Annotated in this window: 44 protein-coding genes, 15 tRNA genes, 1 rRNA gene and 2 riboswitches (2 of these 62 running past the window's edge); of the genes, 58 read left to right on the forward strand and 2 right to left on the reverse strand. The window is 48.3% G+C overall.

The features are described 5' to 3' along the window. The 20 genes from AB432_RS03095 to guaA all read left to right on the forward strand — a co-directional run. A 23S ribosomal RNA gene (locus AB432_RS03095) occupies window positions 1–1,684 on the forward strand; it begins 1,245 nt to the left of the window's first position. Between the two features lie 56 nt (window positions 1,685–1,740). Further along, a tRNA-Asn gene (locus tag AB432_RS03100) sits at window positions 1,741–1,816 on the forward strand. Between the two features lie 7 nt (window positions 1,817–1,823). Next, window positions 1,824–1,914, forward strand: a tRNA-Ser gene (locus AB432_RS03105). A 24-nt stretch (window positions 1,915–1,938) separates the two neighbouring features. After that, window positions 1,939–2,015 (forward strand) — tRNA-Met (locus tag AB432_RS03110). 8 nt (window positions 2,016–2,023) lie between these two features. Continuing rightward, a tRNA-Leu gene (locus AB432_RS03115) sits at window positions 2,024–2,108 on the forward strand. 14 nt (window positions 2,109–2,122) lie between these two features. After that, window positions 2,123–2,196 (forward strand) — tRNA-Glu (locus tag AB432_RS03120). A gap of 33 nt (window positions 2,197–2,229) precedes the next feature. Beyond that, window positions 2,230–2,305, forward strand: a tRNA-Val gene (locus AB432_RS03125). 78 nt (window positions 2,306–2,383) lie between these two features. Then, window positions 2,384–2,460, forward strand: a tRNA-Met gene (locus AB432_RS03130). Window positions 2,461–2,465: 5 nt separating this feature from the next. Continuing rightward, window positions 2,466–2,542 (forward strand) — tRNA-Asp (locus tag AB432_RS03135). Between the two features lie 35 nt (window positions 2,543–2,577). Beyond that, window positions 2,578–2,653 (forward strand) — tRNA-Phe (locus AB432_RS03140). Window positions 2,654–2,671: 18 nt separating this feature from the next. Further along, a tRNA-Thr gene (locus AB432_RS03145) sits at window positions 2,672–2,747 on the forward strand. A gap of 4 nt (window positions 2,748–2,751) precedes the next feature. After that, window positions 2,752–2,826: transfer RNA gene (locus tag AB432_RS03150), tRNA-Gln, on the forward strand. A 5-nt stretch (window positions 2,827–2,831) separates the two neighbouring features. Next, a tRNA-Lys gene (locus AB432_RS03155) sits at window positions 2,832–2,907 on the forward strand. A gap of 66 nt (window positions 2,908–2,973) precedes the next feature. Next, window positions 2,974–3,055 (forward strand) — tRNA-Leu (locus tag AB432_RS03160). A 51-nt stretch (window positions 3,056–3,106) separates the two neighbouring features. Next, window positions 3,107–3,182, forward strand: a tRNA-Gly gene (locus tag AB432_RS03165). Between the two features lie 7 nt (window positions 3,183–3,189). Beyond that, window positions 3,190–3,266 (forward strand) — tRNA-Arg (locus AB432_RS03170). 196 nt (window positions 3,267–3,462) lie between these two features. After that, window positions 3,463–4,416, forward strand: coding sequence for an AAA family ATPase (locus AB432_RS03175; protein WP_048030955.1), 954 nt, complete (start codon window positions 3,463–3,465; stop codon window positions 4,414–4,416). Between the two features lie 14 nt (window positions 4,417–4,430). Continuing rightward, entirely contained in the window at window positions 4,431–5,636 is a 1,206-nt protein-coding gene (locus tag AB432_RS03180; RefSeq protein ID WP_048030957.1) for a DUF58 domain-containing protein, read from the forward strand. 4 nt (window positions 5,637–5,640) lie between these two features. Continuing rightward, window positions 5,641–7,875 (forward strand): transglutaminase TgpA family protein, encoded by a 2,235-nt coding sequence (locus AB432_RS03185; RefSeq protein ID WP_048030959.1) that lies wholly within the window; start codon window positions 5,641–5,643, stop codon window positions 7,873–7,875. A 20-nt stretch (window positions 7,876–7,895) separates the two neighbouring features. Beyond that, window positions 7,896–7,998, forward strand: a riboswitch (purine riboswitch). Window positions 7,999–8,156: 158 nt separating this feature from the next. Beyond that, window positions 8,157–9,695, forward strand: a complete 1,539-nt coding sequence (gene guaA / locus AB432_RS03190) for a glutamine-hydrolyzing GMP synthase (RefSeq protein WP_048035672.1) — start codon at window positions 8,157–8,159, stop codon at window positions 9,693–9,695. Between the two features lie 66 nt (window positions 9,696–9,761). On the opposite strand, the gene AB432_RS03195 is transcribed toward guaA, so the two are convergent. Then, window positions 9,762–10,247 carry an NTF2 fold immunity protein gene (locus tag AB432_RS03195; protein ID WP_048030961.1) on the reverse strand — a complete coding sequence of 162 codons (486 nt, stop codon included), beginning with the start codon at window positions 10,245–10,247 and terminating at the stop codon, window positions 9,762–9,764. 137 nt (window positions 10,248–10,384) lie between these two features. Beyond that, a riboswitch (purine riboswitch) is annotated at window positions 10,385–10,486 on the forward strand. A 177-nt stretch (window positions 10,487–10,663) separates the two neighbouring features. Here AB432_RS03195 and AB432_RS03200 point away from each other — a divergent pair. The 38 genes from AB432_RS03200 to AB432_RS03395 all read left to right on the forward strand — a co-directional run bounded on the left by AB432_RS03200 (window position 10,664) and on the right by AB432_RS03395 (window position 56,378). Further along, window positions 10,664–12,040 (forward strand): NCS2 family permease, encoded by a 1,377-nt coding sequence (locus AB432_RS03200; RefSeq protein ID WP_048030963.1) that lies wholly within the window; start codon window positions 10,664–10,666, stop codon window positions 12,038–12,040. A gap of 294 nt (window positions 12,041–12,334) precedes the next feature. Beyond that, window positions 12,335–13,636 carry a histidine--tRNA ligase gene (locus AB432_RS03205; RefSeq protein WP_048035673.1) on the forward strand — a complete coding sequence of 434 codons (1,302 nt, stop codon included), beginning with the start codon at window positions 12,335–12,337 and terminating at the stop codon, window positions 13,634–13,636. Between the two features lie 59 nt (window positions 13,637–13,695). Continuing rightward, complete coding sequence (locus AB432_RS03210; RefSeq protein WP_048030965.1) at window positions 13,696–15,192, forward strand: M1 family metallopeptidase; 1,497 nt, start codon at window positions 13,696–13,698, stop codon at window positions 15,190–15,192. A 19-nt stretch (window positions 15,193–15,211) separates the two neighbouring features. Then, a complete protein-coding gene (locus AB432_RS03215; protein WP_048030967.1) occupies window positions 15,212–16,750 on the forward strand; it encodes a M1 family metallopeptidase in 1,539 nt (512 codons plus the stop codon). Between the two features lie 181 nt (window positions 16,751–16,931). Then, entirely contained in the window at window positions 16,932–17,420 is a 489-nt protein-coding gene (gene purE, locus AB432_RS03220; protein WP_048030969.1) for a 5-(carboxyamino)imidazole ribonucleotide mutase, read from the forward strand. After that, on the forward strand, window positions 17,417–18,580 hold the full coding sequence (purK, locus tag AB432_RS03225) for a 5-(carboxyamino)imidazole ribonucleotide synthase (RefSeq protein ID WP_048030971.1): 1,164 nt from the start codon (window positions 17,417–17,419) through the stop codon (window positions 18,578–18,580). The genes purE and purK overlap by 4 nt, the downstream gene beginning before the upstream one ends. After that, window positions 18,577–19,872 carry an adenylosuccinate lyase gene (purB, locus tag AB432_RS03230; protein WP_048030972.1) on the forward strand — a complete coding sequence of 432 codons (1,296 nt, stop codon included), beginning with the start codon at window positions 18,577–18,579 and terminating at the stop codon, window positions 19,870–19,872. The genes purK and purB overlap by 4 nt, the downstream gene beginning before the upstream one ends. Window positions 19,873–20,050: 178 nt before the next feature. Beyond that, entirely contained in the window at window positions 20,051–20,623 is a 573-nt protein-coding gene (locus AB432_RS03235) for a GNAT family N-acetyltransferase (RefSeq protein ID WP_048030974.1), read from the forward strand. A 277-nt stretch (window positions 20,624–20,900) separates the two neighbouring features. Then, complete coding sequence (locus tag AB432_RS03240; RefSeq protein ID WP_048030975.1) at window positions 20,901–21,416, forward strand: sigma-70 family RNA polymerase sigma factor; 516 nt, start codon at window positions 20,901–20,903, stop codon at window positions 21,414–21,416. Between the two features lie 656 nt (window positions 21,417–22,072). Then, window positions 22,073–22,771, forward strand: coding sequence for a response regulator transcription factor (locus tag AB432_RS03250; RefSeq protein WP_048030977.1), 699 nt, complete (start codon window positions 22,073–22,075; stop codon window positions 22,769–22,771). Then, window positions 22,768–23,784 (forward strand): sensor histidine kinase, encoded by a 1,017-nt coding sequence (locus AB432_RS03255; protein ID WP_048030979.1) that lies wholly within the window; start codon window positions 22,768–22,770, stop codon window positions 23,782–23,784. The genes AB432_RS03250 and AB432_RS03255 overlap by 4 nt, the downstream gene beginning before the upstream one ends. Window positions 23,785–24,013: 229 nt before the next feature. After that, window positions 24,014–24,784, forward strand: coding sequence for an ABC transporter ATP-binding protein (locus AB432_RS03260; RefSeq protein WP_007729857.1), 771 nt, complete (start codon window positions 24,014–24,016; stop codon window positions 24,782–24,784). Further along, complete coding sequence (locus AB432_RS03265) at window positions 24,759–26,645, forward strand: ABC transporter permease (protein WP_048030983.1); 1,887 nt, start codon at window positions 24,759–24,761, stop codon at window positions 26,643–26,645. Before AB432_RS03260 ends, AB432_RS03265 begins: the two co-directional genes overlap by 26 nt. A gap of 70 nt (window positions 26,646–26,715) precedes the next feature. Further along, window positions 26,716–27,186, forward strand: a complete 471-nt coding sequence (locus AB432_RS03270; RefSeq protein ID WP_048030985.1) for a nucleoside deaminase — start codon at window positions 26,716–26,718, stop codon at window positions 27,184–27,186. Window positions 27,187–27,429: 243 nt separating this feature from the next. Continuing rightward, window positions 27,430–27,906 carry an Lrp/AsnC family transcriptional regulator gene (locus AB432_RS03275; RefSeq protein ID WP_048030987.1) on the forward strand — a complete coding sequence of 159 codons (477 nt, stop codon included), beginning with the start codon at window positions 27,430–27,432 and terminating at the stop codon, window positions 27,904–27,906. 119 nt (window positions 27,907–28,025) lie between these two features. After that, a complete protein-coding gene (locus tag AB432_RS03280) occupies window positions 28,026–29,588 on the forward strand; it encodes an ABC transporter substrate-binding protein (protein ID WP_048030989.1) in 1,563 nt (520 codons plus the stop codon). Between the two features lie 41 nt (window positions 29,589–29,629). Further along, the gene (locus AB432_RS03285) at window positions 29,630–30,586 is read left to right on the forward strand and encodes an ABC transporter permease (protein WP_048030991.1); all 957 of its coding nucleotides are present in this window, start codon (window positions 29,630–29,632) and stop codon (window positions 30,584–30,586) included. Beyond that, entirely contained in the window at window positions 30,586–31,416 is an 831-nt protein-coding gene (locus AB432_RS03290; protein ID WP_048030993.1) for an ABC transporter permease, read from the forward strand. The genes AB432_RS03285 and AB432_RS03290 overlap by 1 nt, the downstream gene beginning before the upstream one ends. 35 nt (window positions 31,417–31,451) lie before the next feature. Beyond that, complete coding sequence (locus AB432_RS03295) at window positions 31,452–32,426, forward strand: ABC transporter ATP-binding protein (protein ID WP_048030996.1); 975 nt, start codon at window positions 31,452–31,454, stop codon at window positions 32,424–32,426. Continuing rightward, window positions 32,423–33,409 carry an ABC transporter ATP-binding protein gene (locus tag AB432_RS03300; RefSeq protein ID WP_048030997.1) on the forward strand — a complete coding sequence of 329 codons (987 nt, stop codon included), beginning with the start codon at window positions 32,423–32,425 and terminating at the stop codon, window positions 33,407–33,409. The genes AB432_RS03295 and AB432_RS03300 overlap by 4 nt, the downstream gene beginning before the upstream one ends. A gap of 20 nt (window positions 33,410–33,429) precedes the next feature. Then, on the forward strand, window positions 33,430–34,011 hold the full coding sequence (locus AB432_RS03305) for a chromate transporter (protein WP_048030999.1): 582 nt from the start codon (window positions 33,430–33,432) through the stop codon (window positions 34,009–34,011). After that, entirely contained in the window at window positions 34,008–34,538 is a 531-nt protein-coding gene (locus tag AB432_RS03310; RefSeq protein WP_048031000.1) for a chromate transporter, read from the forward strand. Before AB432_RS03305 ends, AB432_RS03310 begins: the two co-directional genes overlap by 4 nt. Before the next feature lie 322 nt (window positions 34,539–34,860). After that, window positions 34,861–36,471 (forward strand): gamma-glutamyltransferase, encoded by a 1,611-nt coding sequence (gene ggt, locus AB432_RS03320; protein WP_048031001.1) that lies wholly within the window; start codon window positions 34,861–34,863, stop codon window positions 36,469–36,471. Window positions 36,472–36,704: 233 nt separating this feature from the next. Continuing rightward, window positions 36,705–37,076: a response regulator gene (locus tag AB432_RS03325; RefSeq protein ID WP_048031002.1), complete on the forward strand. Its 372-nt coding sequence runs from the start codon at window positions 36,705–36,707 to the stop codon at window positions 37,074–37,076. 282 nt (window positions 37,077–37,358) lie between these two features. Beyond that, complete coding sequence (locus tag AB432_RS03330; protein ID WP_048031003.1) at window positions 37,359–38,411, forward strand: glycosyl hydrolase family 8; 1,053 nt, start codon at window positions 37,359–37,361, stop codon at window positions 38,409–38,411. After that, window positions 38,392–39,261 carry a GGDEF domain-containing protein gene (locus AB432_RS03335; protein ID WP_048031005.1) on the forward strand — a complete coding sequence of 290 codons (870 nt, stop codon included), beginning with the start codon at window positions 38,392–38,394 and terminating at the stop codon, window positions 39,259–39,261. Before AB432_RS03330 ends, AB432_RS03335 begins: the two co-directional genes overlap by 20 nt. After that, window positions 39,227–41,014, forward strand: coding sequence for a polysaccharide deacetylase family protein (locus AB432_RS03340; RefSeq protein ID WP_048031007.1), 1,788 nt, complete (start codon window positions 39,227–39,229; stop codon window positions 41,012–41,014). The genes AB432_RS03335 and AB432_RS03340 overlap by 35 nt, the downstream gene beginning before the upstream one ends. Beyond that, entirely contained in the window at window positions 41,007–42,293 is a 1,287-nt protein-coding gene (locus AB432_RS03345; protein WP_048031009.1) for a glycosyltransferase family 2 protein, read from the forward strand. The genes AB432_RS03340 and AB432_RS03345 overlap by 8 nt, the downstream gene beginning before the upstream one ends. A 3-nt stretch (window positions 42,294–42,296) precedes the next feature. Then, the gene (locus AB432_RS03350) at window positions 42,297–44,561 is read left to right on the forward strand and encodes a cellulose biosynthesis cyclic di-GMP-binding regulatory protein BcsB (protein ID WP_048031011.1); all 2,265 of its coding nucleotides are present in this window, start codon (window positions 42,297–42,299) and stop codon (window positions 44,559–44,561) included. A gap of 289 nt (window positions 44,562–44,850) precedes the next feature. Further along, on the forward strand, window positions 44,851–45,270 hold the full coding sequence (locus AB432_RS03355; RefSeq protein WP_048031013.1) for a response regulator: 420 nt from the start codon (window positions 44,851–44,853) through the stop codon (window positions 45,268–45,270). Beyond that, window positions 45,267–47,471: an NAD-dependent epimerase/dehydratase family protein gene (locus AB432_RS03360; protein WP_048031016.1), complete on the forward strand. Its 2,205-nt coding sequence runs from the start codon at window positions 45,267–45,269 to the stop codon at window positions 47,469–47,471. Before AB432_RS03355 ends, AB432_RS03360 begins: the two co-directional genes overlap by 4 nt. Then, window positions 47,464–48,462 (forward strand): hypothetical protein, encoded by a 999-nt coding sequence (locus tag AB432_RS03365; protein WP_048031018.1) that lies wholly within the window; start codon window positions 47,464–47,466, stop codon window positions 48,460–48,462. The genes AB432_RS03360 and AB432_RS03365 overlap by 8 nt, the downstream gene beginning before the upstream one ends. An 80-nt stretch (window positions 48,463–48,542) precedes the next feature. After that, window positions 48,543–50,366 (forward strand): DUF2194 domain-containing protein, encoded by a 1,824-nt coding sequence (locus tag AB432_RS03370; protein ID WP_048031020.1) that lies wholly within the window; start codon window positions 48,543–48,545, stop codon window positions 50,364–50,366. Between the two features lie 3 nt (window positions 50,367–50,369). Then, the gene (pelF, locus tag AB432_RS03375) at window positions 50,370–51,776 is read left to right on the forward strand and encodes a GT4 family glycosyltransferase PelF (protein WP_048031021.1); all 1,407 of its coding nucleotides are present in this window, start codon (window positions 50,370–50,372) and stop codon (window positions 51,774–51,776) included. A 5-nt stretch (window positions 51,777–51,781) separates the two neighbouring features. Next, on the forward strand, window positions 51,782–53,182 hold the full coding sequence (gene pelG / locus AB432_RS03380) for an exopolysaccharide Pel transporter PelG (RefSeq protein ID WP_048031022.1): 1,401 nt from the start codon (window positions 51,782–51,784) through the stop codon (window positions 53,180–53,182). 31 nt (window positions 53,183–53,213) lie between these two features. Further along, entirely contained in the window at window positions 53,214–54,938 is a 1,725-nt protein-coding gene (locus tag AB432_RS03385; protein ID WP_048031023.1) for a CotH kinase family protein, read from the forward strand. Beyond that, window positions 54,935–55,669 (forward strand): polyphosphate polymerase domain-containing protein, encoded by a 735-nt coding sequence (locus AB432_RS03390; RefSeq protein ID WP_048031024.1) that lies wholly within the window; start codon window positions 54,935–54,937, stop codon window positions 55,667–55,669. Before AB432_RS03385 ends, AB432_RS03390 begins: the two co-directional genes overlap by 4 nt. 22 nt (window positions 55,670–55,691) lie before the next feature. Further along, entirely contained in the window at window positions 55,692–56,378 is a 687-nt protein-coding gene (locus tag AB432_RS03395) for a DUF4956 domain-containing protein (protein ID WP_047072385.1), read from the forward strand. Between the two features lie 72 nt (window positions 56,379–56,450). Here AB432_RS03395 and AB432_RS03400 read toward each other — a convergent pair whose 3' ends face one another. After that, window positions 56,451–57,671 carry the 3' portion of a DUF4832 domain-containing protein gene (locus AB432_RS03400; protein ID WP_048031025.1) on the reverse strand. It continues 174 nt past the right edge of the window, so only the last 1,221 of its 1,395 coding nucleotides appear in the window; its start codon lies beyond the right edge, outside the window; the stop codon is at window positions 56,451–56,453.

The raw sequence follows: 57,671 nt of genomic DNA on the forward strand, positions 1-57,671 counted from the left end.
GCAGTGAAGCCGTACTGGAAAGAGCGGTGGAGCGCTTGGAAGTGAGAATGCCGGTGTAAGTAGCGAAAAGACAAGTGAGAATCTTGTCCACCGAAAGCCTAAGGTTTCCTGGGGAAGGCTCGTCCTCCCAGGGTTAGTCGGGACCTAAGCTGAGGCCGAAAGGCGTAGGCGATGGACAACAGGTTGATATTCCTGTACCACCTCTGTTCCGCTTGAGCAATGGCGTGACGCAGGAGGATAGGGTGAGCGGCCTACTGGATGGCCGTCCAAGCAGTAAGTGTGGTGTGTAGGCAAATCCGCACACCGTTAAGCATGAGCTGTGATGGCGAGGGAAATTTAAGTACCGAAGTCCCTGATTTCACACTGCCAAGAAAAGCGTCTAGCGAGGAACAAGGTGCCCGTACCGCAAACCGACACAGGTAGGCGAGGAGAGAATCCTAAGGTGCGCGGGATAACTCTTGCTAAGGAACTCGGCAAAATGGCCCCGTAACTTCGGGAGAAGGGGCGCCTCGGTAGGGTTAATAGCCCGAGGGGGCCGCAGTGAAAAGGCCCAAGCGACTGTTTAGCAAAAACACAGGTCTCTGCGAAGCCGCAAGGCGAAGTATAGGGGCTGACGCCTGCCCGGTGCTGGAAGGTTAAGGGGATGAGTTAGCGCAAGCGAAGCTTTGAACCGAAGCCCCAGTAAACGGCGGCCGTAACTATAACGGTCCTAAGGTAGCGAAATTCCTTGTCGGGTAAGTTCCGACCCGCACGAAAGGCGTAACGACTTGGGCGCTGTCTCGGCAAGAGACCCGGTGAAATCATAATACCTGTGAAGATGCAGGTTACCCGCGACAAGACGGAAAGACCCCATGGAGCTTTACTGTAGCCTGGTATTGGAACTTTGTGCATCATGTACAGGATAGGTGGGAAGCTGAGAAGCAGGGGCGCCAGCCTCTGTGGAGCTGTCGGTGGGATACCACCCTTGATGTACGGAGTTTCTAACTCGTCGCCCTTATCGGGCGAGAGGACCATGCCAGGTGGGCAGTTTGACTGGGGCGGTCGCCTCCTAAAAGGTAACGGAGGCGCCCAAAGGTTCCCTCAGAATGGTCGGAAATCATTCGTAGAGTGTAAAGGCAGAAGGGAGCTTGACTGCGAGACCTACAAGTCGAGCAGGGACGAAAGTCGGGCTTAGTGATCCGGTGGTTCCGCATGGAAGGGCCATCGCTCAACGGATAAAAGCTACCCTGGGGATAACAGGCTTATCTCCCCCAAGAGTCCACATCGACGGGGAGGTTTGGCACCTCGATGTCGGCTCATCGCATCCTGGGGCTGAAGTAGGTCCCAAGGGTTGGGCTGTTCGCCCATTAAAGCGGTACGCGAGCTGGGTTCAGAACGTCGTGAGACAGTTCGGTCCCTATCTGTCGCGGGCGTAGGAAGTTTGAGGAGAGCTGTCCTTAGTACGAGAGGACCGGGATGGACGCACCGCTGGTGCACCAGTTGTCACGCCAGTGGCACAGCTGGGTAGCTATGTGCGGACGGGATAAGCGCTGAAAGCATCTAAGCGTGAAGCCCCCTCCAAGATGAGACTTCCCACAGCGCAAGCTGGTAAGACCCCTCATAGACGATGAGGTTGATAGGTTCGGTGTGGAAGCGCGGTAACGCGTGGAGCTGACGAATACTAATCGGTCGAGGACTTATCCACACACTCTTAGCAATCATGCGTATTCAGTTTTGAAGGAATAAATCCTTCAAAAACGTTCCTCGGTAGCTCAGTTGGTAGAGCAATCGGCTGTTAACCGATCGGTCGGCGGTTCGAGTCCGTCCCGAGGAGCCATATATACGGAGAGTTACCCAAGAGGCCGAAGGGGACGGTTTGCTAAACCGTTAGTATGCGCAAGCGTAGCGAGGGTTCGAATCCCTCACTCTCCGCCATATGTTTTAATCTCATAGCTTCATGGCGGTGTAGCTCAGCTGGTTAGAGCGTTCGGTTCATACCCGAAAGGTCGGGGGTTCGATTCCCTCCGCCGCTACCATATTAGTTGCGGTCGTGGTGGAATTGGCAGACACACCATCTTGAGGGGGTGGCGGGGCGACCCGTGCGAGTTCGAGTCTCGCCGACCGCACCATACTTCATAATCTTGGCCCGTTGGTGAAGCGGTTTAACACAGCAGCCTTTCACGCTGTCATTCAGGGGTTCGAATCCCCTACGGGTCACCTAGCAAAATGCCCTGCAATCGCAGGGGTTCTGGAGGCTTAGCTCAGCTGGGAGAGCATCTGCCTTACAAGCAGAGGGTCGGCGGTTCGATCCCGTCAGCCTCCACCACTTATATTAATGGACAAGGAAGGTCAGCTAAAAACGCCACGTCCTGTGGCAACACTGACACTCAGTCGTCCTAACTATCGCGGGATGGAGCAGCTCGGTAGCTCGTCGGGCTCATAACCCGAAGGTCGCAGGTTCAAATCCTGCTCCCGCAACCAAATATGGAGCTGTGGTGAAGTTGGAGTTCACGCCGGTCTGTCACACCGGAGGTCGCGGGTTCGAGTCCCGTCAGCTCCGCCATTTTTCTTAAAGAATGGCGAAGATCAATCATAAATGGCTCGGTAGCTCAGTCGGTAGAGCAGAGGACTGAAAATCCTCGTGTCGGCGGTTCGATTCCGTCCCGAGCCACCACTAATTAAATTTAACAGCGCCGGTATAGCTCAATTGGTAGAGCACCTGACTTGTAATCAGGGGGTTGTGGGTTCAAGTCCTATTGCCGGCACCACCATTGGGGTATAGCCAAGCGGTAAGGCAACGGACTTTGACTCCGTCATTCCTAGGTTCAAATCCTAGTACCCCAGCCATTTGCGAGCCATTAGCTCAGTTGGTAGAGCATCTGACTTTTAATCAGAGGGTCGAAGGTTCGAGTCCTTCATGGCTCACCAGTTTTTTGTTCAATAAGCAAAGCTGCGTGATAGTAACAGTAATGCCTTTTCTGTTCTAAGTAAAATGCGGGTGTGGCGGAATGGCAGACGCACCAGATTTAGGTTCTGGCGGGCAACCGTGGGGGTTCAAGTCCCTTCACCCGCACCATACTATGACAGAAAGCTTTGCTCTCAGTACAAACCACATAAGATGTAACATGCGGACGTAGCTCAATTGGTAGAGCGTCGCCTTGCCAAGGCGAAGGTCGAGGGTTCGAGACCCTTCGTCCGCTCCATTTATTTGTGCCCTTAGCTCAGCTGGATAGAGCGTTTGACTACGAATCAAAAGGTCGGGAGTTCGAATCTCTCAGGGCACGCCATATTTCATATGAAACCGAAGAGTAGGAATAGATCCTACTCTTTTTTTTATAATGACTTGTGTATTTTTGCAAATTTTAAGCATTTTTCCCTTGTATCTCCTATTTGCATCCATTACTTTAGAATTACGCTGAAAGCATGGAGGAACAGCTGTTACAAACCTGCGGAAGAATATCATGGAACAGGAGTTGTATCAACATGAACCCTATCAAATTGGAACAAGTAAATCCTGCAATAGCCAGTTTAATCGATAATATAGAAAAAGTATTGATTGGTAAACGCTCTGTAATTGAGCTGATGGTAGCGGCTGTTCTAGCGAATGGTCACGTTTTGCTCGAAGATGTACCAGGCGTTGGGAAGACCATGATGGTACGTGCATTGTCCAAATCAATCAGTGGTGAGTTTAGACGAATTCAATTTACCCCAGATTTGTTGCCAACGGATGTGACAGGGGTTGCTATCTTTAATCAAAAAAGTCTGGAGTTTGAGTTCCGTCAAGGGCCGATTTTTGCAAATGTCATTCTTGCAGACGAAATTAACCGGACTTCGCCAAAAACACAATCCGCACTCTTGGAAGCAATGGAAGAGCGATCGGTAACAATCGATGGTGCTACGTATCGATTGGCAGAGCCGTTTTTTGTGATGGCTACACAAAACCCATTAGAGTATGAAGGGACCTTCCCATTACCTGAAGCTCAATTGGACCGATTTTTCATGCAATTAAGCTTGGGGTATCCAACAGTAGAGGAAGAAATGCGGATGTTGTCCAGATTCTCTACGGCGAATCCATTGGAAGAGCTTCAGCCGGTTATAACCACAGCGGAGCTTGCGGAACTGCAACGCCAGGTATCGACGATCAAGGTATCGGAAGGAATAAAAGAATACATCGTGCGTCTGTGTCATCGTACGCGTGAGCATCATCATATTTATCTAGGCGTGAGCCCGCGCGGTTCCCTTGCTCTTTTCCGGGCTGTTCAGGCGTTGGCATTCGTTCGTGGACGTGACTATGTCATTCCAGATGACGTGAAGGAACTAGTTCCAGTAGTGTTTGCACACCGTATGATTGTGAAACCAGAAGCAAGACTGGAAGGAGCAACCGTAGATCGGGTGTTGGCTATGATCTTGTCTGAGACCCGTGTCCCGGTGAGCTAAGGCGGTGATTGCAGATGAGAAAGCAAAGGTGGGGTAGGCTCAAGGCGATCGCATTAGTCCTGATCACTTATGTATTCGCAAAATTTCAAGGCGGCTTCTCAAGCTGGTTTCTTTTCTATAGTAGTTTGGTGTTTCTCCTGTATGAAATTGTCGCTTATGTACTCATGTTCACGAAGCTAGAGGTCGAGCGTGAACTAGATCGCAATCGTCTACAGGATGGGGAAGATGTCATTGTAACGATACGTCTGCGCCGAAGAATTTGGTTTCCGCTTGGATGGAATATGATTATGGAGCCATTGCCGGCGAGACTGGCTGGCGTGTATGAGCCGCATCGACAACTGATATTCCCGTGGTTCAAAAGGGAAGTCGAGTTTCGATATGTTATACCCAATGTACCACGGGGATACTATCGTCTCGATGAATGTGTAGTGAGCGGTGGGGATTTTTTCGGATTTTTTGAGCGCCGCAAAGTTTATTCGATTTCTCAGGAGTTTCTCGTTTATCCAAAATACAAAGAATTGACCCATTGGGCCCTGGGGGATGGGAGCTTTAGTGGGACTGTGCATGTTTCCCATCGACGGTCTGATGACGTAGCAGCAGTACGCGGCGTAAGAGATTATCATCGGGGCGATCGCTTGAGCCAAATTCATTGGCGAGCTTCTGCACGGGGGACGGGTCTAAAGACGAAGGAGTTTGAGCATCAGGCGATGAATCAGGCGGTCTTTTTCCTTGATGTAGAGAAGGCGAGCTACCAAGGGAAGCCTGTGCACTTGTTCGAAACAGCAGTGAAGCTAGCCGCGAGTCTGATCGCCTACGCCAATCGGAATCAATACCATTATGGGCTCGTGTACAAGCAAGCAGAACGCATATCGATACCACCAGGTCTGTCCCATGCCCATTTCCTCAGAGTTTTTGATCAATTAGCTCGTGTCGCGCCAGAAGGACAAGAGTTATTTGCAAGAATTGTGGGAAGAGAAGCATTGGAGCAGCCTCAAGGTGTTACTTTGATTATTATTACACCGCATGTAGAAAAAACGTTGATCAGTCGTTTGGTCACACTCGCCCAAAAAGGCAGACGCGTGCAGTTGTTTCTCATGCAGAGCGAGTTAACGATTTCGCAGGAACAAAAGCAAGCGTTGCAGCTGCTTGGCGCAAACAAAGTAACATGTACGTCTATTCACATGGATGATCAAGAGTGGAAACGGATAGGAGGTGCATAGACTCATGAGCGTTTGGAAGCGTCCAACGATTTGGGAATGGGTCTTGGCCCTTCTTCTGTTCCTGATGTTAAGAGAGTGGCTTATTCCTCTACAGACATTAACCGATACGGGCGTTCTGTGGCCATTTTATGCGATTGTGGCTGGCGTCATTATTATTGACCTGTTGATCCCTTATCGGTGGCTAACCTTGCCGATCAAGGCTATAGGGCTAATGGTGCTTTTGCATGCTACTTTATTTGACAAACCGTTTTTTGACACGGAATGGATTGGTGCATTGTACAGGCAGATGATTCACGATCTTCCGTTAGCGTTTCAACAGGATTGGGCCAGCATGTCGATCTTGTCGCGGAATACCATGTTTGATCTCGTTTTGGTGTTGTTAGCGACGATGTTAACGTATCTGGTGCTGGAACAACGGCAAGGCTTATGGTTTGTCTTTTTGACGGAACTGTATTTGGCGGTGTTGGATACGTTTCTCCCGTATGATGCCAGTGCAGGGGTTGTACGGACGCTGACCATTGGTTTCCTGATGCTGGCCATTAGCCATCTGATGAAGATGACGAACATGGCGACACTGACAGGGAAGAGAAGCCGAATCATGCTCAACTCGCTGCTGGCTTCGGTGATGGTCATTATGGCTTGTATAGGCATCGGTTATGCTGCACCGAAGACAGGACCGTCATGGCCTGATCCGATCGCCTTTTTAACAGGGAAAGGAAACGATACCCCTGTTGGTGTGATGAAAAAAGTAGGATACGACAACAACGATGAACGGTTGGGTGGTCCTTTCCTGCAAGATAACACATTAGTATTTATTGCAAAGACGAACGAACGCAGCTATTGGCGTGGTGACTCGAAGGACGTGTATACGGGAGTTGGCTGGGAAAAAGGCGATAGAGAGTACGAGTCAATCCTGGACCCGCAAACCTATACATGGGAAAATACGCTGTTCCAAGGGCTTGAAACGAAGAAGGTACAAGCGACATTAGAATTTAAGGGTCCGCAGCAATTCCCGACTGTCTTTTATCAAGGTCAGCTGAAAAAGGTGAGCAACTACGCTCCACCAGAGGCAACCGTTGTTTATGACAAAATGAATCAGCAATTGGAAGTACGGGCAGGAAAAATCAACTTGGTTCAGCTGAGTGAGAAAAACGGTCGGCCAGAGTACGGCCCTAATCCGCTTTTGCTCAAACTGAATCAATACAAGGTCGAGACAGAGGTACCGATTGTCAGTGAAAAGGCCGTGACAAATGCGGGGACGAACTATCCGGATGATATCAAAGAGCGCTATTTGCAAGTGCCAGCCTCGGTGCCTCCGCGAGTGAGAGAGCTCGCTGCAACGATTACCAAGGACGCGAAGACTCCTTATGACAAAGTGAGAGCGATCGAGAATTACTTGCGCTCAAGTGGAAAATATAAGTATGAAACGAAAGACGTTCCAGTCGCCGCAGAAGGTCAGGATTTTGTCGATCACTTCTTGTTTGACAGCCTTCGAGGGTACTGTGATCATTTCTCCACCTCGATGGCGGTTATGCTGCGTACTCTGGATATCCCGACACGTTGGGTCAAGGGCTTCGCACCTGGTGAACGAGTGGGAACGGATGCGTTTAACTACGAGACTGTAGAAGTGCGTAACAAGGACGCTCACTCGTGGGTAGAGGTATACTTCCCGGGGGTTGGTTGGGTTCCTTTTGAAGCGACGAGTACATTCATGTCACCTGTTCGTTTTAATTACGATCTGGTCACCTCAAAGCCGGAGATCCCTATCCCGTTGCCAAACATGGAGAATCAAACGGACATCGATCGTGGGAATGGACGTTTCAATGAGTTGGAAGAGGGCGACAGCCCAGCAGGCAGTTGGATTAAAATTCCATGGCAAGTAAACGCGGGCTTGGCAGTAGCCGCTGTCGTGGCAGGAATTATCGCCTGGCGTCGCAGACAAGACATCCAGCTATGGTGGATGCGCAGACAACTGAATCAAGAGCGAAGCAGTGAGTTCCCGGATCGGTACCATCTGCTAATGCGAATGATGGAGCGAGTCTACACGCGCAGACAGCCAGGAGAAACGTTGCGCGAGTACGTGGGCAGGATGACCCTGCCGGCAGACAAGCGACAAGACCTGCGCTATTTGACAGAGCTGTACGAACGTACCGTGTATGGCTACAAACAAATGGAACAAAAGGCAAGAACAATAGCAGAGCAAATACTCGAACGGTTAATCCGTCAATTGAAACCTTGATCAATGCCGTTTCATCTGCTAGAATGACGATCAATGAGACTCGTATAATGATCAGGAATAGGGCCTGAAAGTTTCTACCGCTAGACCGTAAATTTGGCGACTACGAGGAGAGCACATCGGATTTTTGTACATGCAAACCGCACATGTGTACACAAGCTGGGACGTTGCCTCCGTATTGTTTATCGGAGATAGCAGTCCCGGCTTTTTTGCAAATATGCGACAACTTCGCATGGCATGCCGACACTTGCACGTCCTGTATGTTACAGGAGAAGGGGGATATGATGGACAAGTCAATGGAAATGGTCGTCGTACTTGATTTCGGAGGCCAGTACAATCAGTTGATCGCGCGCCGTGTACGCGATCTGGGTGTTTACAGTGAATTGATACCGTTCAATACACCTGTTGAAAAGATTAAAGAGATGAATCCAAAAGGGATTATTTTCTCTGGCGGACCTGCCAGCGTGTACGAAGAGGGAGCACCAACTGTAGACCCTGCAATTTTTGATCTGGGCTTGCCTGTATTGGGTATTTGCTACGGTATGCAGTTGATGAGCCATTTGACGGGCGGAAAAGTAGAACGCGCAGGTAAACGTGAGTACGGAAAAGCTGAATTGCGTATGCAGCAAAAACACAGCTTGTACGACAAGTGGGATGCGAACGAAATCGTGTGGATGAGCCACTCTGACAAAGTAGTGGAGCTCCCAACCGGATTTGTCATTGATGCGGTAAGCGACAGCTGCCCAGTAGCCGCGATCAGCAACCCTGAGCGTCAGTTGTATGGCGTACAGTTCCATCCGGAAGTAGTTCATACGGCAAAAGGTACTGAGTTCATCGGAAACTTCCTGTTCAACATTTGTGGATGTGAAGCGACTTGGAGCATGACGACGTTCATCGAGGACGAGCTGGTTCGCATTCGTGAAACAGTCGGCAACAAGCAAGTACTGTGTGCGTTGAGCGGTGGTGTGGATTCTTCCGTAGTAGCAGCACTGATTCACAAAGCGATTGGCGATCAATTGACGTGTATGTTCGTTGACCACGGTCTTCTTCGCCAAGGGGAAGCAGAAGGGGTAATGGAGACATTCTCTGAGAAATTCTCCATGAAAGTGATCAAGATCGATGCTCGCGAGCGTTTCATGAGCAAGCTCAAAGGTGTATCTGACCCAGAGCAAAAGCGCAAAATCATCGGTAACGAGTTCATTTACGTATTCGATGAAGAAGCTGCGAAGCTGACAGATATGGACTTCCTGGCACAAGGTACGCTGTACACCGATATCGTGGAGAGCGGGACAGCAACTGCACAAACGATCAAATCGCACCACAACGTAGGCGGTTTGCCAGAAGACATGAAGTTCACGTTGATTGAACCATTGAAAACATTGTTCAAAGACGAAGTACGCAAACTGGGTACAGAGCTGGGCTTGCCAGATGAGATTGTTTGGCGTCAGCCGTTCCCAGGACCAGGCCTCGGCATTCGTGTTTTGGGTGAAGTGACGGAAGAAAAACTGAAGATCGTTCGTGAATCCGATGCGATCTTGCGTGAGGAAATTGCCAAGGCAGGTCTTGATCGGGAAATCTGGCAGTACTTCACGGCTTTGCCAAACATGACGACCGTTGGTGTAATGGGAGATGTTCGTACGTATTCTTACACAGTAGGGATTCGTGCGGTAACGTCCATTGATGGTATGACTGCTGACTGGGCGCGCATTCCGTGGGATGTATTGGAGAAAATCTCTGTGCGTATCGTGAATGAAGTAGACAATGTAAACCGCATTGTGTATGATGTAACGTCCAAACCACCAGCAACAATTGAGTGGGAATAGGAGCAAAAAATGACTCTCTTTTATTTGCGTGATTGGCGAATAAAAGAGAGTTTTTTTATGCAAAAATTATCTCGTTCCATACATCATAAGAAGCTCTCCATTTTCTTTTGCCAGAGCAATATAAATGACCCCGCCTAGCCATCCCGGAGGAAGAGTTCCTTCGATAATCCAAGCTTCTGCAATAGGGTTGAAGCTGATAGCGAAGGGAGTTTCCTCCAAAAACTGAGAATAGTGCTCCGCTAAATAGGAGAAGATTGCCCTGGCAACTGCATGTTCATCTGTAAGCTCACCAAAAGCAAATTCATCTCCAAACCGATTTTGCTTGCGAAGAGTGTCGCGATCTGCGAAATAGAGTTCAAACCGCCCCAATAAATTCTCATCATATAAATCACGTTCTACCAGGCCATATTCGATGACCTTTTCCTTTTGGTGAACGTTGTGCTTGCTCTTTTTCTTATCGTCGATCCGTATGGTAATTCGATTGACTCGAAGCCGGTCACGTTCTCGTTCCTGCTCCGCTATTATTTGCTCCCAAGCATCCATAAAGCTCATTTTGGATCTCCTCCATCTAATTATGAAGTATAACACAGGCTTTCTTAGAAAATATCCGGATATTAAGCTCTTTCCAAAAATGAACGTTCGTATTTTCGTTGACATTCCCTATGTCACCTGATACACTTCTCAATGTGAGTAGGTAATATAGGAAGGTTCGTATATTCTTGAGAATATGGCTCAAGAGTTTCTACATGGTCGCCGTTAACGACCTGGCTACGAACAAAATGTCATCGGGATCTGATTTTGTTATTATATTTGGAATTATTCCCGGAGTGTTTTGTTTGATGGCCAGGCGCATGATAAGAGCGTCCGGGCCTTTTTTTTGTGAAAAACGTCTCGACGTTTTTCATTTACGGTCGGCAAAAAACAGATAGACTGTTTTTTCAACAAGATTAGTATGGGGGGACTTATAGGTGCGGAAGTATTTCGAGTTTGACAAGCTAGGCACCAATTACCGTCGCGAAATCATCGCGGGTATCACTACTTTTTTGGCAATGGCATATATCTTGGCTGTCAATCCATTCATTCTCAGTGGGGCTGATCTGCCGCCAGATTTGAAAGCAAACTATCCTGAATTTGGGGCTGTCTTTACCGCAACGGCGTTGGCTGCTGCTCTCGGTACACTGTTAATGGGTATTCTCGGACGTTTGCCGATCGGTCAAGCTCCGGGGATGGGATTGAACGCATTTTTCACTTATACCGTCGTTCTGACGATGCAAATTCCTTGGCAACAGGCTTTGGCTGGCGTATTCCTCTCTTGTACGATCTTTTTGATCCTGTCTCTGACAGGGGTTCGTGAAGCGATCATCAAAGCGATTCCACAAAGCTTGAAATACGCAGTTTCGGCAGGGATTGGTCTTTTTATCGCGTTTATCGGTTTGAAAAACGCGGGTATTATCGTAGCAAATGATGCGACCTTCGTAGCACTGGGGCATCTCACCTTCTATCACGAGGGCATGAAGCCGGAAGCAATTTTGGCAGCGAAAAATGCATTGCTTGCTGTGTTTGGTCTGATCGTGACGGTCATTCTGCTTTCTCGCAAAGTCAATGCAGGTATCTTTATCGGAATGTTGATTACGGCGATTACCGGGATGTTTTTCGGACTGGTGAATCTGCCTGAGCAAGTCGTTTCTGCACCACCGAGCCTTGCTCCTACATTCGGTGCTGCGTTCCAATATCTCGGTGATCCATCTGCATTGTTCACCGTGAATATGCTGATTGTTGTTTTGACGTTTTTGTTTGTAGACTTTTTCGATGCGACGGGTACGCTCTTGGGTGTAGCCAACCAAGCGGGATTGCTTCGCGAAGACGGCAATTTGCCACGTCCAGGAAAAGCACTCGCTTCCGATGCGATTGCAGGTATGGCAGGTGCGGTACTCGGAACTTCTACCACTACGGCTTATGTTGAATCGACAGCAGGGGTAGCGGCAGGCGGACGCTCCGGATTTACCGCAGTTGTCACAGGGATCATGTTCCTTCTGGCGTTGTTCTTCTCACCGATTCTCGCAATTGTGACACCAGCGGTTACAGCACCAGCGCTCATTATCGTCGGTGTTCTGATGGCTTCTCACATTGCAAAAGTGGCTTGGGATGACCTGGATGAAGCGTTCCCTGCATTCCTGACGATTTTGTTGATGCCATTGACTTACAGTATTGCAACAGGGATCGCGACAGGCTTCATCGTTTATCCGGTGATGAAGGTAATGAAAGGCAAGGCTCGCGAAGTACATCCGGCGATGTATGTGCTGTTCTTCGTCTTCCTGGCGTACTTCATCTGGTTGCGCGAATAGGATTTTTTGGGAATCAAGCTCTTCGTCCGCTGGACGGGGAGCTTTTTTTGCGCTATGATAGGAAAAATCTTTTTTCACGGAAGGATGGACCGATTCCCATGACAGGTCTCAACATGTTCCTTCAACAGCATCACCACACGTAGAGCGTTTGTATCTTCGGAAATTTTTCCGCAGGTGCAAGCGCTTCTTGTGCTTCGTGCCTGCGGTGGTGTATTTAGGAAGCCATGCGGGCAGGAAGTTGCCTTGCATGGCTTTTTTGGTTTTCTTTATCTGAAAAAAGAAAGGGTGTTATTCATGGAGAACGAAGTATTAAAAACGGTAAAAGGCACCAAAGATTTCATGCCGCAGGAGCAAATGCAACGAAACTGGATTCGACGGACGCTCGAAGCAGTATTCGAGACATACGGCTGCAAACCGTTGGAGACGCCTATGCTACAGCACTACGAATTGCTGGCATCCAAGTACGGTGGCGGGGATGAAATCTTGAAGGAAGTGTATCGCTTGAGCGATCAAGGAGATAGAGAGCTTGGGCTACGCTACGATTTGACCGTACCGTTGACGAAGGTGGTGGGCATGAATCCTGAGATGCGGATGCCGTTCAAGCGGTATGAGATTGGAAAAGTATTTCGGGACGGTCCAGTAAAAACCGGGCGCTTGCGCGAATTTATTCAATGCGATGTCGATATCGTGGGAACGACGTCGGTGCTGGCTGAAGCAGAATTGCTCAGTATGGGGTTTGAGGCATTCAAGCGGCTGGGGCTCGACGTGTACATTGAGGTCAACAACCGCAAGCTGTTATCTGGGGTGCTTCAGGAGCTGGGAGTTCCCGTAGAGCGGGCTGGGGATGTCATGCTGTCGCTGGATAAGCTCGAGAAAATCGGCGTGGACGGAGTGCGTGATGATTTGCGAGAGCGAAACGTCGAGGAGTCACTCGTTTTGGCGATTACATCTTTCTTGCACGAAGGTGTGATTACCCTGGATCTGTTGGCAGAGCGTTTTTCATCCCCGCTTGTTCAGGAAGGGATTCGGGAGCTGCGCGATATGCTTGCCTATATAAAAGGAGCGGGTGTGGGTGGGGAGCTTCGTTTCTCGCCATTTTTAGCAAGAGGCTTAGGGATCTATACAGGGATTGTGTATGAGATCTTTTTGCAGGATGGAAGTATTACGTCCAGTATCGGCAGTGGGGGACGTTACGATCAGATTATCGGTCGGCTTTTGGATGATGGAAGAGAGTATCCCGCTGTAGGGATTTCGTTTGGCTTGGATGTCATTCTTGCAGCGTTGGCAAATCGCAATACGGAGGAGCAGAGAGCTGCCGATGTATTCGTCATTCCCCTCGGGACAGAAGCATCCAGTCTCGGCTTGGCCAATCGATTGCGCGAGAGCGGCATCAGAGTCGAGCTGGAGCTGACTGGTAGACGGCTGAAAAAAGCACTCGATTATGCAAACAAAGAAGGCTTTGCTTTTGCCTTGATCTATGGGGAAAACGAAGTGAACAGTGGGCAGGTCGTCGTCCGAGATATGCGAGAGGGAACGGAACAGCCGGTTCCTTTGGAGTTGGTTGAAAAGTGGCTGTCCGACAAGCTATCAGGGTAAAGCGGAAAGATAGTCTTTTTCTTCCATTTTTTGTACAGTAGAGAAAAGGGGGAGATGGCGTGAAGAAATGGGTCTCAATGGCCGGTTGTAGCTTATTGTTTTTGACGTGGATGTTGCCTGTAAATGCTGAGGAGGGTACTGCGCTTACGCGTAAACCACTCTATCAGGCTGATGTGCGAATTGATCCTATCAAGAAAGAAGTAGCAGGAACCGTAACGATTACCTTTTGGCCAAAAGACCCTACTCGTGCCTATCTCCATCTTTACCCGAACGTATTTACAGAAGAGCATCAAGGCATGCTATGGGAGGAACTTTTAGGCAATGCCCCAATGCCTGGCTCATACACTAATAAAAAGCTCTTGGTCGATGGAGTAGCGGTTGTCGGTAAAAAGACGAACGACCTGAACATCCTCGAAGTGCCTCTAGAAGGACAGACGGGCCCACGAAAGATTGTGTTGGAGTTCGAGATGACTCTTCCGCGAAACGACGGCAGGATGTCGTACGATGACCAATCGATCTGGCTGGGGAACTGGCTTCCGGTTCTTGCGGTGTACGACAAAGAAGGATGGCATCTCGATCCGTACGAGCCTGTCGGTGATCCATTTTACAGTGAGAGCGCAGATTATGAAGTGAGCGTGACGCTGCCAAAAGACTATCAATTGGCGAGCACGGCGCCAGACAGGGCTGCGAAGCAGGTATCTGCTCGTGAGGGAGAAAAGACAATACAGCTCGGTGCAGAAAACGTGAGGGATTTTGCCCTGGTCGTTATGGATGCCTCCTATCAGCGAAGGGAAACGAAAGTGGGAGAAACAGCCGTCCGAACATGGTGGCGGAAAACAGATGATCCGGCAACTGCTGAGCAGATTCATGAAGCAGCAGTGAAGTCTCTCGCCTATTTTCATGATCAATTGGGTGCCTATCCATATCCCGAATACGATGTGGTAAGGACTGGTGGCGCGATTAATGGAATGGAGTACCCAGCATTGGTCTTTCTCGATGGGCGTCATTTCTTTTCCGGGGAAGAAACAGGTATCGTCACGGTTGTCCATGAGACGGCACATCAGTGGTTTTACGGCTTGCTCGGAAATAATCAGGTAAAGGAAGCGTGGCTGGATGAGGGATTCACGGAGTACGTGACACTCTCGTACTTATCTCAGCAAGACCCGCTGTTGGGAGCAGAACGGGTGCGCAGACGGCTGGAGCAGGGCACCTCTGTTCAGTATTACGTGGCAGAGGAACTGCGTCCTTGGCAAGCGCTGTCAGCATTCCCAGATAATCAGAGTTATAGCGATCTCGTCTATTCCCGACCGTCCTCGATGCTGTGGCTATTGCAGGGAGCGTGGGGGGAAGAAAGGGTACATGACGTTTTGAAGCAGTTTGTTGAGAAGTACCGTTATCAGGTTGTGACCGGAAAGGATTGGGAAGCCTTTCTATCTGAGATGGCAGGAGAAGATGCGAGTGCTTTCTTGGATTATTGGTTGAAAGTAGACATGTCCCAGCAGGAACAGGCAGCAGCCTGGCTGGAGCGCCAACGTCTCAAGCATCAGAAGAAGTAATCGAAGGCAGGGGATTACGATGTGGCGGAAGCATTGGGTGGTCATCGTGGCAGTAGGAGTCGTTTTGACTGTATTATTGACCATTCGTCCTTGGACAGGGCAGGCAGGCTTAGATGCTCAGGAGATTGTGCCGATTGGTCAAAGGCAGGCTGCAGTCACTTACAAGGCCGACGTACAAATCGATATGAACAAGCACGTGGTGAAAGGCATGCTGACGGCTCGCTTTGTCCCACAAGATGACCAAGCTTTTTTTCATTTATATCCCAATGCTTTTTCTGCGAATGCTGCTCTCAGTGGAGAGAACTGGGAGGTTGTGCTGGGCAAACAGCGTGAGCCCGGTGGTATCAAGATAAGCGAAGTACGGGTAAACGGAAAAAGTGTCGGCGTACAGTATGCAGGAAAGACCAAAACGCTTTTACAAGTGCCCCTTCCTGCAAGAACATCGTCTGCTGAGACGGTAGTGGAGATGAATTTTCAGCTCGAGGTTCCTTATAACAACGGGCGAATGTCTTACCATGATCATGCGATGTGGCTGGGCAACTGGCTCCCAATCCTGGCGGTAAAGGATGCAGGAGGCTGGCGGCTCGATCCTTATTCCGCGATTGGCGATCCTTTTTACTCGGATGTGGCGAATTATCATTTGCGTGTGCAATTATCAGAGGGGTACCAGCTTGCTACGAGTGGATTGGAGAGCGTGGCTGTCATCACCGAGACGAGACCGCAACGGCTAAAAATCTATGAGGTGGACGCCTGGAACGTTCGGGATTTTGCCCTTGTCGTTATGGACGAAACGTACCAGCCCATATCTGGCAAGGTCGGAGAAACCATCGTACGTACGTGGGTGCAGAAAAGTGATGACCCGCAAAACGTAGAACGAATACATGAGACTGCCAGGGAGTCACTCGATTATTACGGAAAACAGTTCGGGGTGTATCCGTATAAGGAATATGATGTTGTCAAAACAGGCGGCTTCTTTGGCGGGATGGAGTACCCGAGCCTCGTTTTTATTGCCCAGGAGTATTTTGAGCGGAGCGATGGCATGGGGGAAGCGGTCGTAGCGCACGAAACGGCACATCAGTGGTTTTACGGGTTGGTCGGAAACGATGAGGTGCGAGAGGCTTGGCTGGATGAGGGACTGACGGATTATGCGACGATGGTATTTTTACAGCAAAAGTCCCTCGCACGTTCACAAGCGTATATTCAGATGCGCCTAGGCCAAGCACGTGCAGCGGAAGGATATGCGAACCAAGGAGTCACAGCGAAGTCGTCCGTGGAGGCTTTTCCAGACTGGAGGAGCTACAATGACCTCGTCTACGGGCGAGCGGGTGCCATGTGGTGGAACTTGAAAGAAGAATGGGGAGTCGAACGACTGCATCAGGTGTTGCGTCAATATGTACGGGATCATCAATACAAGCAGGCGAATGGGGAGCAAATTACAGCGCTATTGACTGCAACTGCGGGGGCGGATGCCAGTCCCTATTTGGATTATTGGCTTCGGGTTGAGCTAGAGAAAGCCGAAGCGGCAAGCAATTGGGTAGAAAAAGGCAAACACGAATAATTTTTGATCTCTCATTTTTAAATGTTCGGAAACGAGGTTGACAGGCAAACTTTCTCCCTGCTACACTGAATACGTTGAGTGAAAACGAGTTCGAATAGCCCAGGCGATGAGAGCGGCGCGAAAAGCCGTTAGTCGGTTGGGTTTTCTTCTGATGTTACAAAACGTAGGGGGCGAATGGTTCATGCTACAGCCTTTGGTAGGAGTCATTATGGGTAGTACGTCAGACTGGGAAACAATGAAGGAAGCTTGCGCAATCTTGGACGAATTGCAGGTACCGTACGAAAAGAAGGTCGTGTCTGCACACAGAACGCCAGACTTGATGTTTACGTATGCCGAGACCGCGAAAAGCCGCGGTTTGGAAGTCATTATTGCGGGTGCTGGCGGGGCAGCTCATTTGCCAGGAATGGTAGCGGCCAAGACAGAGTTGCCTGTTATTGGTGTCCCGGTGAAATCATCCAACTTGAATGGTCTCGACTCGCTTTTGTCGATTGTGCAAATGCCAGGTGGCGTGCCTGTAGCGACAGTTGCGATCGGAAAAGCTGGAGCCATCAATGCAGGGCTATTGGCTGCGCAAATTTTGGGGATCAAATATCCAGACGTACAAGAGCGGTTCGTGCAAAGACGTGATGATGTATGCAATAAGGTGCTGGAGGCTAGTGAACTCGAATGACAACCAAAGACCGTAAGCAAATCAAACCAGGATCGACCCTAGGATTACTCGGTGGAGGACAGCTTGGACGGATGATTGCTCTTGCGGGACGAGCTATGGGCTACCGTTTTGTCACAATGGACCCGACAGCAGACGCACCATGCGGCCAAACGGCAGATCGGCAAATTGTTGCCAGCTACGATGATGTAGAAGCAGCGATGCAGCTTGCCTCGGTCAGTGATGTCATCTCTTATGAATTTGAAAATGTGGATGCGCAGGTCGCTGAAGTGTTAGAGAGCCGCGCTTACGTACCGCAGGGAAGCCGCCTTTTGCGTATCACCCAAAACCGGATTCGGGAAAAGACCGCCATTCGCGAGATCGGCATCCCTGTTGCTCCGTTTTGTGTCGTGAATAGCCTGGAGGATTTGCAGGACGCCGTGCGTGAACTGGGACTGCCTGCTGTTATGAAGACGGCAACTGGCGGGTATGACGGTAAAGGACAATGGGTATTGAGAAGCGAGGCTGAGCTGGCGGAGGCGTATGAAACGTTGTCCAAAGCAGGTACAGAGCTGATCGTGGAACAATTTGTACCATTCCAAATGGAGCTGTCTGTTATTGCTGCACGCAATCCTGCGGGAGAACTGGCTGTTTTTCCTGTGTCAGAAAATATTCATCAGGAAAACATCCTGCACCTGAGCATCGTACCCGCTCGTATTTCGGCTGAAGTAGCAGCCCGTGCGGAAGAAATTGCTCGCACGATTGTAGAAAAGCTGGATGTGATCGGACTCATTGCCGTTGAGCTGTTTTTGACCGAAGATGGTCAGTTGTATGTGAATGAATTGGCACCTCGACCGCATAACTCTGGGCATTTTACCATGGATGCTTGTGTCACCTCGCAGTTTGAGCAGCATGTTCGGGCGGTTTGTAATCTGCCTTTGGGATCTACAGAGTTGCTCTCGAGCGTTGTGATGGTTAATATTTTGGGAGAGCATCTACAGCCTGTGATCGATCAGATCGACAAGCTGCCGCACACAGCCAAGCTCCATTTGTACGGAAAAGCAGAGAGCAAGGCCAAGCGAAAAATGGGGCATATCAATGTGCTCGCCCCTACTGTAGAAGAAGCGCTCACCCTGATTGATGAGCTGAAAATCTGGACGAATACATCGGAGGTATTATCATGATCGAACGTTACTCCCGACCGGAAATGCGCGCCATTTGGACGGAAGAAAACAAATTCAAAGCGTGGCTGGAAGTAGAAATTCTCGCGTGTGAAGCATGGTCCAAGCTGGGCGTCATTCCTGAGGAAGACGTGAAAAAGCTGTGGGAAAAAGCTACTTTTGACATGAACAGAATCTATGAGATCGAAGAAGAGACACGCCATGATGTGGTGGCGTTTACCCGTGCGGTATCGGAGACCTTGGGCGAAGAAAAGAAGTGGGTGCATTACGGACTAACTTCTACAGATGTGGTGGATACTGCGCTGTCTTACCTGCTGCGTCAGGCGAACGAGATTTTGGAGAAGGATATCGAAGACTTCATCGAGATTTTGGCAGACAAAGCTCGTGAGCACAAGGATACGGTTTGCATGGGCAGAACGCATGGTGTGCATGCGGAGCCTACGACTTTTGGCTTGAAGCTGGCCCTGTGGCATGAAGAAATGAAGCGCAACCTGGCGCGTTTTCAGGCTGCGAAAAAAGAAGTGGCGTACGGGAAAATCTCTGGCGCAGTAGGAACATACGCAAACATCGATCCGTTCGTGGAAGCATACGTGTGCGAGAAGCTGGGACTGTCGGCAGCGCCTATCTCGACCCAAACCTTACAGCGTGATCGCCACGCCGAGTACATGGCAACATTGGCATTGATCGCAACATCTTTGGAGAAATTTGCGACAGAAATTCGTGGTCTGCAAAAGAGTGAAATGCGCGAGGTGGAAGAAGCCTTTGCCAAAGGACAAAAAGGTTCTTCTGCAATGCCGCACAAGCGCAACCCAATCGGCAGCGAAAACATTTGCGGTCTGGCTCGTGTTATTCGCGGTCACATGCTCACTTCTTATGAAAATGTTTCCCTCTGGCATGAGCGGGATATTTCGCACTCCTCTGCGGAGCGCGTGATTTTGCCAGATGCGACGCAAGCGTTGAACTATATGCTGCGCCGTTTCATGAACATCGTGAAAAACTTGACGGTATTCCCTGAGAACATGAAGCGCAATATGGACCGTACCTTTGGATTGATCTACTCGCAGCAAGTGATGCTCAAGCTGATCGAAAAAGGCATGAGCCGCGAGCAAGCCTATGATACAGTACAGCCTCGTGCGATGCAGGCTTGGGAAGAGCAACGTTCCTTCCGTGCGATCGTCGAGGAGGATGCAACGGTCAGCTCTACACTGTCCAAGGAAGAGCTGGATGAGTGCTTTGATTACCGTTACCACCTGAAGCATGTGGATACGATTTTCCAACGTCTCGGATTGATTTAAATGCAAGTGCCCTCGAATTATTTCGGGGGCGTTTCTTTTTATATAGTAGCCTCGGTGGGGGAGAAGCGCAGCTTTTTGTAAAAAGCTTGACAGTGAATTCAAGACTACCTTCAATTGTCAATGAGCGGTCAAGCGGCTACTATTATTGGAAACTCATACCGATAGAAGGAGGACTAATATGAATCCACTACTGCTCTCTTTTCCGGAACATTTTGAAACTCAGCGATTATTGATTAGAGCACCGCAATGGGGGGATGGTCAATTTGTAAATGAAGCCATACGTGAGAGTGTAAATGAGATGCGCCCCTGGCTTCCGTTTGTAAAAAACCTCCCATCTATTGACGATTCGGAAGCCTACGTGCGTAAGGCCAGGCTCAATTTTCTAGAGCGCACAGACTTAGTGCTACATATATTCGAAAAGAATACAGGGCAGTTTGTGGGCAGTAGTGGGCTCCATCGCTTTGATTGGTATGTACGCAAATTTGAAATTGGATATTGGCTACGCACATCGCGTACTGGTGAGGGTCTAATGACAGAGGCAGTAAAAGGTGTCGTTGCCTTTACCATTTCAGAGTTGGAAGCTAACCGCCTTGAAATTCGCTGTGATACTCGGAATAACGCAAGTATAGCTGTAGCTAAGAAGGCAGGTTTTACGTTGGAGGGTACTTTACGCAATGTGAACCGACATGACTCAGGAGAACTGACTGATACCCATATCTTTTCATTAGCAAAAGGTTATGAATATCATTGATAACTGAGTTAACGGATGTGAAAGTATCAGTCTACTCCCCCCACCAAAAACGGTTTTGAAGACAACTTAAAAAATTCCTTAAGAAATTTTTAAAGATTTCTTTTGAAAGTTGTAACCGAAATGAAACCTCTTCCGTACCTACTTGTGCGAGCTTACAACGAGCCCATAAGTACCTTACAAAAGTGTAAGCTTCCTGAAATATAACTCGATGGTTCCTGCTTCGTTTCGAGCGTACAATGAAATCAATTCATACGGATCACGAAACGGGAGATCGATTATGTCAACAGCAATCATGTATCCAAAATTAAGTCACCAACAAATTTACGAAGATTACTCTGCTAAAATATATCGCTATTTCCGCTACCGGGTAAAAAACGTCTGGGATGTGGAAGACCTGACAACGACTGTGTTTATCAAGGTGTACTCCAAGCTTGAGCAGTACGATGGCCGCCATCCTTTTGGCGCCTGGATTTTCCGAATTGCGCACAATGCTTTGATTGACTATATGCGCAAGAAGCGGGAGAGTCCGGTAGATCAGGACACATTTAGCAATATGGTCGCAACAGATAAGCTGCCGGAGGAGTGCCTTCTGAATCAGGAGACAACCGAGGGCTTGTGGGATAAGGTGCACACGCTGACAAAGGATCAGCGCAATGTGATCGCCCTGCGCTATCTCGGAGATTTGCGAATGAATGAGATCGCGGAAATTTTGGGTAAGACAGAGGCTTCGGTGAAAATCCTGCACTTCCGTGGGATTAAGAAGCTACAGCAATTGATGGAGAATCAAGCATAAAGGGGGGACAACAGTCCTACCCTTTTTTCTATTGAGGAGCTGTAGTGAAGAGAAGAATATTTCCATGCTAGGCTCCGGGCTTCGTCCTGCTGTGGGTCAAGACTGTCCGCTCCGAAGGGATTCGCGGGGAAACGCAAAAGTGGTAGCCGCTTCGTAGCACGGGCACGGTTGCGTTTCTTTTGCCCGCGAATCCCATCTCCGCTCAGTAGGACTCCACAAGTCGCTACGCCTGGAAATATTCTTCTCTGGCGTTACTGATGGCATTCTTCAATCTATTAAGGCATTTAAATCGGATCACACGGAAAGCTCGTAGAGGAAACAGGAGAAATAAGCGAAGATCTTAGGGACACCGACCGAGACGCAATGCAAAAAGCGAAACATGCCCTTAAGCGTCCACCTCTGAAACACATCCTGAAAGGACAACTTTGGACGCGGTTTCACTTTTTGCATGGAGTCGTGCAGAGGGTCCCACAGGGGGTGGCCCTAGAAGCTAAGCGTTTTCTCCTGTTTCCTCTCCTCCACAACAGCAACGTACAAGCCGCTTTTTCAATAGACATCAAAGTAAGAGAAACGCCAAAGGCTTGGCGTAGTCTAGTTTTCTAATGGTATAGTAAAGAATAAAATGGAGGAGACTCAAGACGAGAGGAGTATGAGTGATGTCCACAATTATGATTGTAGAAGACGACCCGAAAATCAACCAGCTGCTGCAAGAACAACTGGAAAAATACGGATTTCAAACAGTCAATGTTGAACATTTCGATAGAGTCATGGAGGTATTTACCCAAGGTCGTCCTGATCTGGTTCTGTTGGATGTGAATCTACCGAAATTTGATGGATTTTATTGGTGCCGGCAAATGCGCCAAGAGTCCAACTGCCCGATCCTGTTCATCTCAGCACGAGAAAGTAAAATGGACCAGGTGATGGCCTTGGAAAATGGGGCTGATGACTATATCACAAAGCCGTTTGACTACGATGTGGTCTTGGCCAAAATCCGCAGTCAGCTACGCCGTGCTTACGGACAATATGCTCCGCAAGAAGGGGAGCGTACAGTTGAGGTAGCGGGGCTCAAGCTGTTTTTGGAGCGAATGGAGCTGTCCATGTACGATACCAAAATCGAGCTGAGCAAAAAGGAAGCGTTACTGCTCGAAGCCTTGATGAATCAACATCCACGTGTCGTCAGCCGTGAGCGATTGCTAGAAAAGCTGTGGGATGAACAGTTTGTCGATGAAAACACGCTGAATGTCTACATCACACGCGTGCGCGGCAAGCTAAAGGACTTGGGCTTAGAGGGAGCTGTCGAGACAGTTCGCGGTTCTGGATATCGCCTACGTGCGACTTGGGAGGAAGGGCAATGAAGCTGTTCCTTCGAGATCAATGGCCATTCGCAGCGTTTTTTCTCGTCCAATTGATCTTATTGATTATGATTTTTGCGATGGATGGGTACTGGAATGAATCATTGATGATCTACGTCATGTTTTTATCTGTTTTTTTCGCGGGGGCTTTTCTCGCCATCCGTTATTTGTCTCACCGCGCAATCTATCAGCGACTGAGCAAGCCGGTAGAGTCATTAGAGGAGCTGACCCAGACATACGGGAATTCACCGTTGTGCCGCGCGATGGATGACATCAGTCAGGAGCAATACCGACTCTACAAAGAACAGCTTCATGCCTACGAAAACAAGCAACGGGACCATACGACGTTTATTCAGCAGTGGGTTCATCAGATGAAGACGCCGATTTCGGTTATTCATCTGTTGCTGCAAAATGAAGACGATCCAACAGCCGAAAGCGTCCGTGAAGAAGTGGACCGGATCAAGCGTGGACTGGAAACCGTTTTGTACATAGCTCGCCTCGACCGTTTTGAACAGGACTTCCTGATTGAGCCCGTAACGCTGCGTTCTTTGGTGCAGAATGTGTTGGCTGAAAACAAGCGGCTGTTTATTCGCAACCAGGTGTATCCTGAGGTAAAAGTGGATGAAAGTTGGCGAGTGGAATCGGACGATAAGTGGCTTGCTTTTGTCCTCAACCAATTGTTGACGAATGCCGTTCGTTATTCAGCAGGGAAAAGCAACAAGGTCACCATTCGTGCGTATGAACGCGGAGCACATGCCATACTGGAAGTGCAGGATTATGGAATCGGGATCCCTAGCGAAGATATTCGTCGCGTGTTCAAGCCGTATTTTACAGGAGAAAACGGGCGCAAATACCCTGAATCCACCGGGATGGGGCTGTACTTGGTGAAAGAAATTTGCGGGCGGCTCCATCATGGGGTGGAAATGGAATCAGAAGTGGGCGAGGGGACAACCGTACGTATTGTCTTGTCTGCCGTCGTCCCAACCTTACAAGAAAGTAAGATAGCTGAAAGTTAATTCGATAGTTGCACTATGCGCACTTTCGTATAGTTGAAGAGGTAGTTCAAAAAGTCGTCTTTTGATCACGAAGTAATTAAGAAAGCTGATTCGACATCGAAAGAGGTGTTCACCTTTAAAGTCCGGTGCTCATGTAGATTCCTACACTCTGCTCCTCCTTTTGCAGGTTCTCTCCTCTTTCTCGGTGCTGAAAAGACGAATTTGAAAGTGCAAGAAAGGGGAATGGCGCATGGAAATGCTTGCTGTAAATAGCTTAAGTAAAATATACGGGGGCAAGGTAACCTACCGCGCGCTGACCGATATCGATTTTTCGATTCGCAAGGGCGAATTCGTCGGTATTATGGGCCCCTCAGGCAGTGGCAAGACTACGCTATTAAACATGATCTCCACCATTGATACACCAACCTCTGGTGCGGTTCTTTTGAACGGTACGAATCCGCATCATTTAAAAAAAGATAAACTAGCCCTGTTTCGTCGCCGTGAGCTCGGTTTTGTGTTCCAAGATTTCAATCTCTTGGACACGTTGACGATTGGGGAAAATATCGTGTTGCCACTGACGCTGGACAATGAGAAAGTATCGGTCATGGAAGAAAAGCTGCAAAGTGTTGCAGAGAAGCTAGGGATTCAGGACATTTTGGAAAAGCGGACCTTCGAGGTATCTGGGGGACAACGCCAACGGACGGCAATTGCCAGGGCGATCATTCATTCCCCATCGCTTTTGCTCGCTGACGAGCCGACAGGAAATCTTGATTCCAAGTCTTCACGCAATGTGATGGAGACACTGGAAGCGATCAATAAGAGGGACAATACCACCATGATGATGGTGACGCATGATGCTTTGGCGGCCAGCTATTGCCATCGGGTGATTTTTATTAAAGACGGACAGCTCCATAACGAGATGTATCGTGGTGAGAGTCGACAGGTATTCTTCCAGAAAATTATTGACTCATTGTCGTTTTTGGGAGGGAACACCTATGACCTTTCGACAATTCGCGTGTAATAACGTTGTACGAAATAAACGGATGTACGCTGCGTTTTTCATGAGTAGCGTTTTTTCTGTCTTAATCTTTTTCGTTTATGCGATGTTCATTTTTCATCCGGAAATTATCGGACAGGAGATCCATGAATCCGTAGCCACTGGGATGATGGCGGCTGAGTACGTCATTTTTCTGTTCTCCTTCTTTTTTCTCTTTTACTGTGTTGGAGCTTTCCTGAAAAAGAGGGAGAAGGAGTTCGGCATCCTTTTTATCCAGGGCATGACACCGCTACAGCGGAATACGCTGATATTTATGGAAAACATGCTGATTGGGATTGTCTCGATTGCCATCGGGATTGGGCTTGGGTTGGTTCTCGCCAAGCTGTTTTTCCAATTCGCCGGATTTTTGCTGGATGTAAAAGCACTCGGGTTTTACTTCCCGTGGAAAGCGATCGGTTTGACAGTGGTGGCGTTTCTCATCTTGTATGCAGCCATTTCACTGTTTACCGTCCTCGTGCTGCGAAGCCGTAGTCTGTTGGATCTGTTGCAAGGAAGTGGTCGGCCTAAGCGTGAGCCGAGGGCATCGTTAGTGCTGTCTCTGGTCGCAGTAGCTTTGTTGGGAATGAGCTATGCCTTAGCCCTCACGGCTGATGGCGTGAATGTGCTCGTGCTGATGCTTCCGGTCATTGCGCTGACGACTGTAGGAACGTATCTGTTGTTTACTCAGTTAAGCGTCATCTTCATCGATTTTCTGAAGAAGCGTCGCGTTTTCTATTGGAAAGGTACGAATCTCCTGACGCTCTCTGATCTGGCCTATCGGATGAAGGATAATGCACGGATGTTCTTTTTGGTCAGCATCGTCTCTACCGTTGCTTTTTGTGCGATTGGCACGCTGGCAGCTTTGGCTGGATCGATTCAGATCACGGTGATGAAAACACATCCGTTTGCGTTTGAATACCAGTCCAAACAAAGCGATGCGGAGAGAGCGCAGCATCTGGCGTTAATCGAAACGAGCTTGCAGCAAAGTGGCTTTTCCTTCGAAAAATATCAAGTGGCAATGCGAGTTTTGCCAGATATGGTTCAGGAGGAAAGGGTCGGAGTAGTCAAGCTGTCTGACTACAATCGGCTGGCGGTAGCATCCAATTCGACTGTACTCGAAATGACGAATAAAGAGGCCTTCGTACTGCTCAATTGGATTGGTGATTCGGTAGCGAGCAAAACGCTGCAAGTGGGGAAGGCACAGCTCGCAGTCAAAACAGATACGAATATGACTCCATTGATCAGAGGGATTGAATTTGAGCGATTGGTTGTCGTACCGAATCAGGTGTATGACCAGCTTCCGAAAATGAAGGAAGAAAAGCGCTTTGTTTACGAGGTGCCAAGATGGAAGGAAACGCAGGATCTTAGTCTCAAGCTTCAGGAAGATATTCCTCATTTCGAAGAAAATTATTCGTTTTCAGCTCGTGCGCCCTACTACCACACCATGAAACAAATGGCGAATATGGGACTCTTTATCGGATTGTTTGTGGGCGTGTTGTTCTTTGTAGCCGCAGCAAGCTTTCTCTATTTCCGTCTGTACACGGATCTGGAATACGACAAGCGGCATTATGGAGCGCTTTCCAAGATTGGACTCACGGATGCGGAATTGACGCGGATCGTCACGACCCAGGTTGCCCTGTTGTTCTTCGTGCCGATTGTGGTAGCCATTATTCACAGCATGGTGGCGTTCGTTTCCCTGCAAAGCTTGTTGAAGCTAATTCTTGTCGCGTCTGTGGTCAAACCGACCGCGATTGTCCTATGCAGCTTCGTTGTTGTTCAAGGTGTGTATTTCTGGATCATTCGAAACCGTTACTTGTTCCATTTAAAGCAATCAATGAACCGCTAATGACTTTTCCATCATGTCCAGATGCGCATGGACATAGGATAAAAGGAGACGGATGCGAGGGGGCAGGCGGATGGAACAAGAGGCATGGATGGGTCAAGCCGTACAGATTGCGTTTGAAAATGTACGTGATAAAATAGGCGGACCGTTTGGAGCCATTGTCGTGAAGGAGGGGCAGATTATCGGGCGAGGGCGCAATGAAGTGACGACGAGTAATGACCCTACGGCACATGCTGAAATTCAAGCAATTCGGGAAGCATGTCGTCATCTCCAAACCTTTCAGTTAAACGATTGTGACCTGTATACGAGCTGTGAGCCGTGTCCGATGTGTCTGGGAGCCATCTATTGGGCCAGACCGCGCAATGTCTATTACGCTTGCACGAAAGAAGATGCGGCGCATGTCGGTTTTGATGATCAGTTTATTTATGAGCAGATAGTTCTCCCTCATGAGGAGCGCAGCATTCCTTTTCAGAGAATCAATCTTGCGAATAGACAGAGTCCATTTGAAGCATGGTCTCAATCTCAGGACCGTATCGAATATTAATAAAGAGCCTCTCCTGTGTGGAGTAGGCTCTTTTTCTTCGTTTTATTTATAGCAAGAATAGATGGAAAGAAAAAAATAAAATGAAAATGCTTTCAAAATGAAATTTTCAGATAAAGGTATTGCACTATGTCGAAAATCGTATTATAGTAACAACAATCATTATGGAATTCGACCTATTTTCATAAAATATAGCTGTAATAAGGTTGGATTATGCTGAAAAAAGACGAATAAAGGTGTGTTTATATGGAAGAAACTTTTCGAAGATCACTTTATCCTGATTTAGATGACATCGACTATGGGATCATTCGGGCCTTGCAAGGAAATGCGCGCTTGCCGTTTACACAGATTGCGAAGGACCTCGGGGTCACGGAAAAGACGATCCGCATGCGCGTTCAGCAATTGCAGGACGAAGGCGCCCTGAGTCTGGTCGGTATTGTCAATCCAGTCAAGGCAGGGTTTCACGTACAGGCGATGATTCAAGTGGCTGTGGATGCGGAAAAGCTGGACGATGTGGTTGCTGCGTTAACGGAAACCGTAGAGATCAGGCTCATCGTACTCACTTCTGGTGAATATCAGCTTTTCACACAGGTGCTCGTAACAAGTAACGAAGAATTATCGCAATTTTTACTCAAAAAGCTACACAAAATTCCTGGTATCTCCAAAACGAATGTCATTAACGAACTGAAAATACTGAAGTCCAAGTATAACTTTATCCGTTAAGCACGAGTGACCTTGGAAGGGGGAATGCCATCGGACGAAAATCCGCTGGGATGATGAAATGAATGACGAACGATTCTGAGAAGAGACTAGAGAAAATATGAGAGAAAAGGGGTCATCCTATGTTTTCGACCAAAGTGAGCAAAGCGATGCTCAGTGCTGTTCTGGGGACAGTTTTATTGGTAACAGGCTGTGGAGGAGGAAATAGTGCGACTACAGATAACGGCAAAGCCGCAACAACAGCACCAGCCTCCGGCAAAAAAGTACTGAATATTGGGTTAAAGGCAGACCCGCCATCAATGGACCCAAACACTTCGACTTCGCTGTACGACCGTCAAGTATACGTGAGCCTCTATGACAAGCTGTTTGATATCGACTCAGAAGGAAAAATAGTGCCAATGCTGGCGGAATCGCATGAAGTAACGCCAGACGGCAAGACCTATACATTGAAGCTAAAGCAAGGCGTGAAATTCCACGATGGCACCGAGTTTGACGCTGAGGCCGTGAAATTCAACTTCGAGCGCAACATGAACGATGAGAAGTCTCGCCGGAAAGGCGAATTGAAATTCGTAGATTCGGTTGCCGTAGTGGACAAGCATACCGTAAAAATCCAGATGAAAGAGCCTTTCGCTCCATTCTTGTCCGTATTGACTGACCGTTCGGGCATTATGGTATCGCCAAAAGCAGTGAAGGAACATGGCGATCAATACCTCAATCATCCGGTTGGTACAGGCCCATACGTATTTGTAGAGCAAGTAAAAGGCGACCACGTGACGCTGAAGAAAAATGAAAACTACTGGAATGGTCAAGTGAAGATCGATGAAGTGAACTACAAAGTATTCACGAATGGAACAGCGAAAGTACAAAATCTGCGCTCCGGCATGCTGGATATCATCGATGATACCCCTGTAAAAGAAATCCCTGCCATCAAGGGCGATGCGAACCTGCAATTGGTTGCGGAATCCGGCATGGGTTACCAAGGTCTTTACTTGAACAACTCTCGCCCGCCGTTTGACAACAAGTATCTCCGTCAGGCTGTGGATCGTGCTATTGACCGTGAAGCCCTGGTAAAAGTACTGTTTAACGGCTATGCGGCACCAGCTCGCACAGCATTTACAAAAGGCAGTCTGGCTTTCAATGAAGCACTGAACACACCGAAGCCGCCGGATGCAGCGGAAATCAAGGATTTGCTCGCGAAGGGCGGTCAACCAAACGGATTTAACTTCAAGCTGTACATCTCTACTTCTCCGGAGAATGAGCAACTGGGTGCGGTATTGCAAAACATGCTGAAACAACACAACATCAACGTGACATTGGAAAAATTGGAATATGGACAATTGATCGAAACAGGCGATAAAGGCGAATTTGAAGCGATGCAATTGGGTTGGTCTGGACGTCAGGACCCTGACCAAAACTTCCATGACTTCGTCGTAACGGATACATCAAACAACGATGGCCGCATTTCCATTCCGAAGCTGGATGAACTGGTCATCAAAGCACGTGGTGAGCTGGACGAAACAAAACGTAAGGCGCTGTATGACGAAGCTGCCACATTGCTGCAAGAAGAAGCGGGCTATGCCTACATGTACCACCAATATGTACTGATTGGCATGAACAAGAAAGTAACCGGCTTTACGTATGTCCCAGACGGTTTGATCCGTACAGCCAATTTGGACAAGCAATAGGTAACGCAACACTATAACAGCAAGAGCAAGGAGGAATTGTCATGATGTTCATAGTCAGGCGTCTATTGCTGACAATCCCGATTCTCCTGCTGGTGTCGATTATGACATTCTCTTTGATTCATATGATCCCGGGCGATCCTGCCCGGGTCATTTTAGGAGAGGAAGCGACACCGGAAGCCTATAGGGCACTGCGAACCGAGCTGGGATTGGATCAGCCGATCGTGGTGCAGTATTTTTCCTGGTTAGGAAAAGTGGTAACGGGTGATTTGGGAATATCGATTACGGACCGTGTACCGGTCGCAGACTTAATAATGCAAAGACTCCCGGCTACCGTGGAATTGACGATCGGAACATTCCTGGTAGCGATTCTGATTGCGTTTCCTGCGGGAATTCTCGCAGCAGTGCGACGTGGGACCTGGATTGACTATACAAGTACTTTTACTGCGCTAGGCGGTATGAGTATCCCCAGCTTCTGGCTGGCGATGATGATGATTATTTTCTTTGCCGTGGAAAACCAGTGGCTGCCTTCATCTGGTTATGTACCGTTTTCCGAGAATCCTACACAAAACCTGATGGCCATGATTCTGCCCTGTTTGGCAACGGGCTTGCGGGAATCTGCCGTATTGATGCGAATGCTGCGTTCTTCTTTGCTCGATGTCGTGAGCATGGACTTTATTCGGACAGCGAAAGCGAAGGGATTGAATGAGGCTCGCACGATTTTGGGGCATGCGCTGAGAAATGCGATGGTTCCAGTGGTAACGACCTCGGGTTTGATGATCGCAGGCTTGTTGGGTGGTCTGGTGATTACCGAGTCGATTTTTTCGATTCCTGGCTTTGGCCGTCTGATTGTGGAATCTGTCTTCAAACGTGACTACGTAACGGTTCAAGGAGCCATTCTTGTTTCTGCGGTTCTCGTTGTCTTGGTAAACCTGATTGTCGACATTTTGTACGCTGTCATTGATCCGCGCATCAAGGCTGGGAAAGGAGCAGGTGAGTGATGAAAACCGTGGGCAAATTTCTCCGGAATGGTTTGGGCGTCATCGGAGCGGTGATTATCCTCGGATTGATCGTGGTGGCGATTTTCGCGCCGCTGATCGCACCCTTCGACCCCAATGCACAAGACTATAACAAAATTTTGATATCGCCAGATGGTGAGCATTTGTTTGGGACCGATGATCTCGGTCGGGATATTTTCTCCCGTGTTGTTTACGGGGCGCGCATCTCCATTCAGGCAGCGCTGATCTCTGTTGGTATTGCGATGCTGATTGGGGTGCCGATTGGACTCTTGTCAGGTTACTACCGCGGCTTTTGGGATGAGTGGATCGTCATGCGAAGCGTCGATGCGATGCAGGCCTTTCCGTTTTTGATTCTGGCTCTGGCGATTTCGGCGGTGCTTGGTTCAGGCTTCGGGAATGCCATGCTGGCGATTGGGATTGGTTTTGCCCCTGCTTTTATACGGATTACACGCGGTCAGGTTCTTTCCCTTCGAAATATGGAGTATATTCAAGCAGCACGTTCGGTTGGGGTAAAGGATGCACGCATTATTTTCCGCCACATTTTGCCGAACGCCATGAACCCGATTGTGATTCAAGCGACGTTGGCAATGGCATCCGGGATTATCGCAGAAGCATCCTTGTCCTATCTCGGATTGGGTGTACAGCCGCCGACTCCCTCCTGGGGCAGCATGCTAAACCAAGCACAAACGCTTATGTCCGTCGCCCCCTATGCGACGTTTTATCCGGGGATTGCCATCTTCTTAGTTGTGCTGGGCTTCAACTTGTTGGGGGATGGTCTACAGCAAGTTCTGGACCCACGCGCACGTAAATAATGAATGCCCTACACGGGAGAAAAGGAGTGGAGCAGATGACGACCATCTTGGAAGTGGAGCAACTGAGAACCCGTTTTCGCACGGACAGCGGTGTCGTCAGTGTCGTGGACGGCGTCGACTTCTTTATCCGTGCTGGTGAAACGCTTGGCGTCGTGGGCGAATCGGGCTGTGGGAAGAGTGTAACCAGCCTGTCGATCATGCGCTTGCTGCCGCCCAACGGAAGCACGGAAGGATCGATTCGCTTCAATGGGAAGAACGTGCTTGCGCTGTCGGAAAAAGAGATGCAAGGTGTACGCGGTAATGAAATCGCGATGATTTTTCAAGAGCCAATGACATCCCTCAATCCGCTGCATACCGTAGGCAAACAGATTGAGGAAGCAGTCATGCTACATCGCAAGGTAACGAAGGCAGAGGCAAAGGACCGGGCGATTGCGATGCTAAAAGCAGTCGGAATGCCTCGTGCCGAAGAGATTTACGGAGAATTTCCGCATCAGCTCTCAGGAGGGATGCGCCAGCGTGTAATGATTGCGATGGCGATGTCCTGCGATCCGAAGCTGATTATTGCAGACGAGCCGACAACGGCACTGGATGTGACGATTCAGGCGCAAATTCTTGATTTGATGCGCGATTTAAAAGAGAAGACCGGAACCTCCATCATGCTGATTACACATGATTTGGGTGTGGTAGCCGAGATGTGCGACCGTGTTATCGTCATGTATGCCGGACAAGTCGTTGAGGAGACTGATGTCGATACGCTGTTTGACAATCCAAAGCATCCGTATACGATCGGGCTGATGAACTCGATTCCTGAGCTGGACGAAGAGCGCGAATATCTGGAAACCATTCCGGGAGCAGTTCCTTTGCCTTATCAAATGCCAGTGGGCTGTCGTTTTGCCCCGCGCTGTTCGCAAGCCATTGCGATTTGTCACGAAAAGCCCCCAGAACTCTTGCAACTGGACAATCAAAAATGTCGCTGCTGGCTGTATACGAAGGAGGGAGAACAGGCATGACGACACCTCTCTTAGAAGTAAAAGGGCTGCAACAGCATTTTCCCATCAAGGGTGGCTTTTTGAAGCGGACGACGGGACATGTCAAAGCAGTCGATGGTATTGATTTGACAGTGTATCCCGGTGAAACACTTGGCATTGTAGGGGAATCGGGCTGCGGCAAGTCTACGACGGGCCGAACGATTCTACGCCTTTTGGAGCCGACAGCAGGAGAAGTCTGGTTTGATGGCAAAGATTTAGCGAAGCTTCCCAAAGAAGAAATGCGCATCATGCGCCGAAACCTGCAAATGATTTTTCAGGACCCATACGCTTCACTGAATCCACGGATGACGATCAAGCAGATTTTGATGGAGTCGCTGATGGTACACAACATCGGGACAAAGGTAGAGCGGGAAAAAGTCATCGAAGAGATTATTCAGGTCGTTGGCTTGCGAAAAGAACATCTGAACCGCCATCCACACGATTTTTCCGGCGGACAGAGGCAGCGGATCGGAATCGCCCGCGCACTGGTCGTAAAACCAAAGCTGATCATTGCCGATGAGCCCGTATCTGCATTGGACGTATCGATTCAATCACAGGTACTCAATTTGTTGAAGGATTTGAAAAAAGAATTCAATCTCACCCTGATGTTCATTTCGCATGATTTGTCGGTCGTGAAGCACTTGTGCGACCGGATCGCGGTGATGTATTTGGGACGGATTGTAGAAATTGCTGACAAGCGGACGCTATTTGAGAACCCGAGTCATCCGTATACACGGGCGCTGCTCTCGGCTGTTCCAGTAGCGAAACCACGGCAAAAGCGCGAACGGATCTTGTTGACAGGCGATTTGCCGAGTCCCGCAAATCCACCGAGCGGCTGCACGTTTCACCCACGTTGTCCGTATGCGACCGAGATTTGCAAGACACAGGTGCCCAGTCTGTCAGACATCGGCGACGGCCAATTGGTATCCTGTCATTTGGTACAATCGGGCGAACTTTTCCGCTAGGCAAGGACGGAGGTACAGCTATGATTTACTGGCAATTATTTCTCGCCTTTTTCCGCATCGGAATCTTCGGGTTTGGGGGAGGACCTACGATGGTTCCTCTCTTTTACACCGAATGCGTGAAAAAGTACAAATGGGTGACAGATGAGGACTTTTCCGACAATCTGGCGCTAGGCAACGCTCTTCCAGGGCCCATTGCGACCAAGCTGGCCGCCTTTATCGGCTATCGGGTAAAAGGCTGGAAGGGTGCATTGGTGGCAAACATCGCAGTAGTGATGCCAATCGTGCTTGTGATGATCGGTTTGCTGCAAGTCATTTATCAATGGAAGGATGCGCCGGGTGTATACGGCATGATCCAGGCAATCGGTCCGGTAATCGCAGTCATGACAGGCGTCCTTACGTGGGAATTCCTTTCAAAGGGCTGGAAGGGAGCGTCCAGCAAAGCAGGTGTGAGCCTTTCCCTCGCCCTCTCACTCGTAGCGTTGCTCTTCCTTGATTGGCATCCGGGCATCGTCGTAGGGATTGCGCTGGCCGTTTCATTTGCCTACTCTACTTGGTCTGTCCGCAAGCGCAAGGACAAGGACGGCAAGGAGGGAGTAGCATGATCTATCTGCAATTATTTTGGGCCTTTTTCATCTCCAACATTTTGGGGTACGGGGGAGGACCACCGAGCATCCCTTTGATCCAAAATGAAGTGGTTGACCATTACCAGTGGATGAGTGTACAGGAATTCGGAGAAGTGCTGGCGGTAGGAAATGCACTGCCCAGCCCAATCGCGACCAAGCTTGCTGGATACATTGGCTATCAGGTAGCGGGCGTACCGGGTGCAGTAGTCGCATTATTTGCAACGGTTGCTCCGACAGCGATTGCGATGGTCTTATTGATGGGTTTTATTAACTTATTCCGCAGTGCTCCACAGGTAAAAGCGATGACCCAATCGGTACGCCCAGTCGTTACTGTCTTGCTCGGAACGATGACGTATCAATTCCTGATGGGTGCAGTCGAGGGAATCGGCTGGATGCAAACAGGGATTTTGACAGTGGCATCCTACCTTCTGCTCGAAACATGGAAGATCCATCCCGCTTTTGTCATTCTGGGAGCGATGGTGTACGGGTTTGTTTTCATCGGCTAGGAAAGTTTACGTAAGCTGGTAAGAAGAAAAAGCACAGGGCTCGTAGACCTTGACTAAGCCTACCCAGTCGGAACTTCCAAAAGGGGACCCGCTTGTCGAACACGTCTTCCCTGAGAAACTTCCGCCCGTAGGGTGGCTTTGGCTCGACGGTCCCCTTTTGGAAGTGGAGACGGACAGTAAATCCCAGATGCTGGCGTGTCAGTGTCGAGAGAACTGTGCTTTTTCTTCTCCTCCACTATGTTGACTCAAACCAAAAGGACCTTCAGTGCATCTCTTATGGTCTTTCTTATCGGCTAAACGAACGATTTAGGAGGCTTGAATCATGGTTAATTATGACGCAATGGAATACCCATACGCATCGAAGCGCGTGACGACTTTTGCCAAGAACGGCATGGTAGCGACCTCGCAGCCACTGGCGGCACAAGCTGGTCTCGATATATTGAAAAAGGGCGGAAATGCAGTGGATGCTGCGATTGCAACGGCTGCGTGCCTGACTGTAGTAGAACCGACCTCGAACGGCATCGGGGGAGACGCGTTTGCCCTCGTGTGGATCAAAGACGAGCTGCATGGACTGAATGCAAGCGGGCCTGCACCACAAGGAATCTCCATTGAGGCATTAAAAGCAAAAGGTCTGGAAGAAATGCCGACCTACGGCTGGACACCTGTTACTGTACCAGGAGCTCCTGCTGCCTGGGCCGCCTTGTCCGAGCGTTTTGGACGCCTTCCGCTGACAGAGGTTTTGCAGCCAGCGATTGATTATGCGGAAAATGGCTATCCGGTATCGCCAACATTGGCGCATTATTGGAACGCTGCACACAAAAAGTTTTCCCAGCAATGCAAAGGGGAAGAGTTCGCTCATTGGTTCTCCACCTTTACGCCAGATGGCAAGGTGCCAAAAGCGGGCGACATCTGGAAGTCGCCGGGTCATGCTGAGACGCTGCGTCAAATCGCGGAAACAAATGCAGAGAGCTTCTATCGTGGAGAGCTGGCAGACAAGATCGATGCGTTCTCCCGGGAGTGTGACGGCTATTTGCGCAAAGAAGACTTGGCTGCCTATGCGCCGGAATGGGTGAAGCCGATCAGTGTCAACTACCGCGGCTATGACGTGTGGGAGATCCCGCCGAATGGGCAAGGGATGATCGGTCTAATGGCGCTGAACATTTTGAAGGGCTTTGATTTTGACGCAAAAGACACGACGGAAACATATCACAAGCAAATTGAAGCGATGAAGCTGGCATTTGTCGATGGATTGAAATACATCACAGAAGAGAGCAAAATGAAAGTCTCCAAGGAAGCATTGCTGTCTGAGGAATACGCTGCCACTCGCCGTGCACTGATTGGTCATGAAGCCTTGACGCCAGAGCCGGGTCAGCCGAAAACGAGCGGCACGGTCTATTTGGCGACTGCTGACGGTGAGGGCAACATGGTTTCCTTTATCCAAAGCAATTACATGGGTTTTGGTTCCGGGGTAGTTGTGCCGGGGACAGGGATCGCCATGCAAAACCGCGGTCATAACTTCTCGCTGGACCCTGCTCATGACAATTGCTTGGAGCCAGGCAAAAGAACGTTCCACACCATTATCCCGGGCTTCTTGACGAAGGACGGAAAAGCAGTGGGGCCATTCGGCGTCATGGGCGGCTTCATGCAGCCACAAGGACATGTGCAGGTGGTCATGAACACGATCGACTTTCACCTCAACCCACAAGCCTCACTTGATGCGCCGCGTTGGCAGTGGATGGAAGGCAAAACGGTGGAGCTGGAGCGTCATTTCCCTGAGCATTTGGCACAAGCTTTGGAGCGCAGGGGCCATACAATCAAGTGGGCACAGCTCGGCAATTATTTCGGGCGTGGACAAATCATTTGGCGTGATGAAAATGGTGTGCTGAGCGGTGGTACGGATATGCGTACGGATAGTTGTATTGCAGCTTGGTAGGAAAAAGAGAATCGAATAGAAGAGTGAATTCAGCCGAAGCAGATGCTTCGGCTTTTTTTGTTTGCGGTTCTTTGTGCCTGTTTTTTCTTTTGGTGATGTTCTCTTGTTCAGAAGTTGTCTAGATGTTCCGAGTAGAATGTAGAAAATGATCAGATTATGTCGTTTTTGCGTATAGTAAACCTCTTATGGCGGTTCGAAAGTCGTGGTATAAAAGATAGGAGAAAATAATTTGGATGAATAGCATTTTAATTGTTGATGATACAGCGTTTACGAGACTCGTGCTGCGAAACATGTTTGAGAAATTAGGTATTAAGGTAGTTGCAGAAGCTGATTCAGGGGAAGAGGCTGTTAGAAATTATTGTTTGTATCGACCGTCACTTGTCATGATGGATATTACCATGCCAGGCATGAACGGTTTGGCTGCTTCCCGAAAAATCATGGAGCTGGATAAGGATGCGAAGATCATTATTTGTTCCGCAGTTGCACGACGCGACACTGTCATCAAAGCGATCCAGGCAGGTGCACGTGATTTCATCGCAAAGCCCTTACAGTTCGAGAGGATTGAATGGGCTGTTCAACATTTGTTGGAAACAGATACTAGGTGAAACAAACTAGCAGTGATGTTAGTATGGAATTTTGATCACAGGAAGTTATGGGTTCATTGTTGAGTGAAGGCGGAGTCCTCTCTACCTTTTTAACGGATGGATTATAATAGGAAGTGCGACACCTTTCGCTGGGGTACATGGAAACTGGATGAATCGTAGCGAGATAGAAACTTATGTTAAAAAGGCGTGAGCATGTTGAAAGATTTTCGCTTTCCCATTATAGCAGTCTCCCTACTTGTCCTCATCTTGAGCGGATGTTTTTTTCAGGGGGTGCCGTCTGCCATGAAAACGGAACAGAATACCATTGGCTCCAAATACGTCAGGCTTTTGCCGGGCGAGCTCTTTATCAAGGAGCATTTGACGAACGACGATCTGACCTTGAAAACGAATATGAAGCCCGCTACATCTAATGACCCGAATGTTGCAAAAGGGACAGAGACCCTTTCGGAATCGCTGGGTCTGTGGATGCTGTACGCAGTGGAAAAAGGGGATCAATCCCTCTTCGCTCAGAATGTAGAGGTCTTGAAAGCCTATGATTATCAGGATGGTTGGATTGCCTGGAAAGCGGGTGGAGAGAATGAGACTCCAGTCGCGACCAATGCATTGGTAGATGACCTGAGGATCGCAGAAGCTCTTTACATGGCAGGCGAAAAATGGGGAGACGAGACCTATATTCAATTGGCCAATGAAGTTGGACAAAGCATCGTGAAGAACCAGAGTCGAGAGGGACTGCTGGTCGATTTTTACGATCGCCATTATAAGGTAGCCAGTGATTCCCTGACACTCTCCTATTTGAATGCTGCTGCCGTTCAATTGATGGAGAAGCATCAACAGGTGAGCAAAGAATTGAGCAATCAAGTACATTCCTTTCTGAACACGTTGCCGACCCAAAACGGTTTTTTTCCATTTTCTTATCAGTTGGGCAGCAAGGAGTATGTCTATCATCAGGAAGTGAATCTGATCGACCAGTTGTACATCGGCTACCATCGCGCACAAGTAGGCATATCATCTCCAGAGCTGTGGGCGTTTCTCAAAGATGAGTTTGCGCGTAATGGACTATTGTATGGCAGATACGATGCCAGTACCAAGAAACCGCTGGTAACGTACGAGTCTCCAGCCGTGTACAGCTTGGCGATTTTGACAGCAAGCGAGCTTAAGGATTACACGTTTGCCCGTGATTTATATGAACGGATGGTTCGTCAGCAGATTCGGCGTCCAGAAAGCGAGTTCTATGGCGGTTACGTGGACACGAGTCAGATGGACACGCATTCGTTTGACAATCTGCTTCCACTGCTCGCAGAAAGGAGGCTGTTCAATGAGGGAACGCTTCAGTAAAAACAGTAAATTTATCAGCTATCAAGTGTTGTTTTTGCTTTTCATCATTATGCTCGCCCTGTTCGCGGTGGGTATGCCTGCTCTGCCGCTGGTTCCAGCCTTACTGTTGGTCTGGACACTGGTCATTAGCCTGACGGGTATCATTTTTGGGCTGTTGGCTAGCCTGGGGCTCTCCCTGATCAGCTTGTTCGCTTTTGGCAGTATGATGATTTGGGGTATGTATGCCGGATGGACGATTTCCTTTTCTTTCTCTGACATCGTCATCTGGATGGGACTCTTTCTCGGTGCTGCCGTTCTGACCGGCTTGATCCATCGCTTGGTGAGGCAGACAGTGGCCGAGCATCAGGAGATGGCTGGGAAGTTTGATGAGCTGGTGACGATCGATGAAGTGACGGGTTTTTCCAATGAGAAACGACTACTCTTTGATTTGGAAGAAGAATATAGCCGCTCTCGCCGGACAGGCATCCCTTTTTCGCTGATGCTCATTGAAGTCCTGTATCTCGATTCCTTCTATCGCTTGTACGGACCCAAGGAGGGAGATTATCTGCTCAGCTCGCTCTCAACCATTCTACGCAACAACACGCGATTGACAGACCGCAAGTTTCGTCTCGACCGCGGGGAGCAGGGCTCAGGAACTTTCGCTGTTATTTTGAGCAACAGCCATGAGGAAGGGGCGGAAGTAGTCGTCAAAAAGATCGAAAGGCTCCTATCCGTCCACAATTTGGAGAATGACAAAAAGCAGGTCACACTGACGATCGGGTTTGGAATCAGTCATTACGCAGAAGATGTAAGTGACCATTTGGAGATGGTGCAACGTGCCAAACAAGAGCTGGAACAATACATTCAATAATCGCTGCCGCATAGTCGTGTCTATGCTCATGGTGCTCTTGCTGCTGACTGGAACAGGGGATAAGCTGTACGCTGCGGAGGGAGCGGGACAAGAGCCAGAGGTACTGATTGTCTACTCGACCCAAGACGGAGCCTTGACGGATGAAGTGCGCATGCTTGACATGGTGCTGGGACATTACAGCTCAAAGCTCACCTATGTGGCGGATGAGGTATTGACCGAGCGAGATTTGGATGGAGTCACACACCTCGTCTATTACGGTAGCATCTCGAAAGATTTAAGCAGTTCTTCGAGGCAAATCATGCAACGCTTTCCTGGCACCTGGCTTGCGCTTGGCAAAAACGTGGAGCAGTTGGGAGCGCGGTTTTCCTTTTTCCAGGTGAACGGACAGGTGGATATCCAGAAGGTATCAAAGCCTAAGGGTGTTGACCAAGTCCTGCTGAATGACAACTATTTGGTGGGGCATGTCTCGCTATCTAAAGGAGATGTTTTGCTTGAGGGCTGGAAGGGGATGTATACATACCCGCTGATGGTTCAGTACGGAAAGACAGCGTATTTTGCCAGCTCAAATTTCACTTCGCCCTTCTCCCTCTTTGTGTCAGAAGCACTGCACGAGGTTTTCAAGCAGCCGCATGACGCGGGGCGTTACGCGTTGATCCGTCTGGAGGATGTACACCCTCACTCTGATCCGAAGCTGGTCTGGGAGGCGGGGAGTTATTTAGCAGACAAGGGGATTCCTTTCGTCATTGCGCTTATCCCGGTGTACGAAAACTCCGAGACGCACGAGATGGTCCATCTGAAGGATCGCCCAGAGATGCTCAAGGTGCTGCGGGAATTGCAAAAAAGAGGAGCAAGCATCGTATTGCACGGATACATGCACCACTATCGCAATTCAGAAACAGGGGAAGGGTCTGAGTTTTGGGACATTGAAAACAATACGCCAATCTCCAAAGCTCCGGAAGATGAGACGCCTTTGAAGAAAAGATATGCGTTCGCATCTCAGGCCGAGTATGAGACTTATCAGCAGTCGCTGAAAGAATATGAGGAGCATTATATACAGACACGCATGGAGACAGGAATCAAGGAACTGACCGAGTTGGGGCTTGCTCCTGTCGCTTTTGAAGCTCCGCACTACACGATGAGCCAAAAAGGGTACGAGGTCATGGCTCGCTACTTTCCTTATGTCCTTGGCCAGCTTCAGTTTAATGACAGGGACTGGGTACACATGGGAGCACCTCCTTTTGTGTCGAAGCCGGCCTTTTTGCACGGAATGACCCTCCTGCCGGAAACAATCGGGTATTATGATCCCTCCTCTTCTACCCCGATGCAGGATATCAAGGACAAATACAGAGAAGTCAGCTTTGTACGAGATGGCATGGTCAGCATGTTTTTTCACCCATATTTAGGAGTAAAGCCTTTAAAAGAAATGATTGCCTACGTGGAAACCCTGCCTGATGTGAAGTGGATAGACGTCCGCGGGCTGAGTGGACAGGAAATCAGTCTGGATAGCGGTCAGGAAGCCAGTGAGCCAACTATCCTCGCCGAGTCTTTAGAAGAGCAGGGTACGACGTTGAAGATTACGGATATTTACCAAAATCTTCACGATTTCCTGCGTGAAAATGGGTGGGTACAGCTCGTGCTATGGGGCATTGCCGGACTCGTGTCTGTCATGGTCATGCTGTTTATGCTGTATACGTGGCGCAATCGGGCTAACCTGCGCAAACAACTATTTATGGAGCGTGATCTCGATGGCTAATGCTTTATTTTATCTCTCCCTGTCTGTCATCTGGATTATGCTCTTGTACCATATGTTCTTGATGCAGGGTGGGTATTTTCACTACCTGCGATATAGACGCCCTATTCCAGAGTGGGAAAAAAACCAGCATCCGCTGCCAAAGGTAAGCGTCCTGATCCCCGCTCACAATGAGGAAGTCGTCATCGAACGGACCATCAAGGCGATGCTGAGGTTGGATTATCCGAAAGATAAGCTGGAGATTGTCGTCATCAATGACAACTCGCGTGATCGCACGGGGGAAATCGCCGATAAATACGCCAGCAAATACCCGTACGTGAAGGTGGTCCACACCAAGCCTCCTCATGCCGGAAAAGGAAAATCGGGTGCGCTTAACCAGGGCTTGGCTCATTCCACAGGAGACGTCATCGTGGTCTATGACGCTGATAATACGCCAGAGCGCAAAGCCGTCTACTACCTCGTTCTGGCACTGTTAAACGACCCAAAGGCAGGGGCTGTTGTTGGCAAGTTCAGGGTGGTCAACGCCGCCACGAATTTGCTTACCCGTTTTATCAACATCGAGACGATCTGCTTCCAATGGATGGCGCAGGCAGGACGATTTTTCTGGTTCCGGGTGACGACGATTCCGGGGACCAACTTTGCCATTCGCCGCAGCCTGGTTGAGGAACTGGGTGGCTGGGATGAAAAAGCTCTCGCGGAAGACACCGAGCTGACGATCCGTGTCTACAATGAGGGCTACTATATTCGTTTCTTCCCGGCGGCGATCACCTGGGAGCAGGAGCCTGAAAGCTGGAAGGTGTGGTGGAAGCAAAGGACGCGATGGGCGCGAGGGAATCAGTACGTTGTGCTGAAGTTCATGTGGAGAATTTTCTCTTTGCGAAAGAAAAGCATCATGTTTGATTTGATCTACTTCTTCTTCACCTATTTCCTGTTCTTTATGGGTGTAATCGTATCGGATGTACTTTTTGTGACGAATATGTTCGTTGATTTGCATTTGCAGGTAGGCATTGTCGCTATGATTCTCTGGATTTTGGCTTATTTCCTGTACGTCACGGAAGTAATGATCGCACTTAGTATTGAACGGACTGAATTGAATGTAAAAAACTTCTTGATTGTATTGTTGATGTATTTTACGTACTCGCAGCTCTGGATTGTCCTGGTCGTCTATGCCTTGTACCTGGAGTTCAAGCGGGTTGTATTTCGACAGGAGCTTAAATGGTATAAGACAGAGCGTTTCGCGGCAGATAAGAAGTCCGCACCGCCAGTAGAAAGACAGGTGTAAAACATGAAGAGAAACAATTGGAAACCGGCGTTTGCGCTATTGACCGTAACCGCCCTCCTTTTTGGGCAAGGCGTGGGTACGATCTACGCTCAAGGTACGACAGCACCGACACAAGCCGGGGCAACTGCGCCATCGGGACAGGCGATACGCCAAGCTGTGTTTACCTTTTCAAACCTAGCCAAGCAAGCAAAAACGACATACGCATCCAATGGAATTGACAAGACACCAGGAACTGTTTTGCGTTTTACGAGCGAACCGGTCACATTGGATGGGGTCAACGAGTCCTTTGCTTACTTCTACAGTGTTCCGCGTGCAACCATTGGAAGCAACAACTATCTGGAAATCTCATTTAGTCACTCCGAGCTGCTGAACGGCACACGTTCTACTTTGACGGTAAGTGTCGACGACAAGCCGTTGAAAAGCGTGTTTTTAACCAAGGAGACTGCCCAGCAAGGGAAAATCAGAATACCGCTGGGAGCGGACGAGACGGCGCTCGGCTTCCACAAAATTACCATCACCAAGCATAGCCTGCTCACCGACAACATTTGCGACGATCAGAACGATCCTGCGAACTGGGTAAAAATCGATAAAAGCTCCTTTGCTTTTCTGGATACGCAGGCCGTAACCTCGTCTGCCGATCTGTTGAGAGAGTACCCGGTACCGTTTGTAGAGCCGGGCAATTCGACTGAAGTGTTTACCAAGATCGTCGTTCCTGATGCCGCCGATCAAGATGTGGTAGCAGCCGCACTGAAGGTAGCCACATCCTTGTCTGCCCAGACAGCTACGAAACGCCCGATCCCGATCATGACAGAGAGCGAGTGGAAAGCAAAGGGAGAATTGGGACACGTCATCGCGCTCGGCAATCCGGAAGGCTGGACTGGCCCGCTTAAAACACTGGTTGCTGAACAGGGGATTGCAACCAGGGAACAAAAGCTGGGGCTCGATTACTATCAGATGAGAGTGAATCAATCTGCTGAGGCCAAGCTCATGCTCTTGGTGTCGAGAGGCAAGGAGACAAACTTTGCCGAGACGATTCATCTGCTGACAGATAAGGAAATGAACAAGCAGTTGGCAGGGAATCAACTGACTGTCAAGCAGGTTCCCCGTGTACAGGCAGCAGAGCAAAGTCCGATTTCTCTGTCGTTGGCTTCAGGCGGATATTCGCATGTGATGCTTGAGCACGGAAGCAGCCGTACCGAGCAGGTGACCTTGAAAATTCCGTCTCATTGGAAGATTACCGGGGATGTCACGCTTGATTTGAAACTGAAGATTTCCCCACTGCTCATGCAAAAGTACGAAGGGGAAGATAAGCCACAGCACCAGTTGACTGTAACGGTAAATGGCGTACCTTATACGGTCATGCTCCAGCAGTTGAAAGCAGTGGACGATAACGATAACTACCACGTGAGTATTCCCATTTCACAGTCTGTCATCAAAGAGGCGAATCATGCTCTGACGGTCTCTTTCTCGGCTTCGATGAACCAGAAGGGGGATGTGTGCGCGCCTGAGAACAACATGGGACGTTGGGTGTTTGTGGATAAGGAAAGTAGCCTGAACGTGCCACACGAGGTACCTGCACAGCGCAGCTTCCGATACTGGCCCGCTCCTTATGTGCAGGATGCAGGATTGAAGGACACCGCCTTCCTGCTGCCGGAAAAATGGACAGGTTCCTATTTGTCCCAGTTTTCGATGCTAATGAATAATATGCTGTCGGAGGTAAGCAATCAGAAGGGAAGCTCCTTCGTTATTTTCCAGGAACCGCTGAACGAGAAGGCCTTGCAGGAGATCGCCTCGTACAATGTGATTGCAATGGGGGATATTGAGCAGTACCCGAGTTTGCAGAAGGTTCAGGGACAGCTTTTGATCAATGAGGCCAAGCAGTTGAACCAATACCACGTCATTAACGAGACGAGCCGTTATGTGGCCTGGGTCCAGCCCTCGATCTGGAATCAAGAGCGGACGTTGAGTGTTTTCCAATCCGCAGACAAGAGTAAGGCTAGTCAGGGAACCTTCCTTCATGCTGATCTACTTGAATATCTGAAGAATTCCAACGAAGATGGGCAAATTGTTGTGATGAGCAAATCAAACGAGGTTCTCTCTATTCAGCTCGAAGATCATGAAGAGAAACAGACAAAAGGCATAAATGAGGTAGTAGGCAATATCCCGCTCTGGTTAATCGGAGTGATTTTGGTGGTATTCCTGATTGTATTGGTGATCTTTATTCGCTTGTTGAAAAAAGAGAAAGAAAAGTCTCGTAGACGAAAATAGTGTAAAAACATGAAGAAAAACAGGGATCAGATGCCGCATAGGTAACTGTCCCTGTTTTTCTTTTTAAATAACGGGGGAACGGAGACATCTGATTGTCTTTTGATTTTTGTTCAGAAATTGTTGAGATGACCCTAGTAGACTAGGTAAAGCTACATGTCGGAGGTCTTTATGCCTATGGAAATAAAAGTTACGAGACAGTAACTTTGGTTGGTAGTGAAAATAGGAATATATTACTATAATAAAATAGTCCGAAAGGTATGGTTGGATAGGATGGGAGATAGCGTTTTGGATGAATAGCATTCTGATTGTTGATGATACGGCGTTTACGAGACATGTGCTGCGCAGCATATTTGAGACATTAGGACTGCATGTCGTTGCGGAAGCTGCTTCGGGAGAGGAGGCTGTTAGAAATTACTGCTTGTACAAACCATCACTCGTCACGATGGATATTACCATGCCCGGCATGAACGGTTTAACTGCTTCACGCAAAATCATGGAGTTGGATAAGGATGCCAAGATCATTATTTGCTCAGCAGTGTCTAGGCACGATACCGTCATTAAGGCGATTCAGGCAGGTGCGCGGGATTTCATCGCGAAGCCGCTGCAGCTGGAGCGAATCGAATGGGCTGTCCAAAAAGTGCTGGGAACAGGGGTAGATATTCGTCGTAGGGATAGACATGTGAAACAAATAGCTGAGGTGTTAGTATGAAAGTTTTGATCACAGGTGGTTATGGGTTCATCGGTTCTTTTGTCGGGGAGAGATTTTATAAGGAAGGGTATAAAGTTTTCATCCTCGACAATCTCAGCTCAGGCAATCAGAAGAATGTCACATTTCCGCATAAGGCATACGAGCTGGATGTAGCGGATAAAAAATGTGATGAAGTATTTAAGAGCAACAAGTTCGATGTCGTCATACATTTAGCGGCCCAAGTGAGTGTTGCTGCATCCATGGAGGACCCCCTGCTGGATTCGAATACGAACATTCTTGGACTCGTGAATATGCTGAAGCTATCGAGCAAATATGGTGTGTCCAAATTTATTTTTGCGTCATCAGCCGCCGTTTACGGCATGAATGAAAATACACCGTTACTCGAAGATTCAGCGTGTGATCCGGTATCTGTTTATGGAATAAACAAGCATATCGGCGAAATGTATTGCCGCAAATGGACGGAAATGTACGGTTTGCGAACGGTAGCCTTTCGCTTGGCGAATGTGTACGGCCCCAGACAAAGTTCAGTAGGGGAAGGCGGCGTTATCTCTACTTTTTTAACCCAGATCAACAATGGGAAAGAAATAGTTTTGCATGGGGATGGCAGCCAAACGAGAGATTTTATTTATGTAGAGGATGTAGCTGATGCTATTTTCCGTTCCGTTACCGCGGATGATACCGGTGTGATGAATTTGTCTACGAATCAGGAAAGCAGCATTAATGAGCTGATTGACGTTCTCGGGGCTAACCAGCCTCTCCAGGGAATCTTACGAAGGGAAAAACGCCCAGGAGACGTAGATAAGTCGGTTTTGGATAATACGCGGGCAAAGAGAAGGCTAGATTGGATCCCGATGTATTCATTAGCGGAGGGGCTGGAAAAAACGGCGCAGTGGTATCAAGAGACCATCGCAGAGAAAGAACAAGAGCAAGAGAGCGAAGCGAAGAAAACGATCCTTTGGTTCCGTTCATGGGATGCAAGGCCGTACATAGAGAACATTCTTGCTTTCGTTCTGGTGATTTTCGCCACAGTTGGAACGGTTAATAGCGGTGTCTTTGATCTCAAGCTGATTTACATCGTGTTGATTGGCGCCATTTACGGAACGAAGCAATCCCTCTTGTCTGTTATCCTTGCTTGTGGACTTTTCATCGGAGAAAGCCTGCATAATGGACGCGATGTCGTATCGCTCTTATATGACGCGAATGTTCTGTTTCATATCGCTGTCTATTTTATTATCGGGATTGCTGTTGGTTATTCGATCGACAAACGAAACAGGGACGTACTGTCAAAGGAGCTGCAAAGGCAGGCCATTGAAGAAAAGTACGATTTTTTAAAGGACATTTACAATGATGTACTGTTGGTCAAGCAAGAATTACAGCAGCAGATCGTGAATTCGGAAGACAGCTTTGGAAAAATCTACAACATCACCAAAGAGCTGGACAGCCTCGAGCCTGAACGGGTATTGCAGAAATCGGTCAAGGTACTGGAAAGAATCATGAAGTCCGATGAGATCGCTATTTATACGATGAATCAAAATGGCTCTTTCTTGCGATTGATGGCCAAATCGAATAAAGCGGGCTTTGATCTGCCACGATCATTGAAAATGAGTGAGCATGCTTATCTTACTGAATTAATGACAATGAAGAAGATCATCGTGAATAAAGAGCTACGTCACGACATGCCCCTTATAGCAGCTCCTATTTTTGACAAGGGAAAAATGGTCGCGGTGGTCACATTGCAACAGCTCGGATTTGAAAATTTTACAATGTACACCCAAAACCTCTTCCAAGTCGCCGTTCAATTGATCTCATCCGCTTTGTCCCGTTCTCTCCGATACTTAAACTCTACACAAAAGGACCGATATCTTGAAGATACCTCTATCCTGATTCCTGCTTATTTTTCAGCAATGGTGAAGAACAAAAGGGATGCCAAGCAACAGTTGAACACTGACTTTACCCTTTTGGCAGTGGATTCAGCGCAAATGGACCATCATACTCTTTCTGCCTATATCGCCAGTTCTCTTCGCGAAGCAGATTATATGGGAATGGACGAAGCAGGAGATGTCTATATCATTCTCTCCAATTCCAACGAGGAAGAAGCCAATATCGTGATTGATAGACTTGGTAGACTCGGTATTGCATCGAGAATTGTGCAGGAGAAAGACCAGGATCGCTTCTCCCTGAAGGATGGCGTCTATGCTTAATCTAGTCCTCCTCCATGTCTTGGTGTCTGTTGGTTACAGTTGGATGCAAAGCCGCGGCAAAAACAAGCAGGTGCTTATAATGCGAATGCTTGTTGCTGGCTTTCTTCCCATTTTTGGCCTCCTGTTATTGGGGATTACGGATGTGTACAAACGAACATCGAAAAAGAATGCGAATGAACTGATGCTAGAAAGCGATTTGCTGAAACTAGCTGAGGGATCGAATATTTTCCGAAGAGCGGACTTGGAAAAGGAAATGAACATCGTACCTGTGGAGGACATTTTGTTTTTGAACGACACGAGCACGCGCCGAAAGATGCTGATCGATGTCTTGAAAGAGCAGACCATTTGGCAGATCGGCACATTGGAGACAGCCTTGCAAAACGAGGATTCGGAAACGGTCCACTACGCGGCAGCCGCTCTAACGGAAATGCGTCGCAACCTTCAGCTCCAATTGCAGGATTTATCAGTGAAATACGAGGAGAACAAGCAGGATCTTGAGGTTTTACGCGCCTACGCAGACGTATTGAAGAAGTATCTGGACAGTTCACTCATTGATCAACGCACCTTTGTGAAATACAGCTACACGTATTCGTTTGTTTTGGAGTCATTATTGGACATTTATCAGGAAGAAGAAAGCTATTTTGTGGACAAAATCAATTGCGAGCTGGTGAACCAGTCCTATGAAAAAGCCGCACAATACTGTCATTTGTTTCATGAGTATCATCCGGAAAGCGAGCAGCCATATGTCATGTCGCTTAAGCGCTTCTTTACGATCAGAGACTACGCAGGTTTTGTGGCAGAAATGAATCGGTTAAAAAGCTCGTCGGTTAAAATCTCCCACGCTACGCTGATGATGATTCGCTACTGGAACGATGAGCAAGACAAGAGTATTGAGCATTGGCATGACGATGAGCAAGACGGCGATTGGGAGGAAGTCGCTGTTGCACAGGAAATAGGTACGAATCTGAAAGAGATGAGCGATACAAAATGAGAATGACAAGGTTCAGGAGAAGGAAAAGAGACAGGGAAAATGACAGAGAATGGAGCAAGTCGAGGTCCAACGATATTCCCGTGAAAAAAAACATCTACATCATTCTGATCTTTGTGGCGATTCTGGGGATCACCATAGAAGCTACCCGATCTCAGTTCATCCTTCAGGTGAGCAGTAATAAGTCAGAAAACTCGGGAGTGCAGACTGACGAGCCGAAGCAAAACGCGATCAGTCAAGAGGAAATCGCCAAGCTAGTAAGGGAGAAATTCCTCATTCTGCATGATCCCAAGGATGAGAGCAGCATGGCAATCGCGAGGAATGTGGAGCAAGTGCTGCGGTATATGAAAAAGGAGTACGATCTCGCTGACGTTAAGCAGTTCTCGCAGCCTGATCCACAATACATGACGGTCTTTGTCACCATAGAAAATCTGGGCATGCTAGCCAATCTCGATGGGTTGATGCAATATGCGCACAATGGTGGAAATGTGTTCTTTTCACGTACGCCTGAATACAATGACAGCTTGTACCGCATATACCGAAAACTAGGGATCAATTCCATCAATCTCCCTATCGTGACAAACGGCATTCAGATGACATCCAATCTCTTGATTCAAGGAGAAGATGCAAAAATCGGCGCAGATTCCATTGTTAATTCCTCGATTCCCGTAGAGCTGGATAGGCAAGCGAAGGTTCACGCAGTTTCTGCCGACAATATGCCGTTGCTATGGGAGACTCGGTATGGACAGGGAAAGGTCATGGTCTATAACGGGACGAATATGCAATCTGCAATGAACAGAGGACTGATTGCTGGTGGCATCAGTTTATTGAATCAAGATTTCATGTACCCCATTTTCAATATGAAAATCATGTATATTGACGATTTTCCGGCCCCTTTTCGACAGGGGATCGAGCCGAGTATTTACCGCGAGTACCGCAAAGATATTCCCAGCTTCTATCGGGATGTGTGGTGGCCGGACATGATCAGGCTTGCTGCCGATTACGATGTGACCTACACGGGAGCTATTATCAAAACCTACAATAACCGAGTTGCCCCGCCCTTCACTGATGAGGAAGGAACGGATTCGAACAATTTGATTACGTACGGCAGGGATTTGTTGAAATTAGGTGGCGAATTGGGCATCCACGGATACAATCATCAATCACTGGTTACCGATCAAGCGACGGCGAGCCATTACGAGTATAAGGCTTGGCCTGATGAAGCAAGTATGGCTGAGTCACTAACGTATCTGGACAATTATATCAAGAAGGTCTTCTCGTCATATGACATACAGGTGTATGTCCCGCCTTCCAACGTGTTGGGAGAGGAAGGGCGTCGAGCGCTGAAAAAGTCTTTCCCTGATCTGAGAGTCATTGCCTCCTTGTATGCGGAATCAGATAGCATGCACGAATACATTCAGGAGTTTTCCGTGGCCGAAGATGGCATTGTAGAGCTGCCGCGTATTACCTCAGGATACAGTCGCACAGACATTCATGATTGGTACATAACGAATGCGATCACATCCATCGGTGTTTTTTCTCATTTTGTTCACCCAGACGATGTGTTGGACAAGGAGAGAAGCAATAACAAGTCGTGGTCGGAATTGGTAAAAGACTTCCAACTCATGATGGAAGAACTTTACCAGCAGTATCCATGGCTGCGTAGCCAGACTGCTTCCGATGCGGCAGCAGGTCTTGAGAGCTATATGCAGACGGATGTATATATCTCGCATACGGATAAAAAAATGACAGGCTACATGAACAATTTCTCCGAAGAAATGTATTACATCTTGCGGACAAACAAAAAAATGACGAGCTTGGTCAATTGCACAGTAGAAAAAATAGAGGAAGGCGTCTATCTCGTGCATGCAACGGGTGCAAAATTTGAAATAGGACTGGAAGAGTAAGCGATGAAAATTTGTCTGATTGCCGAAGGATCTTACCCTTATATTACAGGGGGAGTCTCTAGCTGGATTCATTCCTTAATCGCTAGCATGCCAGAGCATGAGTTTATCATTTATGCGATTGGTGCAGAAGAGAAAAACAGGGGGAAATACGTCTACCAGCTCCCCCCGAATGTGGTGGAAATCAAAGAGGTATTTCTGGATGCCTATCTGAAAGAAGAGGCTGCACCGGGCAAGCGTCTGGGTCTGACTGAGGATGAGCAGCAAGCGTTGCTTTCGTTGCTCGATGGCAGCAAAGGCGACTGGCATGCTCTGTTTTCCGTGTTGTCGGGGAGTAAGGTGCCATCCGTAGCCGAGTTGCTAACGAGCAAGGACTTTTTCGAGGTCATTCAACGTCTTTGCGAGCAAAAATACCCGCAAATTCCTTTTACCGAAATGATCTGGATGATTCGCTCGATGGTGTTGCCGCTATGTCTGATCATTCAAAACGGCATGCCGCAAGCGGATTTGTATCACAGTGTTTGTACAGGATATGGCGGTGTAGCAGGGAGTCTCGGGAAGTATCTGCATGCGAAGCCGTTTTTGCTGACGGAGCATGGAATTTATACCCGCGAGCGGGAAGAAGAAATTATCAAGGCAAACTGGATCAAGGGTCACTTTAAAGATATTTGGATTGATTATTTCCATAATCTTTCTGCATGTGCTTACTCCTACGCGGATGAGGTAATCACATTGTTTGAGCGAAACAAGGAAATTCAGATCGAGCTAGGCTGTGATCCTTCCAAAGTCTCAGTGATCCCGAACGGTGTAAAAGTGAGTGATTATGCTGACATCGTGGAGGAAAAAAAGAACGACACAATTACCATTGGCGCTGTCGTCCGCGTCGTACCTATCAAGGATATTAAAACAATGCTGCAAAGCTTCGGGCTCGTCAAAGAACAAGTGCCACACGCAACCTTTGTTATCATGGGCCCGACGGATGAAGACGAGGAGTACTACACAGAATGCCTGCAATTGGTCGACAGCCTGCAACTGGAGGATGTTACGTTTACAGGTGCGGTCAATGTGAAAGAGCATCTCGGAAAAATGGACATGCTTGTTTTGACCAGCATCAGTGAAGGCCAACCGCTCGTTATTTTGGAAGGGATGGCATGCAGAAAGCCCTTCGTCACAACGGACGTGGGAAGCTGTCGGGAATTGTTGTACGGAAATGGTGACAACTATGGCAACGCAGGGATAACGGTACCCGTTATGCATTTTACCCAAATTGCCCAAGCGATCATTACATTGTCTCAAAACGAACCATTGAGACGGCGTATGGGCAGATGCGGATTCCAGAGAGTGTCAGCTATTTACACACATGAGAACTTCTTGGCGGGATATCGCAATATGTATCGGAAATACGAGGTGTAAGAAACATGGCGGGCATTGGCTTTGAACTGAAGAAAATGTTTCGGAATAAAGGGTATTTGTCCAGTGTGAAGGCGTATGCATTTTCTTCGCTGGTCACAGTCGGACCGATGCTGATTTGTATGGTCATGATCACGGTGCTACAGCAAATCCTGCTTCAATTGAATGTCAGTTATTTGGAGCGGATGTCTTTTTTAGCCGCTGTCGTTTATGCATTCGTGTTTTCGCTGTTAATTACCTGCGGTTTTTCCATGGTCATTTCTCGCTATATTGCAGACAAAATTTACTTGCGCGAGTACAACGACATCATTGCGTCTTTGTATGGAGTTATCGCTGTATGCCTGGGCTTGGGGGGAATTCTCGGCGGTGCTTTTTACTGGCTTGCACCTTTGCCGTCTGGCTTTAAGCTCGTAGCCTACCTTCTTTTTGTGGAACTGATTGTCGTATGGCTGCAATCCGCCTATTTGTCCGCATTAAAGGATTATATGCGCATTATTCGCGGGTATTTGGCGGCTGTTGCCGTTACGCTTCTGGCTGCGTTTCTGCTGTTGAATCTGACTGAATTGGAAAAAGGAATCGCAATGCTGATTTCTTTGGATCTTGGCTTTTTTACAATGATCGTTCTGTCGATGGTTCATCTGGAGAGCTATTTTCCAAAGCGGGAGAGGAACTACTTTGATTTCCTGAAGTACGTGAAAAAATACCCAAGCCTGCTGGGGGTGGGTCTCTTTTGCTCTCTCGGCTTCTATGTACACCATTTTATTTACTGGCTGGGGAGTCCGCTTCAAGAAGTCGTGGCGAATACATACGTGATTGCGCCATTTTATGACGTGCCTGCGTTCTATGCCTCCTTGAGCATACTGCCTACCATGGTCATGTTTGTTGTATCAGTGGAGACCGCTTTTTATGAGAAGTATCGGGCGTATTACGGGACGATATTGGGCACAGGCTCGGTGCAGGATATCAAGCGGGCAAAAACAGACATGGTCCAAACGTTGATGCAAGAACTTAGCTTCATGATGGAAGTGCAGCTGTTCTTTTCCTTCGTTGCATTGGCTCTGGGAATTACGCTGCTTCCGCACATCGGTTTTACGTCCGAGCAGATGGAGCGGTACAACATCCTGGTTATCGCGGGATACTTGTACGCTGTTATGTTTGTGATCGTGCTGATGTTGCTCTATTTTGACGATCGGAAGGGAGCGCTTGCGGTGACGACCTTATTTCTCATCAGTACGGTTGTCATCACCATAGCGATGCTGCCCCTTCAGAACTACGGTTTTTCATTTTTTATGGCTTCGTTTCTTGCGCTGGTAGCCGGTCTCGGCAGGCTGATCTATTACTTGAAAAATATCGATTATTACACCTATTGCCTACAGCCGCTCTTTGTCAAAGGAAAGCGAATGGAATAGATGGGGACTGATGGATTGGGGAGGACTTAGGTTGAAGAAAAAACGATTCATACTGAGCCTGCTCGTAGCATTAGGAGTTGTATCGACTGGTTGTACACAGGATGTACCTGAACCGCCAGTGTCAGACAACTCGTCAGCAACGAGTCAGGTGGCGCCAACTCAGCAGATGAACGAGGGGCTAATTGAGAATAGAAGCGTATACGATCAGGATGTGGATGGGAGCATCGTCCATTTATATGTGACGATAGTCAACGAAGAAAATTCAAAACTGAAAACAACCACCTTTTCGGAACTCAATCTTGCTCCTAGCGGACGGAATGAAAAGGGAGAAGATCTCCAGGCCAAAGTCATTATGCAGGAAGGGACGGAGGAGGGGCCGATTCAAGGCTACTTTGGTTTTGGCGAGACGAGAGCGAACGGAACGATTGAGCTACGGGGGGAATCGAGCAGGAGAGCGGAACAAAAATCGTACAAAATCCGTTTGTTCGAAAGTGCAGGATACTGGCGGGATCAGCGCAACATCAACTTAAGCAAGCACAAGTCTGACATGACGCGTGTTCGACAAAAGCTTAGCTTTGATTATTTCGAGCAGATGCCGAATATGACCAGCTTGCGGACGCAGTTCGTTCAGGTGAAAATCAAGGATTTGACCAAAAAAAATCCGGACCGGGACTTTGTTGATTACGGTTTGTTCACTCAAATTGAACAGCCAAACAAAACATTTTTGCAGGCACACGGATTGGACCGGAATGGAAACTTATACAAGGCTATTGATTTCGAGTTCCATCGCTACGAGGATCAGATCAAGCTGGCGACCGATCCTACCTACGACAAGAAGGCATTTGAGAAAATTTTGGAGATCAAAGGTAGCGAGAACCATGAAAAGCTCATTGCCATGCTAGAGGATCTCCATAATCCTGCAATGAACACGCAGGACTTTTTGGACAAGCATTTTGATCGGGAGAACTACTATACATGGCTGGCATCCAACCTATTGATGGGGAATCACGACACGGCTGTTCACAATTTTTATTTATACAGCCCAAGCAACTCGAACAAATGGTATTTCCTCCCGTGGGACTATGACTCAACATGGGGATTTTTCGAAGAAGAGCTCAAGCGCAGTCCAGAAAAAGGACTCGGTCAATGGCAGTTTGGCATCTCCAACTACTGGGTGTCGAACCTGCATCGCCGCATTTTCAAAGACCCGGAAAACGTCAAGGCACTAAACGAAAAGGTTGAGGAAGTCAGCAAGATCATTACGAAAGAGCAAACGGAAAAATACTTGAAGAGCTATTATCCGATTGTGAGCAAATACGTGCTGCAACTACCTGATTTATATAATTTGCCGCTGGATGTCTCCTATTTTCACAATGAGCAAGCGCTTCTCTCTGGTGAACCAGAGCGTAACAAAAAGAGGTACTATGAACGCCAAGAGAATCCGATGCCCTTTTTTATGGGAGAGCCAAGAAAAGAAGGAGATAGACTCATTTTTGCTTGGGACCATTCCTATGACCTGCAAGGAGACGATCTGACCTACGATTTTGCTGTCAGTTACGATCCTGCGTTTACGAAGATACACGCGCAGGCAAAGGGGCTGACAGGAGTCCAATACACGATAAACGATCCGGGGAAAGGTCGCTTTTTCTGGAGGGTGATTGTACGCGATAGCAAAGGGAACGTACAGACGGCATTTGACAGAGTAGAGCCGGAGGATGCGATTTATCATGGGGTGAAGGAGTTCGTGTTGAAATGAAAGGAATACAGAGCACGGGCATCCAGCTCGGCAACAAGCGATTGCGGCATGAGTTGAAGTATTATCTTCGGCTGAGTCATTACGAGCCGCTACGGCAGAAATTGCGTCTGATCGCGACTCCTGACCCTCATTCTGTAAGTGAGGAAGGGTATCATATTCGGAGCCTGTATTTTGATGACTATCACGACACGGCTCTCTATGAAAAAAACTACGGGGTTTTTCAAAGAAAAAAGTATCGCATCCGCATTTACAACAAAAGTGATGCGGTCATCAAGATGGAGCGAAAGAGCAAGTTCGGCGGATACATTTGCAAAGAGTCAGCGTCGATTACGCGAGATGAGTATGAACGGATTTTGGCAGGCGAGGTTGAGTTTTTACGCGAGACGGAAAGTGCTGTGCTGCGAGATTTTTATTTGTCGTGCAAGAATCATCTGTTTCGGCCTCGTGTCATCACGGATTATGTTCGAGAGGCGTATTTGGTGAGAGAAGGGAATGTCCGAATTACGTTTGATAAGTACTTGAAGGCAAACGTCAATTCGCTTGATATTTTTGACGAACACATCATGATGGTCAGAGCGATTCATCAGCCCATGATGATCATGGAAGTGAAGTACGATCAATTCCTGCCATTCAATATTAGACATTTGCTACAAAACCTGAGTAATCAGCGGTCGGCTATCTCCAAATATGTCATTTGCAGAGAGGAAACGAAAAAGTACTATAATCTTTAGTGTGAGGAGAAGTCGAGAAACTATGGACACGACCAATACGATTAATTTTCAAGATATTATCAAAAAAAGCGTCTTAAAAATGGACCAGTTCGCCAGCATCTCGATCATCGATACCATCATAGGTCTTGTGCTGTCGGGATTGCTTGGTTTGTTCATCTACTATATTTACAAGAAAACGTTTCGTGGCGTTGTCTATACGCACACCTTTAACATCACGCTGGTGGCCATGGCCATGCTTACTTGCCTGATTATCATGACGATTAGCACGAATATCGTACTTTCTCTTGGGATGGTCGGCGCCTTGAGCATTGTGCGGTTCCGTACCGCCATCAAAGACCCGTTGGATATTGTCTTCATGTTTTGGTCGATCTCGGTAGGTATTGCGACCGGGGCAGGTGTGTACCCGGTTTCCGTCCTAGGATCATTGGTGGTGGCGGCTGTCATTGTCGTATTATCCAAGCGGCAAATGAGAGATGTTGCTTATCTGCTCATTATTACCTATCAGGATCAAGCCAATGACGGGGTCAAATACCAGTTGAACAAGCTAAAATACACCCTGAAATCAAAGACAGTCAACAAAGAGATGGTGGAATTGATTGTAGAAGTAAAAATCAAAGGAGATAATACGGCATTTGTTCAAGATATTTCAGAGGTAGAAGGTGTGAAAAACGTATCATTGGTTAGCTACGATGGCGATTATGCACCATAGCTGATTCTACAAAAAAATCCCTTTCTGACGACTCCTTTACAGGCTGTCAGGAAGGGATTTTTTCTTTGATGATCAGTCTCGTACTTGAACCTTGCCGAGTGTGTATCTTCCGTCCGCTCTTTTTCCTTCCATGGCAAATTGAATACCCGGTTCTTCCGTATCGGGATCGAGGATCGCTACACAGAGTGTATATGTTCCTTCTGGAAGATCATCGGGGATTTCCAAGCTTTGCTTGACGGTTTTCTTGCCAGGAAGCCATTTGCGGATGTCTTCGTCCGTTTTGGTCTTGGCTACGATCTCCCCATCTTCATCCGCGAGTGACAGCTCGAGAATCCACGGGAAATAAAAAGGAGCGACACCGCGGTTTTGCCAATCCATGGTCACAGCGAGGCTTTCTCCGGGCTCGACTGCTTTGGCATGTGTCTCTTTGGTGATGGAGAAGCGGTAGCCAATCGTGTTTAAAAAGCGGTCCAAATATTGTTGTTGTTCGCCATCTTTTTCGAACCGTGCAGGGGTATTGGGGCCAAGCCAGCTAATATGCGAAGCTTTGGCTTGTGAGATCACCTGGTTAATGGAAGAGCGAGTAAAATAGCTGTTTAACGAATCGGATGGAGAGAACTCCCCACCGCTCGGTGCATATTTCCAAAAGTCAGGCATGGCAGGCATTTTCTCTTTGGTCAGCCAGGATACATAGCCCTTCTGTATCCAGGACAGGTAGCTGTCTGTATCATCTTTGTTGCCGAACATGTCGTTAAACAGCCCCAGTTTGTACTCCTTGGCGACTGGATGTGGTCTTCGCATCAGTAGTATGGAATCAGGGAAGTTATCCAGATACGGTTCGACGTACTGATCCGTGATTTCTGTCGCAGGGAAAGGAATAGACGTATCGGTGTGCCATTCTCCCCAGTGACCGAGGCTTCCTAGCTGTATGAAAGCAATGCGGGGATCGTCCTTGTAACGCTCTCCCAGAGCGTCAATCAACTGTTTGTGGTATTGGATGACCAATGGATTGCTGTAGTTGGGACTATAGCCTTTGCCATAGTCGTTTCGATACCACTCGCCATCTTCAAAGTTGTCATTGTCCCCGCCGATCTCGTTGTATAGCCAATCCGGTATCTCCATGTCCGATTTTTTATGGGGAATATCCATAACGATACGGAGGATGAACTTGACATCCTTTTCTGTCCATTCTTCAAACCGGATCGCATCTTCGACCTCATCAAATGCATAATCCCCTTTGGTGGGCTCGAGCATCCTCCAGGTAAGATTGGCATAGACGAGGGTGTGTTCTTG

This window comes from Brevibacillus brevis, assembly GCF_001039275.2.
Classification (GTDB): Bacteria; Bacillota; Bacilli; order Brevibacillales; family Brevibacillaceae; genus Brevibacillus; species Brevibacillus brevis_C.

Coding starts and splice junctions, on each gene's coding strand:
- pelG (WP_048031022.1), top strand. CDS start 51,782: ATGGCGGGCATTGGCTTTGAACTGAAGAAAATGTTTCGGAATAAAGGG.
- pelF (WP_048031021.1), top strand. CDS start 50,370: ATGAAAATTTGTCTGATTGCCGAAGGATCTTACCCTTATATTACAGGG.
- AB432_RS03390 (WP_048031024.1), top strand. CDS start 54,935: ATGAAAGGAATACAGAGCACGGGCATCCAGCTCGGCAACAAGCGATTG.
- AB432_RS03395 (WP_047072385.1), top strand. CDS start 55,692: ATGGACACGACCAATACGATTAATTTTCAAGATATTATCAAAAAAAGC.
- AB432_RS03240 (WP_048030975.1), top strand. CDS start 20,901: ATGTCAACAGCAATCATGTATCCAAAATTAAGTCACCAACAAATTTAC.
- AB432_RS03335 (WP_048031005.1), top strand. CDS start 38,392: ATGAGGGAACGCTTCAGTAAAAACAGTAAATTTATCAGCTATCAAGTG.
- AB432_RS03235 (WP_048030974.1), top strand. CDS start 20,051: ATGAATCCACTACTGCTCTCTTTTCCGGAACATTTTGAAACTCAGCGA.
- AB432_RS03195 (WP_048030961.1), bottom strand. CDS start 10,247: ATGAGCTTTATGGATGCTTGGGAGCAAATAATAGCGGAGCAGGAACGA.
- AB432_RS03330 (WP_048031003.1), top strand. CDS start 37,359: ATGAAAACGGAACAGAATACCATTGGCTCCAAATACGTCAGGCTTTTG.
- AB432_RS03255 (WP_048030979.1), top strand. CDS start 22,768: ATGAAGCTGTTCCTTCGAGATCAATGGCCATTCGCAGCGTTTTTTCTC.
- AB432_RS03310 (WP_048031000.1), top strand. CDS start 34,008: ATGATCTATCTGCAATTATTTTGGGCCTTTTTCATCTCCAACATTTTG.
- guaA (WP_048035672.1), top strand. CDS start 8,157: ATGGACAAGTCAATGGAAATGGTCGTCGTACTTGATTTCGGAGGCCAG.
- AB432_RS03275 (WP_048030987.1), top strand. CDS start 27,430: ATGGAAGAAACTTTTCGAAGATCACTTTATCCTGATTTAGATGACATC.
- AB432_RS03185 (WP_048030959.1), top strand. CDS start 5,641: ATGAGCGTTTGGAAGCGTCCAACGATTTGGGAATGGGTCTTGGCCCTT.
- AB432_RS03295 (WP_048030996.1), top strand. CDS start 31,452: ATGACGACCATCTTGGAAGTGGAGCAACTGAGAACCCGTTTTCGCACG.
- AB432_RS03325 (WP_048031002.1), top strand. CDS start 36,705: ATGAATAGCATTTTAATTGTTGATGATACAGCGTTTACGAGACTCGTG.
- AB432_RS03345 (WP_048031009.1), top strand. CDS start 41,007: ATGGCTAATGCTTTATTTTATCTCTCCCTGTCTGTCATCTGGATTATG.
- AB432_RS03260 (WP_007729857.1), top strand. CDS start 24,014: ATGGAAATGCTTGCTGTAAATAGCTTAAGTAAAATATACGGGGGCAAG.
- AB432_RS03305 (WP_048030999.1), top strand. CDS start 33,430: ATGATTTACTGGCAATTATTTCTCGCCTTTTTCCGCATCGGAATCTTC.
- AB432_RS03285 (WP_048030991.1), top strand. CDS start 29,630: ATGATGTTCATAGTCAGGCGTCTATTGCTGACAATCCCGATTCTCCTG.
- AB432_RS03290 (WP_048030993.1), top strand. CDS start 30,586: ATGAAAACCGTGGGCAAATTTCTCCGGAATGGTTTGGGCGTCATCGGA.
- AB432_RS03360 (WP_048031016.1), top strand. CDS start 45,267: ATGAAAGTTTTGATCACAGGTGGTTATGGGTTCATCGGTTCTTTTGTC.
- purE (WP_048030969.1), top strand. CDS start 16,932: ATGCTACAGCCTTTGGTAGGAGTCATTATGGGTAGTACGTCAGACTGG.
- AB432_RS03365 (WP_048031018.1), top strand. CDS start 47,464: ATGCTTAATCTAGTCCTCCTCCATGTCTTGGTGTCTGTTGGTTACAGT.
- AB432_RS03175 (WP_048030955.1), top strand. CDS start 3,463: ATGAACCCTATCAAATTGGAACAAGTAAATCCTGCAATAGCCAGTTTA.
- AB432_RS03355 (WP_048031013.1), top strand. CDS start 44,851: ATGAATAGCATTCTGATTGTTGATGATACGGCGTTTACGAGACATGTG.
- AB432_RS03350 (WP_048031011.1), top strand. CDS start 42,297: ATGAAGAGAAACAATTGGAAACCGGCGTTTGCGCTATTGACCGTAACC.
- AB432_RS03205 (WP_048035673.1), top strand. CDS start 12,335: ATGGAGAACGAAGTATTAAAAACGGTAAAAGGCACCAAAGATTTCATG.
- AB432_RS03280 (WP_048030989.1), top strand. CDS start 28,026: ATGTTTTCGACCAAAGTGAGCAAAGCGATGCTCAGTGCTGTTCTGGGG.
- purK (WP_048030971.1), top strand. CDS start 17,417: ATGACAACCAAAGACCGTAAGCAAATCAAACCAGGATCGACCCTAGGA.
- AB432_RS03265 (WP_048030983.1), top strand. CDS start 24,759: ATGACCTTTCGACAATTCGCGTGTAATAACGTTGTACGAAATAAACGG.
- ggt (WP_048031001.1), top strand. CDS start 34,861: ATGGTTAATTATGACGCAATGGAATACCCATACGCATCGAAGCGCGTG.
- AB432_RS03215 (WP_048030967.1), top strand. CDS start 15,212: ATGTGGCGGAAGCATTGGGTGGTCATCGTGGCAGTAGGAGTCGTTTTG.
- AB432_RS03180 (WP_048030957.1), top strand. CDS start 4,431: ATGAGAAAGCAAAGGTGGGGTAGGCTCAAGGCGATCGCATTAGTCCTG.
- purB (WP_048030972.1), top strand. CDS start 18,577: ATGATCGAACGTTACTCCCGACCGGAAATGCGCGCCATTTGGACGGAA.
- AB432_RS03250 (WP_048030977.1), top strand. CDS start 22,073: ATGTCCACAATTATGATTGTAGAAGACGACCCGAAAATCAACCAGCTG.
- AB432_RS03300 (WP_048030997.1), top strand. CDS start 32,423: ATGACGACACCTCTCTTAGAAGTAAAAGGGCTGCAACAGCATTTTCCC.
- AB432_RS03270 (WP_048030985.1), top strand. CDS start 26,716: ATGGAACAAGAGGCATGGATGGGTCAAGCCGTACAGATTGCGTTTGAA.